This is a genomic window from Geodermatophilus sp. SYSU D01186 (assembly GCF_054050215.1).
This window is the reverse complement of record NZ_JBJGYW010000031.1, coordinates 1-55,008: the sequence shown is the minus strand read 5'-3', so window position 1 is coordinate 55,008 and position 55,008 is coordinate 1. Positions and strand designations below refer to the sequence as shown.

The following is a 55,008-nucleotide window of genomic DNA, read 5'->3' as shown; positions in this document are numbered from 1 at the left end:
CGTCCCCTCGGCCAGCTGCCGGCCGAGGTCGGGCCGCTGGAGGTACGTGGCCCGGTCACCGGCCGCGGAGTGCACCTCCAGCAGCTCGTGCCCGGGCAGCCCGGCACGGACCGCGGCCGGGTCCAGCGGCTGGTGCACCGCGTCCCGGGCGGCGGCGTGCGCGGCGCGGAACTCCAGCTCCCGGGCCGTCGGCAGCGCGTCGCCGGCCCGGCCGAGGGCCACCCGCGCCCGGGTGGCCGCCCGCAGCACCGCCCACGGGTCGTCGCCGGGCGGCAGCGGCTGGTCGAGGGCCGAGCTCATGCCGACGCCGCCGCGAGCAGGGCCCGCGCCGCGGGCGCGTCGGCGGTGAGCTCGCGGACCCGGCCGGCGTCGTCGAGCAGCTCCATCCGGGCCAGCCACTCCTCGAACTCCGGTGCCGGGCGCAGGCCGAGCACCGAGCGGGTGGTGAGGACGTCGGAGAAGGCCAGCGACTGGTAGTGCAGCATCACGTCGTCGGCGCCGGGGACGGCGATGAGGAACGTGCAGCCGGCCGCCCCGAGCAGCAGCATGAGGGAGTCCATGTCGTCGCCGTCGACCTCGGCGTGGTTGGTGTAGCAGACGTCGACCCCCATGGGCAGGCCGAGCAGCTTGCCGCAGAAGTGGTCCTCCAGCCCGGCGCGCAGCACCTGCTTGCCGTCGTAGAGGTACTCGGGGCCGATGAACCCGACGACGGTGTTGACCAGCAGCGGCTGGAAGTGCCGGGCGACGCCGTAGGCGCGGGCCTCCAGGGTCTGCTGGTCGACCGGCCGGCCGCCGATGCCGTGGTGCGCGTTGGCCGACAGCGCCGAGCCCTGGCCGGTCTCGAAGTAGGTCACGTTGGACCCCACGGTGCCGCGGCCGAGCGCCAGCGCACCGGCGCGTGCCTCGGCCAGCAGCTCGAGGGTGACCCCGAAGCCGCGGTTGGCCGGCTGGGTGCCGGCGACCGACTGGAACACCAGGTCCACCGGCGCGCCCTGCTCCAGCGCCCGCAGCGTGGTGGTGACGTGCGCCAGCACGCACGACTGGGTGGGGATCCCGTAGCGGCTGATCACCGCGTCCACCAGCTCCAGCAGCGCCACCGTGCGGGCCGGGGAGTCGGTGGCCGGGTTGATCCCGATGACGGCGTCCCCGCAGCCCTGCAGCAGCCCGTCGACGATGGACGCCGTCACCCCCAGCGGGTCGTCGGTCGGGTGGTTGGGCTGCAGCCGGGAGGCGAGCCGGCCGGGCAGGCCGAGCGTGCTGCGCAGGCCGGTCACCACCCGCGTGCGGCGGCCCACGGCGACCAGGTCGGCGTTGCGCATCAGCTTGGACACCGCGGCCACCATCTCCGGGGTCAGCCCGGGGGCCAGTCCGCTGATCGCCGCCTCGTCCCCTGCCGCCGCCCAGGCCAGCAGCCGGTCGCGGAACTCCCCCACCGTCAGCGACGCGACCGGCGCGAACGCGGCCCGGTCGTGCGTGTCCACGATGAGCCGCGTGACGTCGTCCTCCTCGTAGCCGACCACCTGCTCCTCGAGGAAGGTGGCCAGCGGCAGGTCGGCCAGCACGGTCTGTGCGGCCACCCGCTCGGCGGCGGACTCCGCGGCGCAGCCGGCCAGCGCGTCGCCCGAACGGGCCGGCGTCGCCTTGGCCATGAGCTCGACCAGGGTCGGGAACTCGTACGTGTGCCCCGCGACGGTGCCGCGCCGCCTCATCGGACGTCCTCCTCCGCCTCGGCCAGCAGCTCGAACTCCTCCTCCGGCGCGGAGGCCACCAGGTGGTGGCGGCTGTAGAGCGCGAAGTAGGCGAGGAAGACGGCGTAGGCGCCGAGGGTCCACAGCGCCGCGGTGACGTCGACGAGGAAGGTGGCGACGACCGCCGCGGCAGCCAGCACGAGCGCGACGCCGGTGGTGGCCACGCCGCCCGGCGTCCGGTACGGGCGTTCCAGGTCCGGCTCGCGCCGGCGCAGGACGATGTGGCTGACCATCATGAGCACGTAGGACACCGTCGCCCCGAAGACGGCCATGTTGAGCAGCATCGCGCCCTGGCCGGTCAGCGAGAGGACGAAGCCGATCGCGCCGGGCACCAGCAGGGCCAGCATCGGCGCCTTGCGGGAGTTGGTCACCGACAGCGCCCGCGGCAGGTACCCGGCGCGGGACAGCGCGAAGGTCTGCCGCGAGTAGGCGTAGATGATCGAGAAGAAGCTGGCGACCAGCCCGAACAGGCCGGCGTAGTTGACCACCCGGGTGAGGGCGTCGGGGGCGTCGGAGCCGGCGAGCGCGTCGACCGGCGGGTTGCCCGAGCCGGCGATGGCCGACGAGCCGGCCGCGCCCGGGGTGAAGACCAGCATCAGGACGGCGAGGACGACGAGCACGCCCATCGCCGCGACGATCCCCCGCGGCATCGAGCGGGCCGGGTCGCGGGCCTCCTCGGCGGCCAGCGGCACGCTCTCCACGGCGAGGAAGAACCAGATCGCGAACGGGAACGCCGCCCAGATGCCGATCAGCCCGTAGGGCAGGAAGGACGAGGCACCCGCCGCGTCGGTGGGCGCGATGTCGAGCAGGTTGCCCGCGTCGAACTGCGGGATGGCACCGGCGAGGAAGATGACCAGCCCGACCAGCGCGATGACCGTGACGACGAACATCGCCTTGAGCGCCTCGCCGACGCCCATCAGGTGGATCCCGATGAACAGCGCGTAGACCGCCAGGTACACCCACCAGCCGTCGGTGATGCCGAACAACCCGAGGGACTCGACGTAGGCGCCGATGAAGGTGGCGATCGCGGCCGGGGCGATGGCGTACTCGATGAGCACCGCGATGCCGGTGGCGTACCCGCCCCACGGCCCCAGCGCCCGCCGGGCGAAGGTGTAGCCGCCGCCGGCGGTCGGCAGCGCCGACCCGAGCTCGGCCAGCCCGAACACCATCGCGGTGTACATCACCGCCATGAGGACGACGGCGACGAGCAGCCCGCCGAACCCGCCCTCGGCCAGCCCGAAGTTCCAGCCGGCGTAGTCCCCCGAGATGACGGCGGAGACCCCCAGCCCCGCCAGCAGGAGCCAGCCCGCCGTGCCGGTGCGCAGCTGCCGCTTGTGCAGGTATCCCTCGTCGACCCGCTCGGCCTCCACCCCCGCGTGGTGGCCCGCACGGCCGCGGGTGCCGGGTTCTGCGGTCATGACAGACCTCCGCGTCGGCCCCCGCAGTCGGGTGGGGTCAGCGTTCTCGCAGCACCGTGCCTGGTCAACCCGCTGGGCGAGGACGGAACACGCTGTTCACCGGCCCGACGCGGGCGGCCCCACCAGCAGCCCCAGGTCGCGGACGTAGACGCCCGTCCCGTGGCCGAACCCCGACACGACCGGCTGCAGCCGCGTGCCCAGCCCGGCCGCCGCGCGGGACAGCGCCGGCGTCGGCAGCCGGACGTCCTCGCCGGACAGCGTGAGCACCAGCCCGGCCGCGACCAGCGCCATGACCGCGACGGTCCCGATGGCGGCCGACAGCCCCAGGTGCTCGGCGACCAGGCCGATGACCGGCGGCCCGCCCAGCAGACCGGTGTAGCCGACGGTCGTGGCCAGCGCGATGCCGCGGGCGCCGCCGAGCACCCCGGCCCGGGCGATCGCCAGCGGGAACACGTTGGCCAGCCCGAGCCCGACCAGCACGAACCCGGCGAGGGCCACCGGCAGGGACGTCGTCGTCACCGCGGCGGTCGCGCCGGCGGCGGCGAGCGCGGCGCCGCCGGTGAGCAGGCGGCGCTCGCCCAGGGCGAGGAGCAGCCGGCTCCCGGCCAGCCGGCCACAGGCCATGGCGAGGGAGAAGCCCGCGTACCCGCCGGCCGCCACGACCGGCGCCGCACCCAGGTCGGTGCGCAGCAGCAGCGCGCCCCAGTCGGTGAGCGCCCCCTCCCCGTAGGCGGTGCAGCCGGCGACGGCACCCAGCACCACCAGCGCGGCGACGGGCCGGCCGCGCTCGGGCGTCCCGGCGTCGGCGCGGCGGACGGCCACCGCGGCGTCGGCACCGACCAGCGCGGGCGCCGCCCAGGCGGTGAGCAGCAGTCCGGCACAGGCGACGACGACCAGGTGCACGGCCACCCCCGCTCCGGCCGAGGCGAGGCCGCCGAGCACCGCGCCGGCCAGGCCGCCGAAGCTGAACCCGGCGTGCAACCCCGACAGCAGCGGGCGCCCGATCCGGGCCTCGACGGAGACGCCGAGCGCGTTGGCCGCGACGTTGACCATGCCGGTCGCCGCGCCGAAGACCAGCAGCGCTGCGCACAGTGCCGGCACGGAGGTCGCCAGGGCGGGCAGGACGACGGCCAGGCAGACCAGCACCGCGGCCGCCGCGCTGACCAGGCCGGCGCCGAGCCGGGCGCACAGCGCACCGGTCACCTGCATGCACGCCAGGGCCCCGAGGGAGAGGCAGAGCAGGGCGACGCCGAGCGTGCTGTGCCCGGCACCGACCTGCGCGGCCACGTCGGGCACGCGGGCCGCCCAGCTGCCGAACACCGCGCCGTCCAGGGCGAAGAGGGCGGCGACGGCGAGCCGCAGCCGGTCCGGCGACGGTTCGGGCGCGGACGACCGGGCCGAGCGCACGAGGACGGCGACCGGTTCGCGGGCGCGCAGGGCGAGGGTGGGAGCGGCCATGGGGACCTCACGGGAGAGGAGCCGGCCACCGGCGAACGGGCGGCCGCGAGGGACGGGGACGAGCACACGACCTCGGGCACCCGTCCTCCACGGTGCCAGCACCCGCGGGCCGGCGCCGCCCGGACGCGCCCCTCGTCCGCGTGAGGATCGCCACCCCCGAAGGCACTCGCGTGGCAGACGGCATCTCGGTTGGGCACGATCTTCCTCGACGCCGCCGTGGTTGATGGAGGAGCAGGACCGTGGGGACGCCCGACACGACACCCGCGCGCGACGACACCGATCTGCTGGCCCTGCTGGCCTCGGGTGGGGACCTCAACTCCTTCCTCGGGGACCTCGTGCACCTGGCCGTGGGGCACACGCCGGCCGCCGAGGCCTGCGGGCTGACCCTCGCCCGCTCCGGCAGCGGGGTGACGGTGCACGCGACCGGACCACTCGCGCAGGAGGCCGACGAGCGGCAGTACCAGGTCGACGACGGCCCGTGCCTGCAGGCGATGCGGGAGGGGGTCGTCGTCCGGGTCACGGACATGGCGGCCGAGCGCCGCTGGGGCCCGTACCCGGAGCTGGCCGCGCAGGCCGGCGTCCGCTCGTCGCTGTCCCTGCCGCTGGACGTCGAGGGCCGCAGCCGCGGCGCGCTGAACCTCTACTCCACCCGACCTGCCGCCTTCGGCGGCGCGGACGAGGCGACGGCCGGGCGGTGGGCCGCCCAGGCCGCCGGCGCGCTGTCGGTGGCGCTGCGCATCGCCGACGGCGACGACCGGGCCGACCAGTTGCTCGGCGGCCTGGACACCCGGGCGACGATCGGCCAGGCCGTCGGGTTGGTCATGGCGCGGGAGCGGTGCACCGCGGAGCAGGCGTTCGCCCTGCTGCGGGTCTCCTCCCAGCGGCGCAACGTCAAGCTGCGCGAGGTCGCCGCCGCCCTCGTCGCGGCGTTCGAGGCCGAGCTGCCGGAGCGCCCCGACCGCTGGTGAGCGGCGCTCAGACCGCCCGCCAGGGTCCCTTCACCGCGTTGCCCTCGGGGCGGGAGGCGAAGACGTTGCCCTCGGTGGGCGCGGCGTCGTCCCCGGCCAGTGCGAAGGTGCGGAACAGCGGGCCGACGAGCGCGTCGTAGAGCCCGGGCAGGAGCCGGAAGCCCGCGACGACGACGGAGTTGGCGACGCCGGACTGCACCAGCCGCCGCGGCCGGTCCAGCCGCGCCACCACCGCCCGGGCCACACGCTCGGCCGTGTAGACCGGCGGGGGCGGCCGTCCGGTGCTGCCCGCCCACGTCGCGCCCTGGTAGTAGATCGGGGTGTTGACCCCGCCAGGGGCGACCGCGGAGACGTGCACCCCGGGGGCGTCCCGGATCTCCTGCTGCAGGGTGCGCACGAGGGCCAGTTGGCCCCACTTGGCCGCCGCGTAGGTGCCCATCTGGGGTGCGGTGACCGACCCGAGCAGCGAGTTGACCACCACCAGGTGGCCGGCCCTCTGGCGGCGGAACACCGGCAGCACGGACCGGGCGACGTTCGCGGTGCCGTGCACGCCGGTGTCCACGACGGCCTCGAAGACCTCCCGCGGCACGTCCTCGATGCGCCCGTAGGCCATCGTCTGCGCCGCGTGGACGACGACGTCCAGCCGGCCGAACCGGTCGAGCGCGGTGTCGACCACCCGCTGCAGCGCGTCGGCGTCGGTGACGTCGGCGGGGCAGACGAGCACCTCCGCGGCGCCCCGCTCCCGCGCCTCCGCCGCGGCCTCCTCCAGCGGGCCGCGGCCCCGGGCGACGAGCACCAGGCGGGCGCCGCGGCCGGCCAGGTCGTGCACCGTCGCGCGGCCGATGCCACTGGAGGCGCCGGTGACGAGGACGGTCAGGGCGTCAGGCGGCGGCATGGGTCTCCTCGGGCTGGGGCCGAGGGCACCGTGCTGCGCTGGACCGCCCCGGCTCGACGTGCACCGGCCCCTACCCTCGCCGCGCGGCGCTCATGCGGGGCCGTCGGGCAGCGCGTCGTACAGCCAGCCCGGGCCGGTGACGGCCGCGCCCTCCGGCAGCCGCGCCCGCAGGCCGCGGTCGGCGGTGACCACCAGCAGGGGGACGCCCTGGGCGGCGAGCAGGGCGGCGCGGTCGGCGAGGGCGTCGTCGCCGCTGCCGGGGGCGCGCACCACGGTGACGCCGTCGGGCACGCGGACGTCGCGCGCCGCCCCCTCGACGACCACCACGAGCTCCCGGACCAGCAGCGTGCCGCCGCCCGGCGCGTCCACCCGGCGGCCGGCGAGGGGGGCCAGGCGCCGCAGCAGGCGGGTGGTCGCGCCGGCGCGGTCGCGCCACCAGCCGTCGGGACGGGCGCCGAGCACGTTGGCCACGTCGACCAGCAGGACCGTCATCGCACCCCTCCCCGGTCGGTTCCGATGGTGCCCCTCCTCCCGGCGGGTGACCGCTGTTTGCGCCGATCGGGCGCGGGAACCGACCGGTACGTCCCCGCGCCGGTGGGCGCGGACCCGCCCGGAGGAGGGGCCCATGGCCAGCAGCGACCGGACCGCCCACGACCACGACGCCACCCGCGACGGCGCCTCGGCGACCCGGGGCCTGGCCCGCGACGCGGTGGCCGCCCAGCGCTCCCGGTTCGGCGGCGTCAAGTGGGGGGCGGCGTTCTTCGGGTGGCTGTCGGCCAACGGGCTGGCGGTGCTGCTCATCGCGCTGCTGTCGGCCGCCGGCGTCGCCCTCGGCCTCACCCAGGGTCTGGAGTCAACGGACGACGCCACGGCGCAGGCCGACACCATCGGGCTGGCCGGCGCGATCGCGCTGCTGGTCGTGCTCTTCCTCGCCTACCTCGCCGGCGGGTACGTGGCCGGGCGCATGGCCCGGTTCGACGGGCTGCGGCAGGGCATCGCCGTCTGGCTGATCGGGCTGCTCGTCGTCGTGGTGCTGTCGGTCGCCGGGTACCTGCTGGGCCGCGAGTACAACGTGCTCGAGGCGCTCAACCTGCCGCGCATCCCGATCGACGAGGGCACCGCCACCACGGCCGGGATCCTCACCCTGGTCGCCATGGTCGTGATCACGCTGGTCGGCGCCGTTGTCGGCGGCATGCTCGGCACCCGGTACCACCGGAAGATCGACCGGGCCGGCTTCGCCGCCTGAGCCGAGCCGAGGGGGCTGCCGGGTGTCCCCGGCCGCTCCTACGCTGCGGGCCATGTGCCGGAACATCCGACCGCTGGCCAACTTCGAGCCCCCGGTGACCGACGAGGAGGTCCAGGCCGCCGCGCTGCAGTACGTACGGAAGATCAGCGGCACGACCCGGCCGTCGCGCGCCAACGTCGAGGCGTTCGACCGCGCCGTCGCCGAGGTGGCCGAGGCATCGGCCCGGCTGCTGGGCACCCTGGTGACGACGGCGCCGCCGAAGGACCGCGCGGTCGAGGCCGCCAAGGCGCGACAGCGGGCGGCCGTGCGGTACGGGAGCTGACCACCGGCTCCGTTGTGCGCAACCGGTGTGGGAGCCGGACACCCGGGTATCCCGGAACTCCCTCGACCTCGTCCCCCCGGAGCGCAGCCATGGCTCGCAACACCCTCTCCCGCACCCTGCACGACGTCGGCCTGTCCGCCTGGTTCGGCGGCACCCTCGCCAACGCCGTCGCCCTCAACGCCGCGGCCGCGGAGGCCGGCGGGGACCGCGCCACGGGGCGGGTGGCCAACGCGGGGTGGGACCGCTGGACCCCGGTCAACGCGGTGGCGATCGGCGCCCACCTCACCGGCAGCGTCGGTCAACTGCTCGGCAACCGCGGCCGCGTGGCCCGCCAGCAGGGCGTCGCCGGCATGAGCGTGCTCAAGACCGCCCTGACGCTGGCCGCGCTCGGCGTGACCGCCTACAGCCGGGTCCTGGGTCAGACGGTGTCCAACGCCGGGGCCGTGCCGTCGCGGTCGGGCACCAAGCCGGCCAGGCGCACCAAGGCGGTCAGGACGGAGGTCGCCGCCGCCCAGGAGCAGTTGGACCGCCTGCAGTGGGTCGTGCCGGCCCTGACCGGTGCCCTCGTGGCGGTGAGCTCCTACGCCGGGGAGCAGCAACGGCCCAGCGAGGTCGCCCGGGGTGTCGCCCAGCGCTGACGTCCCCGTCCCGCCACGTTCCGGGAGCCCCGTCGACCCGGACCGTGCCGCCCGGCCGCGACACCGACGGTCCGAGGCGCTGATCGCACCCGGTCAGCTGCGGCCGACGTCCCCGGGGTCCGGCGTCCGGAACGGCGGATCGCTCGACCGGCCGCCGTCCTGGTCCGGGGGCGGCGCCTCCTCGGGCCGGTCGGGCTCCTCTCCCCCGACGCCGAAGCCCTCGGCCGGTGGTGGCGCGCCCGCCCCGGGGTCGGCGGCCGGGATGCCGTCGTCCTCGCCGCCGAGGTTCGGCTCCATCGGTGTCCACGTCGACATCGCGCTCTCCTCACCCGCCCGGGTGGACGGGCGGTCCCCGCGGCATACCCGGGCCCGGTTGGGGGCAGCATCACCAGCCAGGTGAACGCCGGATGAACACGTCGGGCGGGAGGCGGCATGGCGGAGACGCGGGCAGCGCAGCACGACGGCGGGTCGACGGGCGAGAGCCGCAAGGAGCGGGTCGACCGGGAGCTTCTGGAGCTGCTCAACGAGCTGCGGGTTGCCCTGCCCGGGGTGCAGTTCCTCTTCGCGTTCCTGCTTGTCGTCCCGTTCCAGCAGGGGGGCGCGGACCTGACCGAGTTCCAGCGGGACGTCTACTTCGTGACCCTGCTGGCCGCCGCGATCACGACCGGGCTGCTGATCGCACCCGCCGCCCAGCACCGCGTGCTGTTCCGGCAGCACGACAAGGAGAACCTCCTGCGGCGCAGCCACCGGTCGGCGTTCCTCGGGCTCATCGTGCTGGCGATCGCGATCTGCTCGGCCGTGCTGCTCGTGACCGACGTGGTCTTCGACCTGACCCTGGCGTGGGTGACCACGGGGATCGTGGCCGCCCTGCTGGCGTGGTGGTGGATCGCCGTCCCGTTCTGGCAGCGGGCGCACGCGAGGCAGGACTCGCCGCCGGAGAACGGGGAGCGCTGACCGGGGACTCCGCTCAGTCCCGCAGCGCCTCGGCGACGCGGTGGACGTCGCGCCGACCCTTGCCGTGGTCGATGAGCGTCGACCCGGTCAGCAGCCGGAACGGGATGCCGAACACGAACAGGACGAGCCCGTGGCTGCGGAGCGCACGCACGGCACGGATCCTGGCCGGACGGATCCGGCGGTGCCGGGTCGAGGACGCCTCGTTCACCCGGGGGGGTGCGTCCCCCGGTGCCCGAGCGCCCGGCAGATGGCCTCCACGACGGCGTCCGGCTCCTCGTGCTCCCAGAACCGGAGGACCCGCCAGCCGGCCGCCCTGAGGCGGGCGTCGGTGCGGCGGTCTCGGGCGACGTTGCCGGCGAGCTTGGCCATCCACCACTCCCGGTTCGCCCGCGGCAGGTGTCCGCAGGCCGGGCAGGCGTGCCAGAAGCAGCCGTCGAGGAAGACGACGAGGCGCCGGCCCTTCCACACGATGTCCCCGCGCGCCCGGGTCTCGGGACCGGGCCGGACGTCGACGCGGAAGCGCACGCCCCGGGCGTGCAGTCCCCGCCGGACGGCGAGCTCGTGCGAGGTGTCGCGGCGCGGCTGCTTCCGGAACCGGGCCGCCACCACGTCGGAGGACGCCGGCGGCGCGGGACCCGGTCCACCGCGACACGGGTCGGGCTCGTCCGCTGCGCACATCCACCCTCCTCAGCCGGGCCCGACGCCGCGTGCCGCGGTGGACGGTCGAGGACCTCCGGCGGCCGGTCGCCTAACCTGCGCCTCGTGAGCTCGCCGGTGGTCGTGGATGCCGCACCGCCACGGGAGGCTCGCCGGACCCGCACGCGGTGGACGCCGGTCGAACTGCTGCCGCCCCTGGTGGTCGCCGTCCTCGGCACGGTGCTCCTGCTGCCGGGGCACGGCCTGTGGTTCGACGAGCTGTTCACGGCGGAGGTCGGACGGCTGCCGTTCCGGGAGATCGTCGCCGCGGTCGTCGGCGGCAGGGGGACGACGAGCTACCTGGTCGACGTGCCACCGTCGTACAACGCCCCCTACTACCTGGTCGTGCACGCGTGGGCCTCGCTGCCCGGCCTCGGCGGGGACACCTCGCTGCGCGTGCTGTCGCTGCTGGCCACCGCGGGCGGGCTGGCGCTGGTGACCCGGGCGGTCACCCGGCTGGCGTCCCGGTCGGTGGGCGTGCTGGCCGGCGTGGTGCTGGCGGCCAGCCCGCTGGTGCTGGAGCAGGCGGTGGAGGCCCGCAGCTACGGACTGGTCGTGCTGGCCACCGGCGGCGCGGCGCTGGGGTTGGTGCGGTGGCTGCAGGGGGCGCCGCGCGGGCTGCTGCTGTTCGGCCTGGCCGGCGCCGGCATGGGGCTGATGCACTGGTACGCGGTCACGGTGCTGGCTGCGTTCGTCGTGGCCGCACTGCTGCTGCGTGGCCGGCGGGCACTGCCGGTCGTGCTCATCGGGGCGGCCGCCGTCGTCCCGGCCGCCGGGCTGGTGGCGGTCAACCTGCTCAACGGCACCGGGGCCCGCAACGCCGAGCACCTGCGGGACACCGGCGGCACGCTGGCCGACCTCGCCGTCGAGGCGTGGGCCGGGGGCCGGACTCCCCTGCTGTACCTCGCTGTGGGGCTGGCCGTGCTCGGGGCGGTGCGAGCGCCCGGTCTGCGCGTCGTCGGGACCTGCTGGGTGCTGGTCCCGCTCCTGCTGCTGCTCGGCGCCGAGCTGGTGCGGCCGGTGTACCTGCCCCGCTACCTGCTCGCCGGGCTGCTCGGGCTCGGCGTGCTCGCCGCCGCCGGCGCGATGGCGGTACCGCGGACCGCGCGGGCACCGGTGGCCGCTCTCCTGGTGGCCTGCGCCCTGCTGGCCAGCTCGCCGCTGGCCGTTCGAGAGCCGCGTGAGCGCGCCGACGAGGTGGTGGCCTACCTCGCTGCGCAGCACCGTCCCGGCGAGCCGGTCGTGGCGGCCGACCAGCGGTCGGCGACCGGGCTGGACCACTACGTCCGGACGACCGCGCCGCAACTGCGGGCCGACGTGGTCCTGCCCCCGGACGACGCACCGGACTCGGCCGACCGGGTGTGGTTGGTGCGCCGGATCATCGACGGCGCCCCGGTGCCCACCGACGACGACGAGATCCTCGCGTCCGCCGGGCTCCGGATGACCGACGAACGGTCCTTCCCCGCCGGCAAGACCGACCTCGTCGTGCAGCTCTGGGAGCGCTGAGCCGGACGCGCGGTGGGGCACACCGGTTCGCGCTGTCCGCGTCGGCGGTGTCATGCGGCGGTGAGCAGTGGTGGGCCGATCACGATCTCGGTGCCGTCGGGTCGCCAGGTGCGCCAGCGGCCGTCGGGTTGTCGCTGAACGCGGAAGCCGTGGTGGACCTTGGTGTGGTGCCGCTCGCACAGCAACGCGGAGTTCTGTAGTGACGTCTCGCCGCCGTTGATCCACTCCCGCAGGTGGTGCACGTCGCACCAGAAGGTGGGCGCCTGGCAGCCGGTGAACACACATCCCCGGTCGCGGGCCTCCACCGCCTTGCGCAGGTGCGGGGGCACGACGCGTTTGTCGCGGCCGAGGTCCAGCGGGGTGCCGTCGGGGGTCATCACGATCCGGGAGACGGCCGCGTCGCAGGCCAGCCACCGGGCGCGGGCGGCGGAGATCGCGGCCCCGAAGCCGGTCTCCCCGGCGCCGGGGGCGGCCTTCGGGTCGATCAGGTCGGCCAGGTCGATGCGCACCATCACCTGCGGCTTGACCGTGCGCAGCACCGGCAGCCCACCGGCGGCCAACTGCAGGTCGCACAGCTGCACCAGCGCATCGCCCAGCTGCTGGGCGCGGGTGCGGGTGTCCCCGGCGCCGCGGCCGGCCTGCACCAGGGCCTCCAGGGCGGTGCAGAACCTCTCCCCGCCGACGGCGTCCAGCTCGACCCGGGCGGTGAGGCCGCCGTCGGCGTGCCGGGCGAGCCACACCGCCCGGGTCTCGGTGGGATCGGGCTCGGCCCCGTCGGGCTCCAGCCGGGCCAGGTAGTGCGCCACGGCCAGGGTCAGCTTCTGGTACGGCAGATCCTTGGCCACGGAGGTCAGGGCGATATCGACCTCGGCGAGGTCCACGCCCTGTTTCTCGGCGGCGGCCCGTCGCTCCGCGCTCACGACAGGTGCGATCACGGCGACCTGCTCGGCCGTGACATCTCCGGCGGCGCAGGCCTCCGCGAGCGCCGGCAGCTGCGCCAGCGCCCGCCCGCCGCGCACCACCCGCGCCGCGGCCGTGCCGGACAACCGGGCGTGCCCGCGCAACCACGACTGCATGCTCTTGAGCCCGTCGTGCTCGGCGGCCTGGCGGGCGTCGGCGGTGCGCACGGTGCGGGCCAGCTCGGCGTCCAGGCGGTTGCGGGACGCAACGAGCGCGGCGGTGCGGTCCAGCAGCTCCCCGTCAGACAGTGCGTGGAGGTCGTCGCCGGCGAGGGCGTCCAGCACCGACGACAAGCCGTCCACGACACCTCCCGCCGCCTTCGATCACGTGTTCGAAGTCTATCCCGGCGAGAAGGCGCAGACCACCCGAATCCCCAGCTCAGAGCCATGTCCACAGATCACGAAGGCGTCTTGCGGAGGCTACGGAGATGCCCTCCACGTCGCCGCGCCAGGAGGCCCTCGCGGGCGCGGCACTGGGGTCGCGTCACCACCGTCGCGGCGCGCGGCTGTGCCGCCCGGCCACCGCAGCCGCCGAGCGAAGCCTCTCGAGCAGGTCAGCGGCGTTGCCGCAGGGCCCACACCAGGGAGCGGGCCGACTGTGCGAGGCGGTCCCGGCTGCTCCAGGCGGAGCGGCCCTCCGGCCGCCGGTCCCGCGCCACGGGCACGCTCGTGACCGGCCGGCGGGTGGCGCCGACGGCCAGCACGACGCTCGGCGCACCGCCGCCGAGCACGGCCGCCACGACCGCCTCCCGCACCTCCGGACCCATGGCGAGGAAGGCGCCGGCGTCCGGCGGCAGCCCGGTGAGCCGGGCGGCCAGCCGGCGGTGCACCGTCCCGCTCAGCCGGCGGGCCGCCGACTCGTAGGCGCCGCGGCGTCCGGCGAAGACGGCGTCGACGTCGCCGAGGGCGAGCCGGTCCAGCAGTACCGGCACCGCCTCCGGAGGGTCCTGCAGGTCGGCGTCGAGGCACACCCAGACGTCGGCGTCGGGCTCGGCCGCGAGGCCGTGGGCCAGCGCGGCGTGCTGGCCGCCGTTGACGGTGAGCCCGGAGACCGCGACGCGGGGGTCGGCGGCGCTGAGCGCCGAGGCGACCCGCACGCTGTCGTCGGGCGAGGCGTCGATGACCAGCCGCAGCCGCCAGTCCCGGCCGGCCAGCGCGGCGGCCACCCGCTGCGCGAGCGGGGCCAGCGTCGCCTCGTTGCGGTACACGGGGACGACGACGGCGACGCGCGGCCCGCTCATCCCCCGGCAGCCCACGTCAGCGCCAGGCCCTCGGCCAGGTCCACGGTCGGCGTCCAGCCCAGCAGCGCCGCGGCGAGCGACGGGTCGCTGACCCAGCAGTCGGTGTCCCAGTCCCGCCCCGGGTGCGCACCCGGCGCTGTGGCGATCGGCCGGCCGGTGACCCGCGCGGCGACCGCGACGAGCTCCTCGGTGGCGGTCTGCACGCCGGTGCCGATGTTGAGCACCTGCCCCGGCGGCAGGTCGTCGGCGAGCGCGGCGCGCAGGCAGGCGTCGACGACGTCGCCGACCCACACCCAGTCCCGCCGGCTGACCCGTGCCGGCAGCGGGACGACGGCGCCGCTGCGGGCCGCCGCCAGCACCACGGGGACCAGCCGCGTCGGGTGGTCCCCGGGGCCGTACACCTGGAACGCCCGCAGCACCGCCGTCCGCACCCCGCGCTCGGCGCCGGCGGCCTGCAGCAGCAGCGAGCCGGCGGCCTTGGTGGCGCCGAAGAAGCCGCGGGGCCGCAGCGGGGCGTCCTCGGTCAGCGGCGCCGCGCCGGCGCCGTACTCGGTGGATGAGCCCAGCCGCACCACGGCGCGGCAGCGGTCCGGCAGGGAGTCGACCAGCCACGGGCTGGTGTTGACCGCAACCGTGGCCGCCCGCTCGGCGGCCGTCGCCTTCGCCCGGCCGGCGGCGAGGGAGAAGACGACGTCGGGGTCGGCGTCCCGCACCGCCGCTGCCGCGGCCAGCGGGTCGGCGAGGTCGGCCCGGGCCCGGGTCAGCGGGACGACGTCCCAGCCCTCGGACCGCAGCCGGACGACCAGGTGGCGGCCGACGAAGCCCCCGGCGCCGGTGACCAGCGCCCTCACGCCGGCTGCGCCTCCGGGACGCCGGTCACCGCGGCCACGAAGGCGGCCCGCCGTCCGGCGGCCTCCTCGGGGGTGGCGGCGCGCAGGTCGTCCAGCGCGGCGTGCAGCCGCGGCACCTCGACGAACGGGTCGCGGCCGGCCATGTCGGCGATGAAGGAGCGGCGCAGGAAGGTGAACCCGGTGTCCATGCGGAGCAGCTCGGCGGCCAGCAGCATCCCCGGCACGGGGAACCCGCCCCCGGGCAGGGTCAGCCCAGCGACGCCGAAGGGCCGGTCGGTGACCGTGGCGCGGACGGCGTCCACGGTGCCGTCGACCAGCGGGGTGAACAGCTGCGTCGCGCCGCGGTCGATGCGCAGGTCGTTGAGGCCCACGTAGACCCGCGACAGCGGCCGCCGGGCCAGCTCGTCGGCACGGGCGACGGCGTCCTGCGTCTCGATCAGGATGCCCAGGCCGCAGCGTCCGGCGACGAGGTCCAGGGTGCGGTCGACCTCCTCGGTCGTGCGGACCATCGGCAGCATGAGCTCGTCCGCGCCGCGGGCCACCGCGTCGTCGACCTCGGCCGCCGTCCAGGGGCCGTACCCGTTGAGCCGGCACAGCAGCCGCCCGTCGGTGGCGGCCCGCATGCGGCTGAGGTCCGCGGGGGTGTCGGCGTTGATCTGGGTGCCCTCGCCGGCCTGCCGGCGGTACTTCCCGCGGCGCTCCCAGTCGACGACGATGCCGGCCGCGCCGGCGGCGACCACGTCGGCGCTCCACGTCGGGTCCACGGAGAAGAGGAAGAGGTCCACGCGGGTGAGCTTAGGCATGCCTAAGCCGTCTGCACGACCCCGCCCACGGGGAACGGCAGCCCGGCGCCGACGACGCGCACCGACACGTCGTCCCCCGCCGACGGCAGGTCCCGGCCCTCCAGCCGGGCGCTGAACGCGGGACCGGCGTGCAGCTCCAGCCGGACCCGGGCGTCATGGCCGAAGAAGTCCACCCCGGCCACCCGCGCCGTCGGGCCGCCCGCACCGGGGACGCCCAGCCGCAGCTGCTCGGGCCGCAGCAGCACCCGCGCGGGCCCGTCCGGGCACGACCGGTCCAGGGGCAGGACGCCGAGCACCGAGTGCGCCTGCCCGCCGCGGACCTCGGCGTCCAGGACGACGGACTCGCCCACGAAGGTCGCGACGTCGAGGTCGAGGGGGCTGCGGTAGAGGGTGCGCGGATCGGCCAGCTGCACCAGCCGGCCGCCGCGGAGGACGGCCACCTCGTCGGCCATCGACAGCGCCTCGGCCTGGTCGTGGGTGACCAGCACCGCGGTCGCCCCCGAGGCGGTCAGCGCCTCGGCCACCGCCTGCCGCGTCTCCTCCCGCAGCGACGCGTCGAGGGAGGAGAACGGCTCGTCGAGCAGCACCAGGGAGGGCCGGGGCGCCAGTGCGCGGGCCAGCGCCACGCGCTGCTGCTGGCCGCCGGAGAGCTGGTGCGGCGAGCGCAGCGCCAGGCCTGCGTCGAGGCCGACGAGGGCGAGCAGCTCCGCCACCCGGCCGGGGTCGCGGCGCTGCCGACGCGGCAGGCCGAAGGCGACGTTGCCCGCGACGCTCAGGTGCGGGAACAGCCCGCCCTCCTGCGGCACGAACCCGATCCGCCGGCGGCGCGCGGCGACGCTGCGGCCGGGCCCGGCGACCAGTCGCCCGCCGAGCTCGATCGTGCCGGTGTCGGGGTCGTCGAAGCCGGCGATGAGCCGCAGCAGCGTCGTCTTGCCGCACCCCGAGGGGCCCAGCAGCGCGGTGAGGCCGCCCTCGCGCACGTGCAGGTCGACGCCGGTGAGCACCGGGGTCGACCCGTAGGACCTCGTCACACCGGTGACGGTCAGCGAACTCATGTGGTCAGACCTCTACGGACGTCTCGGGACAGCAGGACGGTGGCCGGCGCCGACAGCAGCACCATGACGACGGCGTAGGGCGCGGCCGCCCCGTACTCCAGGGCGCTGCTGGCCGACCAGAACGCCGTCGCCAGCGTCGTCGTCCCGGTGGGGGCGAGCAGCAGAGTGGCGGTCAGCTCGGTGACCACCGCGAGGAACACCAGCGCGGCGCCGGCGCCGATGCCCGGCGCGAGCAGCGGGAGCGTCACCCGGCGCAGCCGGTCCGGAGCCGAGGAGCCGAGGGACGCCGCCACGTCGTCGTAGAGCCGGGGCGACTGCTCCACCGCGGAGCGCACGGTGACGATCGCCCGCGGCAGGAACAGGATCGCGTAGGCGGCCAGCAGCACCGGCACCGTCTGGTAGATCCACGGCGTCACGTCGATGGCGATGGTGACCAGCGCGAGCGCGATGACGATCGCCGGCACCGAGCTGCCCAGGTAGGTGCTGCGCTCCAGCAGCGTCGCCACCCGGCCGCGGGCGCGCACCGCCAGCCAGCCGGTGGGCAGCGCCATCGCGGTGGTGACGGCGGCGGCCGCGGCGGCCAGCCCGAGCGTCGTCCCCGTGGTGGCGACCAGGGCGCCCACCTCCGGGTCGGTGGACGAGCCGCGGACCAGCCACGTGGCCAGGCTGCCCAGCGGCACCGCCAGCGAGAGCCCGACCAGGGCGGTCAGGCCCAGCAGCGCGGGGACGGTGAGCGCGCCCAGCCGCACCGGCCGGCCGGGCCGGGCCACGCCCGCGCCGGTGCGGGCGTAGCCGTGCCGGCCGCGCAGCCGCACCTCGGCCAGCAGCAGCGCGAGGCACAGCAGCACGAGGACGCCGGCCAGCGTGGTGGCGCCCGGCCCGTTGAAGGTCGCCCGGTACTGGTCGTAGATCGCGGTGGTGAAGGTCGCGTAGCGCAGCATCTGCAGGGCGCCGAACTCCGCCAGCACGTGGAGCGCGACCAGCAGGCTGCCGCCGAGCAGCGCCACCCGCAGCTGGGGCAGCTGCACCCGCCGGAACACCGCCCAGCCGGACAGGCCCAGGCCGCGGGCGGTCTCCTCGAGGGCCGGGTCCAGCCCACGGAAGGCGGCGACCACCGGCAGGTAGACGAACGGGAAGTACGACAGCGTCACGACCAGCAGCGCACCGGCGTAGGTGTCCAGCCCCGGGAGCAGCGAGATCCACGCGTAGCTGTTGACGAACGCCGGCACCGCCAGCGGCGCGACCAGCAGCACGTGCCAGGCCCGCCGTCCGGGCAGGGCGCTCCGCTCGACCAGCCACGCCGCGCCCACCCCCAGGACGGCGCACAGCAGCACCGTCCCGCCGGCCAGCCGGGCGGTGTTCCACAGCAGCTCCCCCACCCGCGGCCGGAACACCAGCTCCTGGATGCCGCTCCAGCCCACCTCGACGGTCGAGACGACGATGTAGGCCAGCGGCAGCAGGGTCAGCGCGGCGACGGCCGCGGCGAGCACCAGCGTGACCGGGGTGCGGCGCACCGCGGAGCGCGGGCGGCCTCGCCCCGGGACGGCCGGCCGGGTCGGCGTCGCGGGAGCGGGCGGTGCGGGAGCGCTCAGAGCAGCCCCACCTCCTGCATGAGCTCGGTGACCCGCTGCTGGTCCAGCGACCCCGGGTCGACGTCCGGCGCCTGCAGGTCCGCGAGCGGCGGCAGCACGTCGGCGGAGGCGACGCCGTTCCCGACGGCGTACTCCAGCGCGGAGCTCTCGGCCAGCTTCTGCTGGGCCTCCGGGCTGGTGAGGTAGGCGACCAGCTGCTGCGCCTGCTCCGGCTGGTCGGAGGAGGCCAGCACGCCGGCCCCGGAGACGCTGACGAAGGCGCCCGGGTCCTGGTTGCGGAAGAAGTGCAGCCGCGCGTCGTCGCCCTTGAGCGCGTTCTCGGCCTGGTCGCGGTACCAGTAGTAGTGGTACATGACGCCGGCGTCGATCTCGCCCTCGTCGGCGGCGACCATGACCGCGGTGTTGCTCTGGTACACGGAGGCGTTGCGCTCGAGGCCCGCGAGCCAGGCGCGGGTGGCGTCCTCACCGCGCAGCGCGAGGACGGCGCTGACGATCGCCTGGAAGTCCGGCCCGCCGGCGGCGATGCCGACGCGGCCCTCCCACCGCGGGTCCGCGAGGTCGAGGATCGAGGCGGGCAGCTCGGCCTCGGGCAGCTGCGCCGGGTTGTAGACCAGCACGGTGGAGCGGGCGGCGAAGCCGGTCCAGGTGCCCGACGCCGGCCGGTACGGCTGCCCGACCTGGTCGAGGGTCGCCTGGTCCAGCGGCGCGAGCAGCCCCTCGTCGTCCAGGATGTCGATCGACGGGCTGTTCTCGGTGAGGAAGACGTCGGCCGGCGACGCCTCTCCCTCCTGGACGATCTGGTTGGCGAGCTCGGCGTCGTTCGCGTCGCGGAACTCCAGCTCGATGCCGGTCTCGGCGGTGAAGTCCTCGAGCATGGTGCGGACCAGGCTCTCGTGCTGGGCGCTGTAGACGGTCAGCGTCTCCGCGTCGCCCGCGGCTTCCGAACCGCAGCCGCTGAGCACCCCCGCGAGGGTCAGTGCCGCAGCAGTCGTCCGCCCGAGCCTGTTCACGCACACGCCTCCGAAGATAGGCAAGCCATACCTGACCAGAAGGTGTACCACGGACGGCCGCCGCGGCGTGGGCTACAACTGACGTCGTGCCCCCCGCTCCGACCCTGCCCATGCGCACCGCCCGCTTCGCCGAGCTCACCCCGTTCGAGGTCTACGCCCTGTGCCGGCTGCGGGTCGACGTGTTCGTGGTGGAGCAGCAGTGCCCCTACCCGGAGCTGGACGGCCGGGACGCCGAGCCCGCGACGGTGCACCTGTGGTTCGAGGACGACGGCGCGGTCGCGGCCACCATCCGGGTGCTGGACGACGGCGGCACCCGCGCGATCGGGCGGGTCGCGACCGCGGCGACGCACCGCGGGCGCGGGCTGGCCGCCGGCCTCATCCGCGCTGGCATCGACCTGTGCGAGGGGTACCCGATCACGCTCGGCGCGCAGGCCCACCTGGAGGGCTGGTACGAGCGGTTCGGCTTCCGGCGCAGCGGTCCCGGCTACGTCGAGGACGGGATCCCGCACGTGCCGATGCGCCGCGAGCCCGCCTGATCCTGCACCCGGTCCAGCCAGGCCACGACCAGCGTGTGCGGCAGGGTCAGCGCGGCCAGCACCGGCAGCAGGGCGGCGACGAGGCCGTGGCCGCCGTCCGTGGTCATCCACACCACGAGCAGTGCGCCCAGGGCGGCCCCGGTGGGCAAGGCCGCTGCCCGCAGGAAGCGGCACAAGGCGACGGCTGGACCGCCGGTCAGGTCCTCAGCGACCACCCGCGCCACGTGCCGCACCGAGTGCCAGGTGCCGAACCAGAGCCCGAGCGCAGCCGCCGGCGGCAGTACGAGGGCCACCGCCAGTACCACCGCCACCTCCAGCGCCTCCAGCCGTCGTCTGCGGACCAGGAACAGGGCCGCGAGCCCCACGGCGGCCACGACGACCGCGGGGACGACCACCGGCGGGAGCAGAGTCCGGTCCGCGGCGGCGCCGGGGAGCACGGCCGCGACCACCTCCGCCGTCAGCGGGGACGGGCGGGCCAGCGGGACGAGCAGGACCACCGATCCCAGGACCACCGCCGCAGGCACCCGGCGCCGCACCGGCCGCCCGGCACGCAGGTCGGCCACGGCGGTCTCCCCGCTGCCGAAGTGCCAGACCGACACGGCGACGAAGACGGCGAGGCCCGGACCGGGGAAGGCGCGGAAGAGCAACCAGGCCGAGGCGGCGAGCGCGGCGTACCCGCCGGTGACGGCCACCTGCCGACCGACCGACCGCCCCAGCCGCGCGGCGAGGAGGACGTGGTCGACCGCGCCGTGCGGCAGCCCCAGGAGCAGCCCGGCGACGAGGACCGCCTGCGCGCCGTGACCCCACCCGCCTGGGACCACCAGCCCGACGGCCAGCCCGAGGATCGCGACGGCGAGCGACACGGCGGTGGCCGCCGCCAGGGGTGCGACCGGACCCGCCGCCGTCCGGCCTGCCACCGCCGGTCAGGCCTCCCCTGGCCGCGCCCCGTCGTCCCGGCCCGGGTCGTGAGGACCGTCTCCGCGCAGCCGGTCGGCCGCCGCCGGCGACACCCGCCCCAACTCGGCCAGCACGCCGTCGCTCTTGTGCACGTTGCTCGACCACACCGGCTCGGGATGGGTGTCGACGCCCGCGGCCACGTCCTCGGCGGTGCGCAGCTTGGCCACCTTGTGCACGAGCACGCCGAAGCCGATCTTGGCCACCACGTCGGCCGCCGAGTAGCCGATCTGCATGGCGGTGAACCAGGCCGGGGTGACGTCCACGAACACGGGGACGGCGTAGACCAGCGGGTAGATGCCGAAACTGCTCAACAGCACGATCGTCGCGTTGCGCAGGCTCGCCGCGGGCTCGGTCCCCATCGTGGGCAGCGACCGGCGCACCGCGCCGATGAGCGCCACGTACAGGTAGGCGAAGAAGGCCGTGCTGACCAGGCCCCAGACGACGAGGGCGAGGGTGTCGCGGCCCTGGTCGACGACCTGCGCGCCCACGTAGCCGGTGACGATCATCAGGAACGCCGCCGCCATCGTGGTGAACCGCAGCCGGCGGGCAGCCGCGCCGGCGATCGAGCAGACGGCGAGCAGCTCGACGGTCAGCAGCGGCACCGTGACCGACCAGTCGATGTAGCGGGTGCTCTCCGTGGTCCGCGCCTCCTCCGTGGGCACGTACACACCGCCCTCGAGCCGGAACCCGCCATCCCAGTCGAGGTACAGCAGGAGGTAGGCCACCGTCGCCACGGCAGCCAGGCAGATGGCGGCGTACGCCGAGGGCCGGTAGCGGGCCGAGACCTCGTCCCGGCTGGCCCAGGAGTAGAGGAGGTAGGCGAACAGCGCGAACCCGGCGCCCAGGATCGCCAGCTGCACCACGTCGTAGAGGCCCAGCGGCATGGTCTGCAGCTCGGGCACGGACGAGTCGGACGAGCCCACGGGCGACTCCGGGACACGGACGGACGGGACCGCGGACTACCCGTCGGCACCCTCGGCCCAACCCCGCCCGCGTCGGGCAGCATCCCCCTGTGGACCCCGACGAACTGCTGCGCACCGCGGCGACCCGCCTGGAGGAGCTGGCCGCCCGCACGACCCCCGGCGACTGGCGGGCCGGCGGGCTGCTGGCCAGCCGGCCAGAGGTGGTCGCCCACCTGCCCGGCGGCGGCACCGAGCACGTGGCGGAGGCACGGGCCGGGACAGCCCCCTGGATCACGGCGCTGTCGCCGGCGCTCGCGGCCCCGCTCGCCGCGTGGCTGCGGGCCGCTGCCGCCGGACCGGTGGACCCCGCTGCCGAGGCGTTCGCGCGGGCCCTGCTGACCCGGCTCGGCGGCCTCCCCGACTGACGGTGGGGACCCGGGCCCCCCGTCAGCCCGGGTCGCCACCCGACCGCCAGTCTACGAAACGACCTCGTTCTGTATGACGTGCGGGCGGAGCTACGGTGGACACCCCGCCGTCCGCGGCGCACGCTCCGCCCGTGCCCGCCGAGCGCCGCGCCTTCGCCCACGACGCCGTCCTGGACCTGCCGGCCGGCGGCGACGAGCGGGCTCCCGGCGGCGCGGTCACGATCGCCCTCTGCGGCAGCTGGACCCACGACCCGCCCTGCCCGCTCGCGCCGCACCACACCGCGGCGGCTCGCGACGGTGACCACCTGCAGGTGCGGGTGCTGTTCGCGGCCGACCCGGCGGACGAGGCGCGGGTGCGCGGCCTGGTCGAGGAGGCGCTGGCCCGCGGGGAGTGCGTGGGACCCGACGGCGTCCGCACCTCGTGGCGGCTGGTAGGCGCGTCGGCCTCGCCGGTGCGGGCGGAGGAGACGGCGCACGCCGAGCGACTCACGCGCTCCTGACCGCAGCTCACCCGCACCCGGCGGCCCGGTGCAGCAGCAGCGCGCGTTCCCGCTCGTTGCGGGTCAGCGACGCGGCCCGCTCGAACTCCCGCCGCGCCTCCCGCCCGCGGCCGAGCTGCAGGAGCAGGTCCCCACGGGCGGCGGGCAGCAGGTGGTAGCCGCGCAGCGCCGGCGCACCGGTGAGCTCGTCGACGAGCTCGAGCCCGGCCGCAGGGCCGTAGGCGCGCGACACCGCGACGGCGCGGTTGAGCTCGACCACCGGGGAGGGCAGCAGCTCGGCCAGCGCCTCGTAGAGCGCGGCGATGCGCACCCAGTCGGTCTCCTCGGCGGTGCGGGCGCGCGCGTGGCAGGCCGCGATCGCCGCCTGCAGCCCGTAGGGCCCCAGGCCCGTCCCGGTGCCCTCGGCGCGTCGCAGCGCGGCCAGGCCGCGGCCGATGAGCACGTGGTCCCAGCGGCCGCGGTCCTGGTCGGGCAGCAGCACCGGCTCGCCGTCCGGGCCGGTGCGGGCGCGCACCCGCGAGGCCTGCAGCTCCATGAGCGCGACCAGCCCGTGCACCTCGCCCTCCGCCGGGGTCAGCGCGGCGAGGACGCGCCCGAGCCGCAGCGCCTCCTGGCAGAGCTCGGGCCGGGTCCACGACTCCCCCGCCGTCGCCGCGTAGCCCTCGTTGAACACCAGGTAGACGACCTCGAGCACGGAGGAGAGCCGGGCGGCGAAGTCGGGGCCGGCGGGCATCTCGAAGGGCACCCGGGCGGCGGCGAGGGTGCGCTTGGCCCGCACGATCCGCTGCGCGACGGTGGCCTCGGGCACGAGGAAGGCCCGGGCGATCTCGTCGGTCGTGAGGCCGCCGATCAGCCGCAGGGTCAGCGCGACCCGGGCCTCGCGGGAGAGCACCGGGTGGCAGGCGATGAAGACCAGCCGCAGGACGTCGTCCTCGACCACCTCGTCCAGCGCCGCGGCCCGGTCCGGCTCGTCGGCCTCGGCCAGCTCGCGGCCGAGCTCGGCGGTCTTGCGCTCCAGCCGCTCCGCGCGCCGGAAGACGTCGACCGCGCGGTGCTTGGCCGTGGCCATCAGCCAGGCGGCCGGGTTGTCGGGAACGCCGGTCCGCGGCCACCGTTCGAGCGCGGCGACCAGGGCCTCCTGGGCCAGGTCCTCCGCCAGCCCGACGTCCCCGGTGACGCGGGTGAGGGCGGCGACGAGCTTGGCGGACTCGATCCGCCACACGGCCTCGACCACACGGGAGGTCGTCGTCCCGCTGCTCACCGCCGCCCCCGCCCAGACGCTCGGGCGCTCAGGCCCGCTGCTGCTCCACGGCGGCCCGGATCCGGTCCTCCTGCTCACGGAGCTCCGGGGTGTAGGCCTCGCCGAACTCGTCGGCCTCGAACACCTGCCGGACCTCCACCTCGCCGTCGCGGAAGGGGATCCGCTTGACCCACTCCAGCACCTCCTCGCGGGAGCTGACCTGCAGGATCCAGTAGCCGGCCACCAGTTCCTTGGTCTCGGCGAACGGGCCGTCGACCACGGTGGTCCTCCCGTCCTGCGCGTAGCGGACCCGGAAGCCGCGGGAGCTGGGGTGCAGGCCCTCGCCGGCGAGCATGACGCCGGCCTTGGCCAGCTCCTCGTTGTAGGCACCCATCTCGGCGAGCTCCTGCTCGGTGGGCATGGCGCCCCGCTCGCTGTCCTCGGACGCCTTGACGATCACCATGTAGCGCATGGGGGTCTCCTCCTCGCCGGTGGGGCGCCGGCCCTGCTGACCGGCGTGCACCCCACCCTCACCGACACGTCGAACGGCCGGGGCGCGGATCGACACGACGCCCGAGAAATCTCCGGCGATCTCAGACGTGGGCGTCGACGAAGCGGGTGACCTCCGCGGCGAGGGCGGCCTCGGCGCCGCCGTACTCGTGCCCCGCCCCGGGCAGCTCGAGGCAGGCGCGGTCGGGGACGCGCATCTGCTCGTAGAGGTCGCGCCACGCGCCGGCCCGGGTCTCCGCGCCGCCCCAGGCCAGCAGCAGCGGGGACGACGAGGCGTTGCACCCGTCCAGCCAGCGGTCCGGGCGCTCGGCGAGACGTTCCAGGAAGGAGGTGGCCGAGATGGCGAAGTACCAGGCGGGCACGGGGATCAGCAGGTGGCCCCGGTCGCGGTCGACGAGGTCCTGCGCGTGCGCCCGGGCCGCCTCCAGGGCCGCGTCGTCGGCGAACCACGCCGTCAGCGGGAACCGCACGGAGGTCAGCGGGGAGAGGAACACCCGCCCGGCCACCTCCGGGCCGGGGGCCATGTCCCCGAGGAAGTAGCCGCCGGCGGAGTGCCCGACGACGAACACCGGCAGGCCCGTCCGCTCCCGCAGCCAGGTCACGCCGGCGCGGAGGTCCAGCGGGCCGTCGTCGAGGCGTTCCCACATGCCGCCGTAGGTCGCCTCGGCGCCCGTGGCGATGCCCGGGGCGTTGCGGAGGCGGCTGTAGCCGAGGTCGTGGCAGCGCAGGTTGAGCGCGAGGTGCACGAACCGGTCCGGCGCCACCAGCGGCGGCAGGATCCGCGGCGGGCCGGAGTAGCAGTTGCCCCCCTTGCCGTGCACGTGCAGCAGCGCCGCGACGGGCTGCGCGGGCGGCGGGTACAGCAGGCCCTCGAGCAGCACGCCGTCCTCGGCGGGCACGTCCACCAACTGCGGACCACCGGTGGGCAGGTTCACGGAGCTCCTCGCGAGAGAGAAAGGCCCCCGGTGCGGCGCCGTTGCCGCACCGGGGGCCTCCGGTCAGTCGATGGTGGGATCAGTCGTCGATGATCGCCGCGTCGTAGTCGATCTCCTCGTCGATGAGCCCGTACTTGACCATCAGCTCACCGAAGGTCTGGATCGACTCCGGGTCGTTCTTGCCCCGCCACTGGATGAGGTTGATGTTCTCGGCGAGGGCCGGGTCGATGTCGATCAGCTCCGGCATCGCCTTGCGGAAGGACTCCGGGTCCTCGCGGATGTCGTCGGCGGTCGCCTGCACGGCGCGCCCGAAGGCCTCCACCACGTCGTCACCCACCCGCGCGATGGTCTCGTCGGTCATCACCATGGTGCCGATCTGCAGGCCGGGCTCGATCCCGACCCACGGGCGGTGCACGACCCGCAGGCCCTGGTTCTGCCCGATGGTCGCGAACGGCTCGATGACGATGCCGGCGTCCACGTCACCGCGGGTGATGGCGGCGAGGATCTCCGGGAACGGCAGCTCGACCGGGCTGATCGCGTTCTCGGCGAAGCCCTGCTCGTCGCGGATCCGGCCGATCGCCAGGTCGTTGACGTTGCGCAGCGCGTTGACGCCCATCCGGACGCCGTCGAGGTCCTCCGGGCCCTGGATCGGGCTGTCGGGCTTGACCAGGACCGCGGCGAAGTCCCCGTCGGCCTCCTCGGAGGTGGCGCTGCCGGCGGCGACCATCTTGATCGGCAGGTCCGCGTTGATGCTGGTGATGGCCGAGACCAGGTCCAGGCCGAGGACGTCCATGTCGCCCTGCACGAGCGCCGGGACGGTGGCGGTGCCGCCACCGGGGTTGACCCGCGCCTGCAGGTCGATGCCCTCGTCCTCGAAGTGCCCGCGCTGGACGCCGTAGGCCACGAAGGAGTACGGGCCACCGGGGGTCTCGGCCATGGTCAGCGTCGTCAGGCCGCCGTCCCCGCCGCCGGTGGTGGCACCGGACGCGTCGCTCGAGCCCCCGTCGTCGGACCCGCCGCACGCGGCACTCGCCATGAGGACGCTGGCGGTCACCAGCGCCCAGGCGGCTCTCGAGGACTTCATCCGGTCTCCTTGGAGGTCGTTCGGGTCGCCGTCCTGGCGGACGGCGCGCTGTAACGTACGTCACCGTTCCACGCACGGCAATCAGGGTGGCGGAAGTTCCGCCAGATCGAACATGGCGTCACTTGAGCGAGAAGTGCACCCAGCGCTTGCCGTCCTCGAGGCCGGCCAGCTCGCGGCCGGCGGACTGCATGATCAGCGGCGAGGACGACACGTGCTGCGTGCCGCCGTGCACGTCGCGGAACAGCCGCTGCATGGTGCCCCGGCGCAGCGCGTCGGTGCCGGCGGAGGTGTAGGCGAACTGGGCGATCCCGGCGACGGAGAACGTGGCGTTGTGCAGCGCCACCCGGTTGAGGGTGTGCAGCCGGAGCGGGATCTCCTCCCCCCGGGCCAGCGTCGCCTCGATCTCCTCCCACACCTCGTAGAGGAGGGCCTTGGCGGCGCGCAGCTCGACCTCGGCCTTGGCGTAGTGCTCGGCGAAGGCGGCGGTGTCGGTCTGCGCGCCGGGGCGGCCGGCCTTGGCGCGGACGACGGCGGCCAGCTCGTCGAGCACCCGGCGGCCGACGCCGAGCACCCAGCCGCCGTGGTTGATGCTCGCGAAGTTGCCGATGCCGATGCGGTAGAGGTCGCCCCCGGTGACCGGCTCGGTGGACAGCGACGGGTAGCTGTACTCGATCGGGACGAAGCAGTCCTCGAGCGTGTAGTCGATGCTGCCGGTGCCGCGCAGGCCGAGCACGTCCCAGTTCTCGATGAAGGTCACCTGCTCGACCGGCACGATGAAGAACCGCGTCTGGCCGGTCTCGGTGTCCATGGCCGCGGTGTGCAGGTGGGTGCCGTGCTTGATCCCGGAGGCGAAGGACCACTCGCCGCTGATCCGGTGCCCGCCCGGGACGGGGACGGCGCGGCCGGGCTTGGTCCCCTGGCCGGCGATGCCCAGCCGCGGGGTGGCGAACAGCTCGCGGGCGGCGTCGGGCTGGAAGAACGCCCCGGCCAGGCCGGTGGCCAGCCCCAGGGCCATCGTGACCCAGCCGGTGGAGGGGTCGGCGTAGGACAGCGTGCGGAACAGGTCCATCGCCTGCCGCGGGGTCATCTCCGCGCCGCCGAGCGCGCGCGGGGTGAAGACGCCGATCGCGCCGATGTCGTACAGCGCCTCGACCACCGGCTCGGCGATGCGGCCGGTGCGGTCGTTCTCCTCGCCGTGCGCGTCGACGAGGTCGACCAGCCCCTCGGCCGCGCGGAGGACCTCGGCCGGCGTCCGCCCGGTGGCCACCGCCTGCTCCTGCACCGTCATGCCCGCTCCTCGCGTCGCCGGTCCCGTCCGCAGAGGAATGTAGGCACGTGTGACGCGCAGCACGACGTCCCGGTGATAGGGAGTGGGGCCGCACTGATTCCTGCTGGGAATGAGGCGTGCGAGCCGGGCTTACGCCTCCGGTGCGACGGCTCGAGAGGCCGTCCTCCACGCGGCTGATGACCGCGAGGTGTCAGGTCGCCCGCGGGAGCTCCCCGTCCTCCCAGGGGCGCAGGGCCAGGAAGTTGTCGAGCACGGCCGGGCGCGGCCCGGCGCGCCACAGGGCGCCCATGGTCAGCGCGAGGTCGCCGTCCTCCAGCGGCACGTGGGCGACCGCCGCCGAGGCGGCCAGCCGCGCCGACGCCGGGGCGAAGGCGACGCCGAGACCACCGGCCACCAGGCCGAGGGCGATCGAGGTGCTGCTCACCTCGTGCGCGACCCGCGGGCTGAAGCCGGCCTTGTTGCAGGCGGTGACGTAGTAGTCGTGCAGCCCCGGCTCCACCGAGCGCTCGATGAGGATGACCTCCTCGCCGGCGATCTCCTCCAGGCGGACCGACGGCCGCTCGGCCAGCCGGTGCCCGCGCGGCACGACCAGCAGCACCGGCTCCTGGCTGATCGGCTCGGTGCGCAGCTCCGGCCGCGGCGTGACGGGCAGCCGGGTGAACGCCAGGTGCATGCTGCCGTCGGTGATCTTCTCGACGGCCGACCGGCTGGTCTCCTCGCTGAGGCTGAGGACGACGCCGGGGTGGTGCCGGCGGAACGCGCGCAGCGACCGGGGCAGCAGGTCGGCCAGGGCGGGCTGGATGAAGCCGATGGTCAGCCGGCCGACCTCGCCGCGGACGACCGCGCGGGCCCGGTCGACGGCGCCGTCCGCGCGGGCGAGCACCTCGACGGCCTCGGCGAGGAAGACCCGGCCGGCCTCGGTGAGCAGCACTCCCCGGCGGTCGCGGTCGAGCAGCCGCACGCCGAGCTCGTGCTCGAGCGCGCTGATCTGCTTGCTGAGGGCCGGCTGGGCGATGTGCAGCTTCTGCGCGGCCCGCCGGAAGTGCAGCTCCTCGGCGACGGAGACGAAGTAGCGCAGGTGGCGCAGCTCCACGGGCTACCGCGCCGCGGCGGGCGCGGTCACAGCCACGCGGGCACCTCGGGGATGCCGCCGTCCGCGCTCAGCCCGTCACCGCGCGAGCGCCCGGTGAGCCACGCCGTCACCGAGGGCAGCGGACCGGAGACGGCCACCGCACCGGTCCCCCACTCGCGGTCACCGGCGAACACCACGACGTCGGGCACCTGGTCGCGGCGGTCCCACATCCGGAACACGTCGTCGACCATCGCCGCCTGCACCTCGTCGTCGATGTCGCCGAAGCCCACGCCCGCGTCGAGGTCGACGGCGTGCACGTACACCTCGCGGCAGCGCATCCACGGCACCTCCGACGCCGCGACCTCGCGCCCCTGCGCCGTGCGGACCGGAGCCGACCAGGCCTCCTCCGGGAGGCCGTGCACCGCCTCGGCCAGCCGCGCGGTGGCGGCCAGCACCTCGCCCCGCAGCGCCGCCGGCGACAGGGCCGCCGCCTCGGCGATGCCCGCCTCCCGGGCCTCGGCCGAGGCGTACATCGGCGTCTCGACGCCGGTCCGCGCCCAGTGGAGCAGGTTGCACAGCGCGTCGGCGTTGCGGGCCACGTGCGCGAGGAGGTACTGGCGGTTCCAGCCGGGGAGCAGCGACGGTCCCTCGAACTCCTCGTCGGTGAGCCGGCCGAGGGCGGTGCCGAACAGCCGTTCCCCGTCGGCCCACCAGTCGAGCGTCTCCGGCTTGGTCATGCGCGCCTCCTCGGCGAGGGGCCGGGTCAGCGGACGGTGACCGCCATCGACCCGATCCGGCTGATGGTCATCTCCAGCTTCTCACCCGGGGTGATGGGGCCCACACCGGGCGGGGCGCCGGTGAACAGCACGTCGCCGGGCAGCAGGGTCATGACCGAGGAGGCGTAGGCGACGATCTGCGGCACCGGCGTGAGCAGGTCCCGGGTGTTGACCGCCTGGCGCACCTGCCCCTCGCAGGTGAGCAGGATGTCCAGGTCCGAGCCGTCGCCGACCTCGTCGGTGGTGACCAGCCACGGCCCCAGCGGGCTGAAGGTGTCGTAGCTCTTGCGGCGGGAGCGGTCCGCGGCGCTGCGCACCGTGATGTCCAGGCCGGCGGTGAAGCCGAGGACGGCGTCCATGGCCGACTCGACCGGGATGTCCTTGCCGCCGGCGCCGATGACGACGACCAGCTCCGACTCGTGGTGCACCTCGTGGCCGGCGGCAACGACGTCCCGCGGCAGCACGATGTCGGCACCCGGGCCGACGATCGAGGACGGCGCCTTGAGGAAGACGTCGAACTCCATCATCCAGGACTCGACCCGGCCCAGCGTCCGCTCCTGGACGCCGTGCATCTCGGCCACGTGCTCGCCGTAGTTGCTGGCCGCGGCGAGCACCTTGGACGGCCCGAGGACCGGCGCCCGCAGCGCGACCTCCGCCACCGGACGCCGCGGTCCGGTCTCGGCGGCCTCGCGGAGCCGGGGCAGGACCGAGGCGGAGTCGCGGCACAGCGCCCGCCACCACCCGGCGGTGAGCGGGTCGGGGTCGTGCGGCCAGGGCAGCGCGGCGGTCACGTCGACCACGGTCGCGTCGTCGGCGGAGACGACCCCGAGCCGGTGGTCGTCGAAGAGTGCGAGCTTCACGGGTCTCCAGTGTCTGCGGGAACGGGTGGTTCTCAGCGTGGGGTGAAGGTGCCGGTCACCGTCTGCGGCCCGGGCAGGACCTGCTCGCGGTAGATGCCCAGCGCGCGCAGCACGGGGGCGTCGGTGAGCTGGAAGAGCACGCTCTCCTCGCCGGCGGCGTGCTCGACGGCCGACCAGGACGGCGCGACGAACATGTCGCCGGGACCCCAGTCGAAGCGCTGTCCGTCGATGACCGTCGAACCCGAGCCCTGGAACGCCACGAAGACGGCGTTGCCGCTGCGGCGCACCGGGGCGCTGTGCCCACCGGCGCGCACGCGCAGCACCGAGCAGCCCAGGGTCGGCAGCACGCTGGCACCGGTGGTCGGGTTGACGTACTCCAGCGCCAGCACCGGCTCGTCGGACTCCGCGGCCAGCCGGTCGAGCTCGGCGGCGGTGTCGGCCCAGCGGTAGATCAGCAGGGGCGACGGCGCGGGGGTCAGCGGCCCGTCGACCGCGCCCTGCACGTACCGGGTACCCGGCGGGTGCGCCCGCTCGGAGAGGTTGTGCTCGGCCGGCTGGGGCTGGCTCTCCCCCGGGCCCGGGTACGGCTCGAAGAAGACGGCGTCGAGCGCCTCGACCATCGGCAGGTCGAGCCCGTCGAACCAGAACATCTCCGAGTCGCCACCGTTGACGTGGTCGTGCCAGTTCCAGGACGGCGTGAGCACCAGGTCACCGGGGTGCATGTCGCACGCGTCGCCGTCGACCGTCGTCCAGACGCCCTCGCCCTCGAGTACCCAGCGCACCGCGCCCGGCGTGTGCCGGTGCGCCGGCGCGGTCTCCCGCGGGCCGAGGCACTGGATGGCGCCCCAGAGGGTGCCGGCGGCGTACGGCCGGCCGCCCAGGCCGGGGTTCTGGAGGCTGAGCACCCGCCGCTCCCCGCCGCGCTCGACCGGGACCAGCTGGATGGCCCGGCGGGCCAGGGGCTTCATCGTCGCCGCCGACCACAGCCACGGGACGGCCCGGGGCCGGGGCGTCGGGGTGAGCAGCTGCTCGGTGATGGTCCACAGCGGGCGGAGGTCGACCGCGGCGAGGTCGCGGTACAGCGCCTCCAGCTCGAGGTCGGTACGCGTGTCGGGGGTGGCAGTCATCGACGGACCTCCTCGGTCATGCGGGTCAGGCTAGACAGCAGTTCCACACTCCACCTAGGAAGCGCTCTACAGTTCCGGCATGTCGAATTCCGAGTCGGTCCCGGAGGGCCCGACCACCACGTCGGTCGACAACGCCCTCGTGCTGCTGCAGCTCGTGGGCGAGAGCCAGGCCCTGCGGGTGGCCGAGGCGGCCGACCTGCTCGGCGTCGCCCGGTCGACGGCCCACCGGCTGCTGACCGCCCTGCGCCGGCGCGGGTTCGTCACCCAGGACCGGCCCAACGGCGCCTACCGACCCGGCCCCGCGCTCTACGAGATCGGCCTGGCCGCGGTCAACCGCATCGACATCCGGCGGGTGGCCCGCCCGGTGCTCGAGCAGCTGCGCGAGGAGACCCAGGAGACGGTCAGCCTCGCCCTGCTCGAGGGGACGACGGTGCGCTTCCTCGACTGCGCCGAGAGCCCGCGGTCGGTGCGCGTCGGCAACCGCACCGGCGTCGTCCGGCCGGCGCACGCCTCGGCGGTGGGCAAGGCGGTCCTCGCCGGTCTGTCCGACGCCGAGCTGGACCGCCGCTACCCCGGCGGCACCCTCCCGGGCGGCACGACGACCGCCGCGCTCACCGACCTCGGGCAGCTGCGCGCGGAGCTCGCCACCATCCGGGCGCAGGGGTACGCCCTCAACTGGGAGGAGAGCGCCGACGGGGTGTGCGCGGTCGCCGTGGCGCTCCGGGACACCGTGGGCCAGCCGCTGGCCGGGCTCGGGGTGGCGGCGCCGAGCAGCCGCATGCGGGACGTCGAGGCCATCCGCGCGCTGGCCCCGGCCGTCGTCCGCGGTGCCGAGCTGGTGCAGGAACGGCTGCGCACGCCGTCCTGACCCGAGTGGACGCCGGGCGCCCGGGTAGCGAGGCGCCATGGCAGAGCAGAAGGGGCCCGGGGGTTTCGCCGAGCGGCTCGGGGCGGAGGTGACCACCGCCGACGACGGCAGCGCCCGCATCGGTTTCCAGGCGCGCGACGAGCACCTCAACCCGGCCGGCACCCTCCACGGCGGCGTGCTGGCCACGCTGGTCGACACGGCGATGGGCCAGGCGGTGCGCACCACCACCGGCGAGGGCGAGGTGCCGGCGACCAGCCAGCTGACCGTGACCTACCTGCGGCCGGGGCGGCCGGGGCCCCTGACCGTCACCGCGCGGGTGCGCACCCGCGGGGAGCACCTGACCGTCTGCGAGGCCGACGTCGAGCAGGAGGGCCGGGCCCTGGCCCACGCGGTCGCGACCTTCGCGCTGCTGCAGCGCTGACTGCACCCCGCGGTGCGTGGACACCGCCGGGAGGGGCCGGGACACTGCGGCCTCCGACCATGTCCGTGGGAGGTCGCGGTGAGCCACCCCTTCGACACCAGCGGCATCGAGACCGGTCCCGACGGGGTCCGTCGCTACACGGACCTGCCGCCCGACGTCCCGAGCCTGCTCCGCCGCGCGGCCGAGCGCCGCCCCGACACGGTCGCGGTGGGCGAGCTCGGCTGCGACCGGCTCACCCACCGGCAACTGTGGGACGCGGCCTGCCGCGTGGCCGGCGGGTTGCGGGCCGCGGGGGTCGCGCCCGGCGACCGGGTGGCCAACCGGCTGCCCAACGGGCTGGACTGGGTGCTGGCGTTCTGGGGGACGCTTCTGGCCGGCGCCGTCGCCGTACCGGTGAACACGCGGTTCGCCGAGTCCGAGGTGCGCTACGTCGTCGAGGACTCCGGCGCGGCGTACGTGGTCGAGCCGGGCACCCCGCTGCCGGACGGCGACCCGCTCGCGGTGCCCGCCGCCGACCACGACACCCTCGCCGCGATCTTCTACACGAGCGGGACGACGGGCTTCCCCAAGGGCGCGATGACCACCCACGGAAACTTCCTGTCCAACGTGGAGACCGTGCTGCGGTGCATGGGGATCGACCGCGACGAGCCGTCGACGACGCTGGTCTCGGTGCCGCTGTTCCACGTCACCGGCTGCAACTCCCAGCTGCTGGTGTCCGCAGCGGTCGCCGGCACCACGGTGGTCATGCCCGCGTTCGAGGTGACCGCGTTCCTCCGGGCCATCGAGGAGGAGCGGGTCACGCACCTGGTCGCCGTGCCGGCGATCTACTGGCTGGCACTGCAGCAGCCCGGCTTCGCCGACGTCGACACCTCGGCGGTCCGCGCGGTCACCTACGGCGGTGCGCCCATCGCGCCGGACCTCGTGCACCGCATCCAGCGGGCCTTTCCCACCGCGCGCGTGGGGAACGGCTTCGGGCTCACGGAGACCTCCTCGGTGACGACGTTCCTCCCGCACGAGTACGCCGCCGAGCACGCCGACTCGGTCGGGTTCCCCGCACCGGTGGTGGAGCTCGACCTGGCCGACGTCGACCCGCGCACCGGCGTCGGCGAGCTGCTCGTCCGCGGCCCCAACGTGGTCCGCGGCTACTGGGGCAAGCCAGAGCAGACCGCCGAGACCTTCGTGGGTGGCTGGCTGCACACCGGCGACCTCGCGCGCATCGACGAGCGCGGCCTCACCTACGTCGTCGACCGCAAGAAGGACGTGATCAACCGCGGCGGGGAGAACGTGTACTCCGTCGAGGTGGAGAACGCCCTGGCCGCGCACCCCGCCGTGGGCGAGGTGGCGGTGGTCGGCGTGCCCGACCCGATGATGGGCGAGAAGGTCGGTGCGGTCGTCGTCCCCCGGCCGGGCGCGGAGCTGTCAGCCGCGGACCTCCTCGGATTCGCGCGGACGCGGCTCGCCGACTTCAAGATCCCGCAGTTCCTGTGCGTCCGGGCCGACCCCCTCCCCCGCAACCCCGGGGGCAAGGTGCTCAAGCCACCACTGCGCCAGGAGTCCGAGTGGCAGCCCGTGTGACGTCCGGGCCTGTTCCGCGCCCGGACCCGGCGGTACGGTCGGTGCGGTCGCCCAACCCGCTCCGGTGAGGACCCGCGATGCCCGTGTTCATGATCGAGCGCCGGTACGCCGACGTCCTCGAGCTCACCGCCGACATGGCCGAAGGGGTCAACCGGATCAACGCCGACGAGGGCGTGCGCTGGCTGTACTCCTTCCTCTCGGTGGACAAGCGCAAGACCTACTGCCTGTACGAGGCGCCGTCGGCCGACGCCATCCACCGGGCCGCCCGGCGCGCCGGCCTGCCCGCCGACGTGGTCGTCGAGGTGGGCGGCACCCTGCAGCCGGACGGGTCACTGGCGCCCGTCTGACCCCTCCAGCAGCCCGTGCGAGGCGGCGTACATCGCCGCCTGCGTGCGGTTCCCCGCGCCGGTCTTGGCCAGGATGCTCCGGACGTGGTTGGCGACGGTGTTCTCGCTGATCACCAGCCGCTCGGAGATCTCCCGGTTGAGCAGGCCCTCGCCGAGCAGCTTGAGCACCTCCGCCTCGCGCGAGGTCAGCCCGGCGGGGCGGGCCGGCCGGGACGACGCCGTCTGCGGCGTGGGGCTCGGCCCGAACGAGCGCAGCAACCGGCCCAGACCCAGGTCGCTGGCCAGCCGGTGGGCCTCGCCGAGCAGGTCGTCGGCCCGCCGTCCCGGGTGCCCGGACCGGCGCAGGTGCGTGGCCAGCGCGACCAGGCTCTGCGCCCGGTGGACCGTCGCACCCATCCGGGTGTCCATCTCCAGGGCCGACTCCAGCAGCGGCCCGGCCGAGCTGCGGCCGAGCGCGGAGTCGATCTCGCCGAGGTACCGGTCGGCGCTGCCGAACAGCGCGACGAACTGGGCGGCCCGCAGGTTCGTGCCGCCGTACTCGGCCGCCCGCGGCCGCAGCGCGCGCAGCGCCTCGGCGTCGCCCAGGTGGAGCGCGGCCTCCACGACGAAGGCGAGGACGCAGGGCCACTGCGCGTCCTCGTAGCGGTCCAGCCCGTCGTCGAGCAGGCGGTGGAGCAACCGGTGCGCCGGCCGGTCCAGGCCCAGCTCGGTGTAGAGGGCGAGCAGCCCCGGCGCCCAGTTCTCCGCCGGCGGCTCGTCGCCGGTGATCAGCGGGCGCACCGCGGCCAGGGCGCCGGTCTCCCGCCGCAGCATGAACGTCTGCACCGCGGTGGAGCCCTCGGTGTCGTCGGTGCCGAAGGACTCCCCCAGTTCCAGCAGCCGCGCGCAGGTCCGCTCCGCGCCGGCGAAGTCGCCCACGATGAACTGGCGGCCGTAGCCGATGCACCCGGCCACGTACTCGAAGTACGGCTCGCCGGTCGCCCGCACCATGCGCAGCACGTCCCGGTACGCCGCGGCCAGGCCCTCCGGGTCGCCCTGCTGGTAGGCGATGGCCGCCCGCCAGTAGGCCGCCGGGCCGAGGTGGCTCGGGTCGCCGATCCGCTGGGCGATCTCGGTGAGCTCGGTGGCGCGCGCCAGCTTGGCGGGGGCGTCGGCGGGGCGCAGCCCGTTCCAGAGACTGGCCGCCAGCGCCGCCGCGAGCAGGCCGTCGTCCCCCAGCGCGCGGGCCATCTCGACCGACCGGCGGCCGAGCTCGGCGGACGGCTCGACCGCCCCGGTGAACGCCAGGGCGCGACCCAACCCGGCCAGCCCCCGGACGTAGAGCGGGTCGGCGGGGTCGTGGGGCACCCCGCGCAGCGCGTCGGTGAGCAGCTCCACCGCCCGCTGGCCGGGCAGCCCCGGGCGCCAGGACGCCGCCTCGAAGCCGATGGCCGCCTCCAGCCGGTCGTGCGGGGCCGCCGCGCCGGCGACCTCCTCGCACCGGGCGCGGGCCCGGGCGAAGTCGCCGCCGAGCAGGTGTCCGCGCGCGGCCGCCAGCAGCAGCCGGTGGCGGTGCGCCGGCTCCTCGGAGAGCGCGGCCGCCTGCTCGAACCACCGCGCGGCGTCCTCGTGGGCCAGGCTGCGCGCGGCGGCCTCCGCGGCCTCGGTCAGGTAGCGGACCGCCCGGTCGGCGGCGCCGAGGGCCGCGCCCTGCGCGTAGTGGTGGGCCAGCCGCTGGGTGCGCCGGTCCGACGGCGTCCCGGAGGCCTCGAGGACGGCGGCGACCCGCAGGTGCTCGCGGGCCCGGCGGGTGGCCGGCATGAGGTCGAGGACCGCCTGCCGGGCGAGGCTGTGCGGGAACCGGAAGGCCGCACCGGCCGGCTCCAGCAGTCCGAACTCGACCGCGGTGTCCAGCGCGGCCAGCGTGCTGTCGGTGCTCCACGCGGCGACGGCGAGCACCGTGGCGAGGTCGGGCTCCTCCCCGACGACCGCGGCCAGCTCGAGGGTCTGCCGCTCGGGCACGGTGAGCCGCTCCAGCCGGGCCGCCAGCATGTCGCGGACCGACAGCGGCGCCGAGCCGGCCGGGTCCGGCCGCGCACCCGCGGCCGCGTCGCGCAGCAGCTCGCGGAGGAGGAAGGGGTTGCCGCCGGTGCGGTCGCGCAGTTGCGCGGCGGCGACCCGCGCCCGGTGCGCCGGCAGCTCCGCCTCGTGCGCCAGGTACTCGGCCACCTCCTCGGTGTCCAGCCCGGCGAGGTCCAGCCGGCGGACGCCGTCGAGCCGGTACAGGGCGGCGATGGTGCCGGTCAGCGCGGCGGAGCGCTCCGGGGCCGTCGTCCGGTGGGTGGCCACCACCAGCAGCGGCAGCTCCGCCGTCCGCTCCACGAGGTGGGCGAGCAGCTGCAGCCCCGCGCGCCCGGACCAGTGCACGTCCTCCAGGGCCAGGACGACCGGGCCGCTGCGGGTCACCCCGCGGACGGCGGTGACGGCGGCGTCGTAGAGCTCCCGCCGGGTGTCGGGCTCCGGGCTGTCGTCGTCCGCGGCCCGCCCCACCAGCCGGGCCAGCGCCTCCCGGGCCGGGCCGGGTTCGGTGGCGGGCAGCAGCGCCTCGATCGGTTCGACGAACGGCTGGTACGGCGGTCCGAGCTCCGCGGCACAGGTGCCCAGCAGCACCGTGGCGCCGCGGTCGTGCAGGAGCGCGGACAGCTCGGCCAGCAGGCGGGACTTCCCGGCGCCCGGCTCGCCGCCGAGGAAGACCACCTGGCGGGCGCCGCCGCAGGCCGCCGTCCAGAGGTCCTCGAGGCAGGCGAGCTCACTCCGGCGGCCGACGAACCGCGGGGCCGCGGCCCGGGTCCAGCGCGACGGGAGGGGTGGCGGCGTCCAGCCGGACACCCTCCCGGACGTTAGCCCTGCCCTCCGGGGCTGTCGATGGTCAGAACTGACCACGACGACCGGGTCGGCGATTCGCGCACATCTGGTCATGTGCCGACCCCGGTGCCCTCCCTAGCGTCGTCGGCCATCGACCGAGGCGCCGAGGAGGGGCCATGACGACACAGCTGCCCGGGACGCTCGCCGACCGCGTGCGGGGCCAGGTGATCCGTCCGGGGGACGACGACTACGAGCAGGCCCGCCGGGTCTACAACGGCATGATCGACGCCCGGCCCGACCTCGTCGTGCGCTGCGCCGGCGTCGACGACGTGGCGACGGTGGTGCGGTTCGCCGCGGAGGACGGCCGGGACCTGGCCGTGCGCGGCGGCGGGCACAGCGTGCCCGGCTTCGGCACCGGCGACGGCGTCGTCGTCGCCGACCTGTCGATGATGCAGGCGGTGGACGTCGACCCCGAGGCGCGGACGGCGGCGGCCGGCGGCGGGACGACGTGGGGCCGGTTCAACGACGCGACGGCGGCCTCGGGGCTGGCCACGACCGGCGGGATCGTCTCCACCACCGGGATCGGCGGCCTGACCCTCGGCGGCGGGATCGGCTACCTGACCCGCGGCTACGGCCTCTCGTGCGACAACCTGCTGTCGGCCGAGGTGGTCACCGCCGACGGCACGGTCATCACGGCGGACGAGGACGAGCACGCCGACCTCTTCTGGGCGCTGCGCGGCGGGGGCGGCAACTTCGGCGTCGTCACCCGGTTCACCTACCGCGTCCACCCGGTGGACACCATCCTCGGCGGCCCGATGTTCTTCGAGCTCTCCGACGCCGCGGCCGTCTTCGCGTTCTTCCGGGACTTCATCCGCGAGGCCCCGCGCGAGTTCGGCGGTTACCCGGGGTTCCACCAGGCTCCGCCGCTGCCGTTCATCCCCGAGGACCGGGTCGGGGAGTCCTTCGCCGTGGTGGTCCCGTGCTGGACCGGGTCGCCGGCCGAGGGGGAACGGGTGATCGACCGCTTCCGGCAGGTGGCGCGGCCGATGGCCGAGCTCGTCGGTCCCATGCCCTATCCCGCGATCAACAGCCTGTTCGACCCGCTGCTCCCGCCCGGGCTGCAGAACTACTGGAAGGCCGTGTTCGTCACCGAGCTCTCCGACGAGGCCATCGCCGCCCACGTCGAGTTCGGCTCGCGGGTGCCCACGGCCAGTTCGGGGATGCACCTGTACCCGATCAACGGCGCCGTCCACGACCTCGGCCACGACGCCACGGCCTTCGGTCACCGGGAGGCCACCTTCGCCGCCAACATCGCCGGGTTCTGGCCCGACCCGGCCGACAACGCGGCGAACACCCAGTGGGTGCGCGACTACTACGCCGCCGTGGCGCCGCACTCCGACGCCGGCGGGTACGTCAACTTCGCCTCGGGCGACGACGCCGGCAAGGCGCCGGAGAACTACGGCGCCAACTACGAGCGGCTGCGGGCGGTGAAGCGCACCTACGACCCCGGCAACCTGTTCCACCTCAACCAGAACATCCGGCCGTGAGGAGCGCCGTCATGCAGGCCATCGAGCGCACCGATCTGCCCGTCGCCATCGAGGGGAACGGCGTCGACTTCCGCGCCGCCCGGTTCGGGAGCATGAGCGTCGCCTGGGTCCGCCTGCCGGCCGGGACCGACCTGCGCCCCGCTCTGGCCGGCCTGCCGGACGACCTCTGCCCGTGCCCGCACTGGGGCTACCTGATCAGCGGGCGGCTGGTGATGCACGGCAAGGACGGCGACACGACCTACGACGGCGGCCAGGCGTTCTACTGGGCGGGCGGGCACGCGCCCGAGGCGCTGACCGACTGCGAGTACGTCGACTTCTCGCCGTCGGACGAGCTCGAGGCGGTGGTCCGGCACATCCAGGCCGGCTGAACGCGGCAGGTCCGTCGTCCGCCGCCACGGGTGGGGGGCTGGTCCTTGCCGGTGTGCCTCGCGGGGGGGGGGGGGGGGGGGGGGGGGGGGGCCCCCCCCCCCCCCCCCCCCCCCCCCCCCCCCCCCGAGTCCGGTCGGCACCGCGCCCGGCCCGGGAATGCGGTTGCGGAACCGGGAGTTCCCGGTCGTCATGGCCACCGCGAGCTGGAACGGGACCGTCATCGCCGAGTCCGACGACATCGTCGTCGTGGAGGGCAACGCCTACTTCCCGCGGGAGGCGGTGCGTGCCGACGTCCTCCGACCGTCGGGCACGACCACCTTCTGCCCGTGGAAGGGGACGGCGTCCTACCACTGCCTCGAGGTCGACGGGCAGGTCAACCACGACGCGGTGTGGTTCTACCCGGAGCCGAAGGCCGCCGCGCGCGAGATCGCCGGCCGGGTCGCGTTCTGGCGCGGCGTCGAGGTGCGCTGACCCGTCAGCGGCCGGGTCGCGCGCCCGCGAGCTCCCGGGCCGCGGCCGCGGCGTCCGGATCGAGCAGGCGGGCGCGCTCCTGGCGTTCGATGAGCCGGTGGTAGGTGGCCCAGGCCTCCTCCGGCGAGACGTCGACGGCGGCGGCGATCTGCTCCCAGGTGGCCCCGCCGCGCAGGGCGGCGCGGAACCCGACCAGCTGGCTGTCGCGCGCCTTGCGGGAGACGACCTCCCCCAGAGCCAGCAGCTCCAGGGACTCGGGCACGTCCAGCGACGTGGCCGCCTCCTTGAAGGAGCTCCAGTCGTCGTCGTCCACCTCGGAGACGGTGCTCGTCGTGGTCGCCCCGCTGTCCCGACGGCTCAGGAAGTCCAGGCGGGTGACCGCCGTCGTGAGGGAGAACTCCTGCTCGAGGGCGTCGGGTGTGATGCTCATGAGGCATCACATCCCCGGGCCCGTCGGCGGGTCAAACCCGCTGCGATCCTCATCACCCGGACGTGACGGTGCCCCCACCCGTCGTGGACGAGCGGAGGGCCCGCACCCGGCGCGCGGGTACGGGCCCTCCGGGCGCCGGGGCGGTCAGCTGTCGACGCCCACGGCCTCCTTGGCGAGGTCGGCCAGGCGGGTCTGGGTCGCGCTGACCACGCCGGACCGGTTCTTGTGGGTCTCCTCGTAGCGGATCACCACGTTGACGTCGTGCGCGGTCTTCAGCTGCTTGACCGCCTTCACGGCGTCCTGGGTGGACAGCGAGTCGTAGCCCTTGATGGGCAGCTCGTCGGCGCTGACGTCGCCGAGCTCCTCACGGGCCGCCTTCGCCGCGTCGGCGGTCTCCCGGTCACCCTCGCGGCGGGCGATCCGCTCGGCCCGGCGCAGTGCGGCGCTGCGGCCCACGGTGAGCGTCTCGCGCACCGCGTCGGTGAAGGAGCTGGCCTTGCCGGCGACCTGGCCGAGCTTGTCGGAGGCCTCCTGCCGGCGCTGCTGCGCGGTGTCGACGGCGTCGTTGACGACGTTGGCGGCGAAGCGCACCGGAGCGTTGGCCACGCGGACGGCGCTGCCGGCGACGCGCTGGAACGGCGTCGGCCGCAGGGCGGCGGGACCGCCGAGGGCCTCCTCGGCCAGCACGACGGTCAGCCACTCGACGGTGGCCGAGTGGGCGGTGACCAGGCGCTCGGCGAGCGCCCTGACCTTCGGCAGCTCGGCCTTCTCGGCGAGCACCTTGAGGTGCGTGGCGCGGTCGAGCAGCTGGTGCTCCAGCTGCAGGTCCTGCAGCAGCGCCTCCTCGATCGGCTCGGCCTGCTCGAAGGCGGCCTTGAGGACGGCGGCCAGCCGGCCCAGGGCGGGGGTGACGACGTCGGGCACCCCACCGAGCGCGCGCAGCTGCTCGGTGATGGCCGTCGAGCGGTCGGCGGCGTTGTCGGCGTTCTGGGTCAGCTCGCGGCGGACCGCGTCGGTACGCGCCTGGGTCACGCGGGTGCGCGCGATCTGCTCCTCGGTCTGGGTGAGCAGGAGGAGGGCGCGGAGCTGGTTGACGATCTTGGCCGTGTCGGCCTTCAGGATTGCGTCGGTCATGGGGAGACTCCAGACATCGGGGATGACCTGACGTCGGGAGGGTTGCCCCGGGCTCGCCGTCCGCTAACTCCTGCAAGCAGATTGCTAGCAGTGAGGTCGGTCACAGTCGGCTGCGCGCGGGGCCGGACGGCGTCGTCCGGCCCCGCGCGCAGCGGTCGTCAGCGGGCCGGGACGGCGGGCTTGGAGGGACGCTCCAGCCGCAGCACCGGCTGGGTCAGCTCGTCGGCCAGCGGGGACCGCGGGCGGGGAGCCTGGGTGGACGGCGCGACGGCCTTGCCGCACCCGATGCAGAACCGGCCACGCTGCTCGGCTGCCCCGCACTGTGTGCACGCCATGGGGTGCCTCCTCGATCTCGGAAGTCCGATCGACTTCGCTCGCTCGGCACCCTGCCAGGCCGGACGGACCGGTCGGCGCGTTCCGGGATGGATGGGACGACACGTCAACGGACCGTTATGAAGCCGCACCCCGGGGCAGCGCCCGGCCGGGTCCTCAGCTCCGCCCGCGGCGCGCGATCGGCTCCGGCAGGTCGGCCAGGGCCAGGGCCAGCACCAGCGCCGAGTGCCGCTGCGGGGCGTGCACGTCTCCGATGAGCTCCTCGATCCGCTGCAACCGCAGGTACAGCGTCTGCCGTCGCAGCCGCAGCGCCTCCGCCGTCCGCACCTTGGACGACGAGTGCGCCAGGTAGGTGCGCAGCGTGTGCACCAGCTCGCTGCCGGAGGCGGCGTCGTGGGCGACGAGCCGGCCGATCTCCTCGCCCACGAGCTGCTCTGCCAGCGGATCCTGGCGGACGCCGTCGAGCAGCAGACGGGTCGTCATCGCCCCGGCCGCGACCACGCGCTGGCCGGCGTCGGCGAGGTGCAGGGCGCGGCGTGCCCGGGCGAACGAGCGGTCGACGTCTTCCAGCGCGGCGACGACGGTGCCGGCGACCACCCGGGCGCCGGTCACCCCGACGGCGTCGACCGCGGAGAGCGCGGCTCGTGCGGCGGCCACCACCGCCGACGTGCGGACGACGGCCACGACGTCCGTGCCGACGTCGGCGACCAGGGCGGTGCCCGCGGTCAGCGCCGAACCCACCGCCCGCACGACGGCGTCGAGGTCGACCCGACCCAGGTCGGTCACGACCAGCGCGGCGTATCGGCCCTCCGGCGGGAACGGCAGGCCGAGGACGCGCGCCCGGGTGACCAGCTCGCCCGACGTCCGCCAGCGCCGTTCGATGAGGTCGGCGAGCAGCTGACGGCGGCGGTCGTCGAGGTCCCCGCCCACGGCCGACCGCAGCAGGGACAGCCCGAGCGCCTCCGCGCCGTACGACACCACCACGGGGAGCGCCGGGTCGTCAGGACGGCCGGGTGGCAGGACCGCCACCTGGCCCCAGTGCCGTTCCAGCAGGACGACGTCGCGACGGGCCACCGGCCGGCCGCGACTGGAGCCGGAGCGCTGCCCGGCGGCGGCCACGAGGGCGCCATCGGCCGTGGTGACGACGACCGGGGCCCCGGCGAGCTCGGACATGATCGTCGCGAGCTCCTGCGGGCCGGCCCCGTCGAGCAGCGCGTCGGTCAGCAGCTGGCGCACGTCGCGCTCGCGGCGCGCGCCGGCGGCGGCGCGCTCCATGAGCACCGTCTGGATCTGCTCGGTCATCTCCACGAAGGGCACCACCTCCCGCAGCACCACCAGCGGCAGCGCGTGCTCCCGACACGCGGCGACCAGCGCGGCCGGAGCCTCGGGGAACGTCCACCCCAGTTCGAGGGCCAGCGCCGCGGCGCCGCGCTCGGCGAGCGCGGCGACGTAGGCGGCCTCCCCCACCGCGCCGCGGCCGCCGATGCCCAGACCGGTGGTCAGTAGCAGCTCCCCGCCCTTGAGCAGGTAGGCCGCCTCGGCCAGCTCGCTGGTGTGCACCCAGCGCACCGGCCGGTCCAGGAGGTCGGTGCCGACCACGACCTCGGGCGCAGCGCGCCGGAGCGCGTCGAGCCGCAGGACCTCGCCGAGCGTCGTGACCACGCGAGCAGTGCACCAACGACCGGACAGAACGTCCAGTCCCGCCCCCACAAGTCGCCACAGGACGTCCATGGAGCGCACCCGTCCCGTCCCGCCACGATGACCACGGCGGCGCGGCCTCCCGCACCGCCGCCGAAGGGAGAAAGTGAGTCCGTGAAGCCTGCTCCGTTCGACTACCTCGCGCCGACCACGATCGAGGAGACCCTCGACGTGCTCCGCGAGCACGGCGACGACGCGAAGGTGCTGGCCGGTGGCCAGAGCCTGGTGCCGATGCTCAACTTCCGGCTCGCCCGGCCGGCGGTGCTCGTCGACGTCAACTCCGTCGCCGGGCTCGACGACGTCACGGTGGCCGGCGACGCGCTCACCCTCGGCGCCACCGTCCGGCAGCGGGCGCTCGAGACCCGGCTGCCCGACCGGCTGCCGCCCGCGTCGGCGTGGGCGCTGCTGCCCCGGGCCGTGGCCCACGTCGGGCACAAGCAGATCCGGGCGCGGGGCACGCTGGGGGGCAGCCTCGCGCACGCCGACCCCGCGGCAGAGCTGCCCGCCGCCGTCACCGCGCTGGGGGCCACCCTCTGCCTGCGCAGCGCGGAGGGCGAGCGCGAGGTGGGCCCCGACGAGTTCTTCCAGGGCTTCTTCACCACGTGCCTGGAGCCGGAGGAGCTGCTCGTGGCGATCCGCGTGCCCACCTGGCCGGCCGGCACGGGCACCTCCTTCCTCGAGGTGAGCCGCCGCCGGGGCGACTTCGCCCAGGTGGCGGTCGCCGCCGTGGTCACCGTGGACGACGGCCGGATCAGCCGGGCCGGGATCGCCCTGGCGGGCGTGGCCGGGGGCACCGTGAACGCGCGCGGGCTCGTCGAGGCACTGGTCGGCCAGGAGCCCGCGCCGGCGTTGTTCGCCGAGCTGGCCGCCGACCACGCGGCGACGCTGGACCCGCCGCCGGACGTGCACGGCCCCGCCGAGTACCGGCGGGCGCTGGCGGCCCACCTGCTGGAGCGCGCCCTGACCGAGGCGACCGCCCCGTCCACCGCCGCGGCAGCCTGACCGTGCCGCCCACCGCAGCAACCGACCCGACCAGCGCGCCGGCTCCGGCCGGCCGAGGAGGAGAGCAGACGATGCACGCCGAGGACCGCGCGACGGCGGGGACGGGCACGCCCGTCGCGGAGAGGTCGATCCGGGTCACGATCAACGGGACCGTCCACGAGCGGACCGTGTCGGTGCGGCGCTCGCTGGCCGACTTCCTGCGCGAGGACCTCGGCCTGACCGGCACGCACGTCGGGTGCGAGCACGGGGTCTGCGGCGCCTGCACCGTCCTGATGGACGGCGAACCGATCCGCGCCTGCCTGATGTTCGCCGTCCAGGCCGACGGCGCGGCGTTCACCACCGTCGAGGGCCTGGCCGAAGGCGAGGAGCTGCACCCGATCCAGCAGGCGTTCTGGGACCATCACGGCCTGCAGTGCGGCTTCTGCACCCCCGGCATCCTGCTGACCACCTACGACTTCCTGCGGGACTCGCGCGGGGTCGACGAGGCCGAGATCCGCGAGGCGCTGTCGGGCAACCTCTGCCGGTGCACCGGCTACCAGGGGATCGTCCGCTCGGTCCAGGCCGCCGACGAGACCTGGGAGCGCTGAGATGGGCGTGCAGACGATCGGCGCGAACGTCAAGCGTCTGGAGGACCCCCGGCTGCTGCGCGGCGAGGCGGCCTACGTCGACGACATCCGCGTGCCCGGGCTGCAGCACATGGCGATCCTGCGCAGCCCGCACGCCCACGCCCGGCTGCTGTCGGTGGACGTCGGCGCCGCGCGCGCCCTCCCCGGCGTCGTGGACGCGTTCTCCGCCGCCGACCTGGGACCCGAGCCCCCGGCCATCCCCGCCCTCTTCGCGCTCGAGACCTTCCACCCCGCGCCGCAGTACCCGCTGGCCACCGACACCGTCCGGTTCGTCGGCGAGCCGGTCGCCGTCGTGGTCGCCGAGAGCCGGCACGTCGCCGAGGACGCGCTCGAACTGATCGAGGTCGAGTACGAGCCGCTCGAGGCGGTCGTCGACGCCCTGGCGGCCATCTCGCCCGGCGCGCCCGTGCTGCACACCAACGCGCCGGACAACGTGGCCGCCCGCTCGGTCTACGAGTACGGCGACGTCGACGCGGCCTTCGCCGCCGCCGACCGGGTGGTCCGCGAGCGGCTGGACATGCAGCGCTACACCGGCATCCCGCTGGAGACGCGCGGCGTCGTCGCCTCACGGGACGCCGTCACCGGCGAGCTCACCGTCTGGGACTCCACCCAGTGGCCGCACACGGTGCGCACCATCCTCGCCGGGATGATGGGCGTGCCGGTTCGCGCGATCCGCGTGGTCATCCCCGACATCGGCGGCGGGTTCGGCGTCAAGGCCGACTTCAACTCCGAGGACTTCCTCGTGCCCTTCGCCGCCGCCCGCACCGGCCGGCCGGTCAAGTGGATCGAGGACCGCAACGAGCACTTCCTGTCCATCGCGCACTCCCGCGAGCAGGTGCACGAGGTCGAGATCGCGCTGCGCACCGACGGCACGATCCTCGGCCTGCGGGCCCGGCACGTCACCGACTGCGGCGCCTACCAGCGACCGCTCGGCGTCATCAACGCCTCGCTGGCCGCGACCAGCCTGGGCGGGGTCTACCGGGTGCCCGCGTACCGGGTGGAGGCGGTGTGCGCCTCCACCAACAAGGCCCCGGCCTCTCCGTACCGCGGGGCCGGTGCGCCCGAGTCGACGTTCGCGCGGGAGCGGCTGCTCGACATCGTCGCCCGCGAGCTCGGGATGGATCGCGCGGAGCTGCGCCGGAAGAACCTGCTCACCCCCGAGGAGCTGCCCTTCGACACCGGGCTGGCCTCGCTGGAGGCAGCCGTGGTCCTGGACAGCGGCGACTTCCCAGCCGGGCTGGACAAGGCCCTGGAGATGATCGACTACGCCGGGTTCGCGGCCCGCCAGCAGGCGGCGCGCGAGGAGGGCCGGCTGCTCGGCCTGGGGATCTGCGTCTACCACCAGATCACCGGCCCCGGCCCGTTCGAGGGCGGCAGCGTGCGGGTCGACCCCACCGGCGAGGTCACGATCGTCTCCGGCGCCGCCCCGATGGGTCAGGGCACCGCGACGATGCTGTCCCAGATCGCCGCCGACGAGCTGCAGGTGCCGCACGACTCCATCAAGGTCGTGTTCGGCGACACCGGCCGGCTGCCGTTCGGCATGGGGACCTACGCCAGCCGCAACGCGGTCATGGCCGGCACGGCCGTGGTGCTGGCCGCGCGCGAGGTCCGGGAGAAGGCCGGGGAGCTGGCCGCGCACCTGCTCGAGGCCGACCCGGCCGACCTGGTCCTCGAGGACGGCGCCTTCTCGGTCGCCGGCGTGCCCGCCGCGTCGGTGACCTGGGCGCAGGTGGCGGCGTCCGCCAGCCCCGGGGGCAGCCGGCCGGCGGGCATGGCCCCGGACCTGGAGTCGGTGCAGTACTTCGAGAACCTCGCCGCGCCGTACTCCTACGGCATCCACATCGCCGAGGCCGAGGTCGACCCCGCCACCGGCTACACGACCGTCCTGCGGTACGTGGTGGTCAACGACGCCGGCACGATCATCAACCCCCGCAACGCCGAGGGCCAGATCGTCGGCGGCGTGGCCCAGGGCCTGGGCGGAGCGCTGATGGAGGAACTGGTCTACGGCCCCGACGGTCAGCCCCAGTCGACGTCGTTCATGGACTACCTGCTCCCCGGGTCGCTGGACGTGCCCGACGTCGAGATCGGCCACCTGGAGTCCACGTCCCCGCTCAACCCGCTGGGCGTCAAGGGCATGGGCGAGGGCGGGGCGATCGGCGGCCACTCCGCCGTCGCCAACGCCGTGGCCGACGCCATCGAGCACCTCGGCGTCCGGGTGACCCGCACCCCGCTCAAGCCGGCGGTCGTGTGGCAGCTGCTGCGGTCGGCGGGAGCGCCGACGTGACCGAGCCGGCGTCGGTCACCGTCCTGTCGGGCGGCACCGTGGTGACGATGGACGGCGAGCGCCGCGTGCTGCACGACGGCGCGGTCGCGTTCTCCGACGAGCTCCTCGCGGTCGGTCCGTCCTCCGAGGTGCGGGCGGCCCACCCAGGGGCGGACGTGGTCGACTGCGCGGGTCGGCTGGTGCTCCCGGGCTTCGTCAACACCCACACCCACCTGTTCCAGACCCTGCTCAAGGGGCTCGGGGACGACCGGGTGCTGTCGGACTGGTTCCTGACGATGACGGGGCCGTCTGCAGTCGAGCTCACCCCGGAGGACTGCTACGCCGGCGCACTGCACGGCTGTGCCGAGGCCCTGACCACCGGCACGACCACCCTGCTCGACTTCATGTACGTGCACCCGCGCCCCGGACTCGGGGACGCGGTGGCGTCGGCGATGGAGGACATCGGCATCCGAGGCGTCATGGCCCGGGGGTACATGACCGCCGGGGCCGACGTCGGGGCCCCGGAGCCGCTGGTGCAGCCGCTGGACGACGCGCTGGCCGACGCCGAGCGGCTGATCAGCGCACGCAACCGGGCCGGGTCGCGGGTGACCGTCGGACTCGCCCCGTGCATGAGCTGGACGGTGGACGAGTCGACGCTCCGGGAGACGCGGGCACTGGCCGACGCCACCGGGGCCCTGGTGACCATGCACCTGGCCGAGTCGCCGTTCGACGTCGAGGAGTCCGTGCGCCGGTTCGGCATGCGCGATGTGCCGTTCGCCGCGCACACCGGGCTGCTGGGTCCTGACCTCCTGGCGGCGCACTGCGTCCAGGTCGACGTCCACGACCTGGACCTCCTGCAGGAGACCGGTACCAAGGTGTCGCACAACCCGTGCTCCAACCTCTACCTCGGCTCCGGCTTCGCCCCCGTGCCGGCGATGCACCGGCGCGGCATCACCGTCGGTCTGGCGTCGGACGGCCCGGCCTCGTCGTCGAACCACTCGATGCTGCAGGCCATGAAGTTCGCCGCGCTCCTGCACAAGGGGGTACACCGCAACCCCGAGGTGATGACCGCCGAGAAGGCGCTGGAGATGGCCACCATCGACGGCGCCCGCGCACTCGGGATGGCCGACTCGATCGGCTCGCTCGAGGTCGGCAAGCGGGCCGACGTCGTGGTCCTCGACCTCACCAACCTCTGTGCGACGCCGCTGCACGCAGCGGTCTCGTCCCTGGTCTACAGCCAGCGGGGCGACGAGGTCGACCGGGTCTACGTCGACGGGCGGTTGGTGGTCTCCGGCCGCGCCCTGACCACGGCGGACGAGCGCGACGTGCGCGCCGGGTCCGCGGCCGCGGCCGCCCGGCTGACCGCACGGGCAGGCACCGACCGCCTCGCCGCCCGGCCGTGGCGGTCGATGGTGGGCGCCTGACGGTCCCCCGGAGCGCCCGTGCCGGTCGCGGTGCACCCCGCTGTGACGCCGCGGCCGGCACGGACCCGGACGAACGCGCGGGCCGACCGGCGTCAGGCCCCGTACACGCGGGCCGCACCGGTCGAGGGTCGGGCCGGGTGACCGTCGAGCCACTCCCGGGTCCGCCGGCCACAGGGGCGGTGGCGCAGGACGCGCAGATCGCCCGGTCGATCGACGTCGGCGCGCACCGTGGGCGCCGGGACACCGAGCGGGTGCGCTCCCTCCGCCTGGTGGGCAGCGGCGGAGCCGGGGCCGTACCGGGGCTCGAGTCGGTGCCCCGCACGAGCGGTGAGCAGCGTGGTCCCGGCTCCCCCGGCATCGGCGAGGAAGGCGCGGGGATGGGCCGTCGCCGCCGACAGGGCGAGGTCGAGGTCGGCCGGGTCCAGCCCGGGCAGGTCGGCGGGGAGCACCGCGAGCCCGAGCCCGGCGTCCGGCCCGGCAAGCAGCTCCGCGGCCCGGCCGACCGCGAGGTTGAGGACCCCGCCGCCGAGATCCGGGAGGACGGCGGCGCCCATCCCCACCGCCTCCGCCGCGACGAGCGGGTCCGCCGTGACCACGTGCACGCCGCCGACGCCGCCGGCCCGGCCGGCCGCCTCGACCGTGTCCAGGGCGAAGGCCAGCGCCAGCGCCGACGTGTCCCGGCCGGTGGACGGCCGCAGGCGGGTCTTCGCCCGGTCCAGCGTCTTGACCGGGACGAGCACCGTCCAGCCGGGCAGGATCACCGCGGAGCGGCGGCCGCGCCTGCCGAGGGGTCCGCGCCGGTGGTCGGGCGGGCGGCGACGAGATCGAGCGCGACGTCGACGATCATGTCCTCCTGGCCGCCGACCAGCCGGCGCCGGCCCACCTCGACGAGCACGTCGCGGGTGTCCAGGCCGTACTGCGCCGCGGCCCGCTCGGCGTGACGCAGGAAGCTGGAGTACACCCCGGCGTAGCCCAGGGTCAGGGTCTCCCGGTCCACCTGCACGGGCCGGTCCTGCAGCGGCCGCACCAGGTCGTCGGCGGCGTCCTGGAGGGCGAACAGGTCGCAGCGGTGGTCCCAGCCCTGGATGGAGGCGACGGCGATCAGCGGCTCGATCGGGCAGTTCCCGGCGCCGGCGCCCATGCCGGCCAGCGAGGCGTCGACCCGGTACACCCCCTCCTCCACCGCGACCACCGAGTTGGCCACCGCCAGGGACAGGTTCTGGTGGGCGTGCACGCCGATCTGCGTGCCCTCGTCCAGGACGTCGCGGTAGGCGCGGACCCGCTCGCGCACGTCGTCCATGGTCAGCCGGCCGCCGGAGTCGGTGACATAGACGCAGTGGGCGCCGTAGGACTCCATCAACTTGGCCTGCCGGGCCAGCTCGGCCGCCCCGCTGAGGTGACTCATCATCAGGAAGCCGGAGACGTCCATGCCGAGTTCGCGCGCCTTCGCGATGTGCTGGGCGGAGACGTCGGCCTCCGTGCAGTGGGTGGCCACGCGGACCGAGGTGACGCCCAGGTCGTGGGCCCGCTCGAGGTTCTCGATGGTGCCGATGCCCGGCAGCAGCAGGGTGGTCAGCCGCGCGTTCTCCACCACCTCGGCGGCGGCGGAGATCCACTCGGCGTCGGTGTTGCTGCCCGGTCCGTAGGTGAGGCTGGCTCCGGCGAGGCCGTCGCCGTGGGCCACCTCGATGGCGTCGACGCCGGCGGCGTCCAGGGCGGCGGCGATGGCCCGGACCCGGTCGACGCCGACCCGGTGTCGGACGGCGTGCATACCGTCCCGGAGGGTGACGTCCTGGATGTAGACGGCGGTCATGAGCCGGCCTCCACGAGGTCGGGAGCGCCGGTGAGGCGCTCGGCGAGCCGCTCGGCCACGCGCACCGCGGCCGAGGTCATGATGTCCAGGTTGCCGGCGTAGGCCGGCAGGTAGTGCGCGGCGCCCTCGACCTCGAGGAACACCGACACCTGCACCCGGTCGGCCGCCGGGGCGTCCTCGCCGAGCAGCACGCGCAGCGAGTCCGCCGCCGGCAGCGGGGCGAACTGCACCGCCTGCTTGAGCCGGTAGCCGGGCACGTACTCCTGCACCCGCGCGACCATCTCCTCGACCGCCGCGGTGACGACCTCGCGGTCGCAGTCGTCGACGACGCACAACACCGTGTCGCGCATGATCACCGGCGGTTCGGCCGGGTTGAGCACGATGATCGCCTTGCCTCGGGCCGCGCCGCCGACGGCCTCGATCGCCCGTGCGGTGGTCTGGGTGAACTCGTCGATGTTGGCCCGGGTGCCCGGCCCGGCCGAGCGCGAGGAGATGGACGCGACGATCTCCGCCCAGAGCACCGGGGTCACCGAGGCGACGGCGGCGACGATCGGGATCGTGGCCTGCCCGCCACAGGTCACCATGTTGAGGTTGTCCGCGACCAGGTGCTGCTCGAGGTTGACCGGCGGGACGACGTAGGGACCGATCGCCGCCGGCGTCAGGTCGACCAGCCGCTTCCCGTACGGAGCCAGCGCCTCGGCGTTGGCCACGTGCGCCCGCGCGGACGTGGCGTCGAGGACGATCCCGATCTGGTCGAAGTCAGGCATCGCGATCAGCCCCTGCACGCCGTCGGCCGTCGTCCGGACGCCGGCGCGCCGGGCGCGGGCCAGCCCGTCGGAGGCCGGATCGATGCCGACCATCGCGGCGACCTCGAGTTGCTCGGAGAGCTGCGCCTTGATCATCAGATCGGTGCCGATGTTCCCCGAGCCGATGATGGCGACCTTCGTGGTCACAGCTCTCCCTCCTCGGTGAAGGTGACCGAGACCGGTCCCAGGCCGGTCATCTCGGCGGTGTAGACGGCCCCGGGGCGCACCGGCACCATCGGCCCGAGCGCCCCGGAGAGCACGACGTCGCCGGCGCGCAGCGGCGCCCCCAGGTCGCGTGCGGCGGTGGCCAGCCAGGTCAGCGCGGCCAGCGGATCGCCCAGGCAGTCGGTCCCGGTGCCGGTGGAGACCTCGCGGCCGTCCTCGACCATCGTCATCCGGACATCCCGCAGGTCCAGGTCGCCCAGCGGCACTTCACCGCGGCCCAGCACGAACAGGCCGCTGGAGGCGTTGTCGGCCACGGTGTCCACCAGGCTGATGTCCCAGTCGGCGACCCGGCTGTCCACGATCTCCAGCGCGGCCACCACGCGTTCCACCGCCGCGCGCACCCGCTCCGGGCCGAGGTCCGCACCGTCCAGGTCGGCGCCCAGCACCATCGCCACCTCCGCCTCGATCCGCGGTTGCAGCAGCCGGCCAACCCCGACGGTCCCGCCGTCGGCGACGGCCATGTCGTCGAAGAGCACGCCGATGTCCGGGGTGTCGACGCCGAGCTGCGCCTGCACCTTGGGGTTCGTCAACCCGATCTTGCGGCCGACGATCGCGCGGCCGGCCGCGACCGCCCGGGCGGTCAGCACCTGCTGCACCGCGTACCCGGCGGGGAGGCTCATCGGCAGCAGGTCACGGACCGGGGCGCACGGGGTGCCGGTCTCGGCGGCCCGCTGCAGGCGGGCGGCGGCGGCGTCGATCGCGGCGCGGGCGGGGAGGCCGGCCGGAGCCGGCGGGACGGTCGTCACGGGGCGCTCTCCACGGGGACGAGGGGCAGCGCACGGCGGCGCCGCTGGTGGCTGGACAGTCGTTCGGCCGGCACGGAGCCGTACGTGGTGGTGCGCTGCCGGATCGGGCGGCCGATCCCCGCGGCGATGGCCTCCAGCTCCGGGACGGTCCGCTCGGAGCCGTACGCCGAGCCCGCCATCCGGCTGATGGTCTCCTCCATCAGCGTGCCGCCGAGGTCGTTCGCGCCCCCGGTGAGCAGGCGCTGCACCCCGCCGTCGCCGAGCTTCACCCAGGAGCACTGGATGTTGTCGATCCGGCCGTGCAGCAGCAGCCGGGCGACGGCGTGCACCGCCCGGTTCTGCGCCTCGGTCGGGCCGGGACGGGCGACGCCGGCGAGGTACAGCGGGGCGTTGCCGTGCACGAACGGCAGGGGCACGAACTCGGTGAAGCCCCCGGTGTCGTCCTGCAGCGCGGCGAGCGTGCGCAGGTGCGCGACCCAGTGGGCGGGGGTGTCGACGTGGCCGTACATCATCGTGGCCGAGGAACGGATGCCGAGGCGGTGGGCCGTGCCGACCACGGCCAGCCAGGTGGCGGCCGAGAGCTTGCCCTTGGTGAGCACCCAGCGGACGTCGTCGTCGAGGATCTCCGCCGCGGTGCCCGGGATGCTGTCGAGCCCGGCCTCCTTCGCGGCGATGAGGAACTCCTCGAACGACAGCCCGGTGCGCGCGGCGCCGTTGACGATCTCCATCGGGGAGAAGGCGTGCAGGTGGATGCCGGGCTGCCGGCGCTTCACCTCGCGGGCCAGGTCCAGGTAGGCGCTGCCGGGCAGGTCGGGGTGGATGCCGCCCTGCATGCAGATCTCGGTCGCCCCGGCGGCCCACGCCTCGTCCACCCGGTCGCCGACCTGGGCCATCGACAGGGTGTAGGCGTCGGCGTCGGTGCGCCGCTGGGCGAACGCGCAGAAGCGGCAGCCGGTGTAGCAGACGTTGGTGAAGTTGATGTTCCGGTTCACCACGTAGGTGACGTCGTCACCGTTGACGTCCCGGCGCACGGAGTCCGCCAGCCGGCACAGCGCCTCCAGCGCGGCCCCGTCGGCGGTGAGCAGGGCCAGGTACTCGGCGTCGGTCAGCCCGGCCGGGTCCCGCTCGGCGTGCCGCAGCGCGGCCCGGACGTCGGCCGGCAGCGGCGCCGCGGCCGCCCCGGTGCGGGCCGCGTGGCCCCGGACGGTGTCCCAGTCGCCGTAGACGGTGTCGAAGTCGCCGCGCCGGTCGTCGCTGCGACCGGAGCTGTCGACCTCGGCGTGCAGGTCGACCCGGCCGGTGCCCGTGGCGCCGAACTCGGGCTCCTGCCACGGCCGCCCGACCGGGGTGCGGCCCTCGACCGCGAGCCCGTCCGGCCCGGCGAGCGCGGCGACGTGCGCGGCCACCCGCGGGTCCAGCCAGGGCTCGCGCTGATAGGGCGGGTACACCGTGAGCCGCTCCCGCAGGGTGAACCCCGCCTCGGCGGTCCGCGCGGCCAACTCCTCCAGGTGGGGCCACGGGCGTTCGGGGTTCACGTGGTCCGGGGTCAGCGGCGACACCCCACCCCAGTCGTCGATCCCCGCGTCGAGCACCGTCCGGTACTCCTCGCCGATCAGGTTGGGCGGGGCCTGGATGCGCACGTCGGGCCCCAGCAGCAACCGGGCGACGGCGATGGTGGCGGCCAGGTCCTCGAGGTCGGCGTCGGGGTGCGCGCGCATCGCGGTGTCCGGCTTGGCCCGGAAGTTCTGGACGATCACCTCCTGGACCCCGCGGTAGGTGCGGGCGATCTCGCGCAGCGTGAACAGTGCGTCGACCCGCTCGGCCAGGGTCTCCCCGATCCCGATGAGGATGCCGGTCGTGAACGGGACGGCGGTACGACCGGCGTCGTGCAGCACCTTCGTGCGCACGAGCGGGTTCTTGTCCGGCGAGCCGAAGTGCGGACCGCCCGGCTCGGACCACAGCCGCTCGGCGGTCGTCTCCAGCATCATCCCCATCGAGGGCGCCACGGGCTTGAGCCGGGACAGTTCCTCCCAGGAGAGGACGCCGGGGTTGAGGTGCGGCAACAGGCCGGTCTCCTCCAGCACCGCGATGGCGCAGGCCCGGAGGTACTCCAGGGTGCTGGCGTACCCCCGCTCCTCCAGCCACGTCCGCGCGACGTCCCACCGCTCCTCGGGCCGGTCCCCGAGGGTGAACAGCGCCTCCTTGCAGCCGGCCGCCGACCCCGCGCGGGCGATCTCCAGCACCTCGTCGCGTTCGAGGAACGGTGCCGGCACCCGGTGCGGGACGGTGGCGAAGGTGCAGTAGTGGCAGCGGTCCCGGCACAGCCGGGTCAGCGGGACGAACACCTTCCGGGAGTAGGTGATGACACCCGGCCGGCCCGCGGCGAGCAGTCCGGCGTCGCGCACCCGGGAGGGGGGGGGGGGGGGGCCGCCGGGGGGGCCCCCCCCCCCCCGCCGCGCCCCCCCCGCGCCCCCCGCGCGCCGCCGCCGCCCCC

The 55,008-nt window shown here is 75.3% G+C and carries 57 protein-coding genes (1 of these 57 only partly in view); 20 read left to right on the top strand and 37 right to left on the bottom strand.

The features are described from left to right. From eutC to ACI784_RS20125, 4 genes are all read right to left on the bottom strand, one after another. Positions 1 to 300, bottom strand: partial view of an ethanolamine ammonia-lyase subunit EutC gene (eutC, locus tag ACI784_RS20140; RefSeq protein WP_457014651.1) — the start only. Its footprint begins 450 nt before the window's first position; the window shows 300 of its 750 coding nt (coding positions 1-300); the start codon lies at positions 298 to 300; the stop codon falls past the left edge of the window. Continuing rightward, the gene (locus ACI784_RS20135; protein WP_457014650.1) at positions 297 to 1,709 is read right to left on the bottom strand and encodes an ethanolamine ammonia-lyase subunit EutB; all 1,413 of its coding nucleotides are present in this window, start codon (positions 1,707 to 1,709) and stop codon (positions 297 to 299) included. Before ACI784_RS20135 ends, eutC begins: the two co-directional genes overlap by 4 nt. Continuing rightward, complete coding sequence (eat, locus tag ACI784_RS20130; RefSeq protein WP_456924448.1) at positions 1,706 to 3,166, bottom strand: ethanolamine permease; 1,461 nt, start codon at positions 3,164 to 3,166, stop codon at positions 1,706 to 1,708. Before eat ends, ACI784_RS20135 begins: the two co-directional genes overlap by 4 nt. A gap of 96 nt (positions 3,167 to 3,262) precedes the next feature. Further along, entirely contained in the window at positions 3,263 to 4,624 is a 1,362-nt protein-coding gene (locus tag ACI784_RS20125; RefSeq protein WP_457014649.1) for an MFS transporter, read from the bottom strand. A 239-nt stretch (positions 4,625 to 4,863) separates the two neighbouring features. On the opposite strand from ACI784_RS20125, the gene ACI784_RS20120 reads away from it, so the two are divergent. Next, on the top strand, positions 4,864 to 5,592 hold the full coding sequence (locus tag ACI784_RS20120; protein WP_457014648.1) for a GAF and ANTAR domain-containing protein: 729 nt from the start codon (positions 4,864 to 4,866) through the stop codon (positions 5,590 to 5,592). A 7-nt stretch (positions 5,593 to 5,599) separates the two neighbouring features. Here ACI784_RS20120 and ACI784_RS20115 read toward each other — a convergent pair whose 3' ends face one another. Together ACI784_RS20115 and ACI784_RS20110 are read right to left on the bottom strand one after the other, a co-directional pair. Further along, entirely contained in the window at positions 5,600 to 6,487 is an 888-nt protein-coding gene (locus tag ACI784_RS20115) for an SDR family NAD(P)-dependent oxidoreductase (RefSeq protein WP_457014647.1), read from the bottom strand. 90 nt (positions 6,488 to 6,577) lie between these two features. After that, positions 6,578 to 6,979, bottom strand: coding sequence for a hypothetical protein (locus ACI784_RS20110; protein WP_457014646.1), 402 nt, complete (start codon positions 6,977 to 6,979; stop codon positions 6,578 to 6,580). A 133-nt stretch (positions 6,980 to 7,112) separates the two neighbouring features. Between ACI784_RS20110 and ACI784_RS20105 the strand changes: the two genes are divergently transcribed. The 3 genes from ACI784_RS20105 to ACI784_RS20095 all read left to right on the top strand — a co-directional run bounded on the left by ACI784_RS20105 (position 7,113) and on the right by ACI784_RS20095 (position 8,693). Beyond that, complete coding sequence (locus ACI784_RS20105; protein ID WP_456924453.1) at positions 7,113 to 7,733, top strand: hypothetical protein; 621 nt, start codon at positions 7,113 to 7,115, stop codon at positions 7,731 to 7,733. Positions 7,734 to 7,785: 52 nt separating this feature from the next. After that, entirely contained in the window at positions 7,786 to 8,055 is a 270-nt protein-coding gene (locus tag ACI784_RS20100) for a DUF2277 domain-containing protein (RefSeq protein WP_456924454.1), read from the top strand. Between the two features lie 89 nt (positions 8,056 to 8,144). After that, the gene (locus tag ACI784_RS20095) at positions 8,145 to 8,693 is read left to right on the top strand and encodes a hypothetical protein (RefSeq protein ID WP_456924455.1); all 549 of its coding nucleotides are present in this window, start codon (positions 8,145 to 8,147) and stop codon (positions 8,691 to 8,693) included. Positions 8,694 to 8,786: 93 nt separating this feature from the next. On the opposite strand, the gene ACI784_RS20090 is transcribed toward ACI784_RS20095, so the two are convergent. Continuing rightward, positions 8,787 to 9,008: a hypothetical protein gene (locus tag ACI784_RS20090; protein ID WP_457014645.1), complete on the bottom strand. Its 222-nt coding sequence runs from the start codon at positions 9,006 to 9,008 to the stop codon at positions 8,787 to 8,789. 117 nt (positions 9,009 to 9,125) lie between these two features. Here ACI784_RS20090 and ACI784_RS20085 point away from each other — a divergent pair, with 117 nt between their 5' ends. After that, entirely contained in the window at positions 9,126 to 9,647 is a 522-nt protein-coding gene (locus ACI784_RS20085) for a DUF6328 family protein (protein ID WP_456924457.1), read from the top strand. 13 nt (positions 9,648 to 9,660) lie between these two features. On the opposite strand, the gene ACI784_RS20080 is transcribed toward ACI784_RS20085, so the two are convergent. Together ACI784_RS20080 and ACI784_RS20075 are read right to left on the bottom strand one after the other, a co-directional pair. Further along, a complete protein-coding gene (locus tag ACI784_RS20080; RefSeq protein WP_456924486.1) occupies positions 9,661 to 9,798 on the bottom strand; it encodes a hypothetical protein in 138 nt (45 codons plus the stop codon). A gap of 53 nt (positions 9,799 to 9,851) precedes the next feature. Beyond that, positions 9,852 to 10,325, bottom strand: coding sequence for a very short patch repair endonuclease (locus ACI784_RS20075; RefSeq protein WP_457014644.1), 474 nt, complete (start codon positions 10,323 to 10,325; stop codon positions 9,852 to 9,854). Between the two features lie 84 nt (positions 10,326 to 10,409). Here ACI784_RS20075 and ACI784_RS20070 point away from each other — a divergent pair, with 84 nt between their 5' ends. After that, complete coding sequence (locus tag ACI784_RS20070; RefSeq protein WP_457014643.1) at positions 10,410 to 11,849, top strand: hypothetical protein; 1,440 nt, start codon at positions 10,410 to 10,412, stop codon at positions 11,847 to 11,849. 50 nt (positions 11,850 to 11,899) lie between these two features. Here the strand turns inward: ACI784_RS20070 and ACI784_RS20065 are convergent, their stop codons facing one another. The 7 genes from ACI784_RS20065 to ACI784_RS20035 all read right to left on the bottom strand — a co-directional run bounded on the left by ACI784_RS20065 (position 11,900) and on the right by ACI784_RS20035 (position 19,360). Continuing rightward, positions 11,900 to 13,111, bottom strand: coding sequence for a DUF222 domain-containing protein (locus ACI784_RS20065; protein ID WP_457014642.1), 1,212 nt, complete (start codon positions 13,109 to 13,111; stop codon positions 11,900 to 11,902). 251 nt (positions 13,112 to 13,362) lie between these two features. Then, positions 13,363 to 14,049 (bottom strand): glycosyltransferase, encoded by a 687-nt coding sequence (locus ACI784_RS20060; protein ID WP_456924461.1) that lies wholly within the window; start codon positions 14,047 to 14,049, stop codon positions 13,363 to 13,365. Next, a complete protein-coding gene (locus ACI784_RS20055; protein ID WP_457014641.1) occupies positions 14,046 to 14,900 on the bottom strand; it encodes an NAD-dependent epimerase/dehydratase family protein in 855 nt (284 codons plus the stop codon). Before ACI784_RS20055 ends, ACI784_RS20060 begins: the two co-directional genes overlap by 4 nt. Continuing rightward, positions 14,897 to 15,703 (bottom strand): aldolase/citrate lyase family protein, encoded by an 807-nt coding sequence (locus ACI784_RS20050; RefSeq protein ID WP_457014640.1) that lies wholly within the window; start codon positions 15,701 to 15,703, stop codon positions 14,897 to 14,899. Before ACI784_RS20050 ends, ACI784_RS20055 begins: the two co-directional genes overlap by 4 nt. 2 nt (positions 15,704 to 15,705) lie before the next feature. Next, positions 15,706 to 16,758, bottom strand: a complete 1,053-nt coding sequence (locus ACI784_RS20045; RefSeq protein ID WP_457014639.1) for an ABC transporter ATP-binding protein — start codon at positions 16,756 to 16,758, stop codon at positions 15,706 to 15,708. Next, positions 16,755 to 18,272 (bottom strand): ABC transporter permease, encoded by a 1,518-nt coding sequence (locus tag ACI784_RS20040; RefSeq protein WP_456924465.1) that lies wholly within the window; start codon positions 18,270 to 18,272, stop codon positions 16,755 to 16,757. Before ACI784_RS20040 ends, ACI784_RS20045 begins: the two co-directional genes overlap by 4 nt. A gap of 74 nt (positions 18,273 to 18,346) precedes the next feature. Continuing rightward, positions 18,347 to 19,360 carry an iron ABC transporter substrate-binding protein gene (locus tag ACI784_RS20035; RefSeq protein WP_457014638.1) on the bottom strand — a complete coding sequence of 338 codons (1,014 nt, stop codon included), beginning with the start codon at positions 19,358 to 19,360 and terminating at the stop codon, positions 18,347 to 18,349. An 86-nt stretch (positions 19,361 to 19,446) separates the two neighbouring features. Here ACI784_RS20035 and ACI784_RS20030 point away from each other — a divergent pair, with 86 nt between their 5' ends. After that, complete coding sequence (locus tag ACI784_RS20030; RefSeq protein WP_457014637.1) at positions 19,447 to 19,896, top strand: GNAT family N-acetyltransferase; 450 nt, start codon at positions 19,447 to 19,449, stop codon at positions 19,894 to 19,896. Here the strand turns inward: ACI784_RS20030 and ACI784_RS20025 are convergent. Continuing rightward, positions 19,845 to 20,813 carry a beta-carotene 15,15'-dioxygenase, Brp/Blh family gene (locus ACI784_RS20025; RefSeq protein ID WP_457014636.1) on the bottom strand — a complete coding sequence of 323 codons (969 nt, stop codon included), beginning with the start codon at positions 20,811 to 20,813 and terminating at the stop codon, positions 19,845 to 19,847. The genes ACI784_RS20030 and ACI784_RS20025 overlap by 52 nt on opposite strands. A 6-nt stretch (positions 20,814 to 20,819) precedes the next feature. Beyond that, positions 20,820 to 21,776 carry a bacteriorhodopsin gene (locus tag ACI784_RS20020; protein WP_457014635.1) on the bottom strand — a complete coding sequence of 319 codons (957 nt, stop codon included), beginning with the start codon at positions 21,774 to 21,776 and terminating at the stop codon, positions 20,820 to 20,822. 89 nt (positions 21,777 to 21,865) lie between these two features. On the opposite strand from ACI784_RS20020, the gene ACI784_RS20015 reads away from it, so the two are divergent. Together ACI784_RS20015 and ACI784_RS20010 are read left to right on the top strand one after the other, a co-directional pair. Beyond that, positions 21,866 to 22,180, top strand: a complete 315-nt coding sequence (locus ACI784_RS20015) for a hypothetical protein (protein WP_457014634.1) — start codon at positions 21,866 to 21,868, stop codon at positions 22,178 to 22,180. 131 nt (positions 22,181 to 22,311) lie between these two features. Further along, entirely contained in the window at positions 22,312 to 22,680 is a 369-nt protein-coding gene (locus tag ACI784_RS20010; protein WP_456924469.1) for a hypothetical protein, read from the top strand. 7 nt (positions 22,681 to 22,687) lie between these two features. Here ACI784_RS20010 and ACI784_RS20005 read toward each other — a convergent pair whose 3' ends face one another. The 9 genes from ACI784_RS20005 to ACI784_RS19965 form a co-directional block, all read right to left on the bottom strand. Beyond that, a complete protein-coding gene (locus tag ACI784_RS20005) occupies positions 22,688 to 23,941 on the bottom strand; it encodes an RNA polymerase sigma factor (RefSeq protein WP_457014633.1) in 1,254 nt (417 codons plus the stop codon). A gap of 28 nt (positions 23,942 to 23,969) precedes the next feature. Continuing rightward, entirely contained in the window at positions 23,970 to 24,392 is a 423-nt protein-coding gene (locus tag ACI784_RS20000) for a YciI family protein (RefSeq protein WP_457014632.1), read from the bottom strand. A gap of 121 nt (positions 24,393 to 24,513) precedes the next feature. After that, complete coding sequence (locus ACI784_RS19995; RefSeq protein WP_457014631.1) at positions 24,514 to 25,365, bottom strand: alpha/beta hydrolase; 852 nt, start codon at positions 25,363 to 25,365, stop codon at positions 24,514 to 24,516. Between the two features lie 79 nt (positions 25,366 to 25,444). Continuing rightward, the gene (locus ACI784_RS19990) at positions 25,445 to 26,449 is read right to left on the bottom strand and encodes an ABC transporter substrate-binding protein (RefSeq protein WP_457014630.1); all 1,005 of its coding nucleotides are present in this window, start codon (positions 26,447 to 26,449) and stop codon (positions 25,445 to 25,447) included. A gap of 118 nt (positions 26,450 to 26,567) precedes the next feature. Next, the gene (locus ACI784_RS19985; protein WP_456924474.1) at positions 26,568 to 27,737 is read right to left on the bottom strand and encodes an acyl-CoA dehydrogenase family protein; all 1,170 of its coding nucleotides are present in this window, start codon (positions 27,735 to 27,737) and stop codon (positions 26,568 to 26,570) included. Positions 27,738 to 27,927: 190 nt separating this feature from the next. Next, the gene (locus tag ACI784_RS19980) at positions 27,928 to 28,830 is read right to left on the bottom strand and encodes a LysR family transcriptional regulator (RefSeq protein ID WP_456924475.1); all 903 of its coding nucleotides are present in this window, start codon (positions 28,828 to 28,830) and stop codon (positions 27,928 to 27,930) included. A 26-nt stretch (positions 28,831 to 28,856) separates the two neighbouring features. Beyond that, a complete protein-coding gene (locus ACI784_RS19975; RefSeq protein WP_456924476.1) occupies positions 28,857 to 29,546 on the bottom strand; it encodes a maleylpyruvate isomerase family mycothiol-dependent enzyme in 690 nt (229 codons plus the stop codon). A gap of 26 nt (positions 29,547 to 29,572) precedes the next feature. Next, complete coding sequence (locus ACI784_RS19970) at positions 29,573 to 30,445, bottom strand: fumarylacetoacetate hydrolase family protein (protein WP_456924477.1); 873 nt, start codon at positions 30,443 to 30,445, stop codon at positions 29,573 to 29,575. A gap of 32 nt (positions 30,446 to 30,477) precedes the next feature. Then, positions 30,478 to 31,572 carry a cupin domain-containing protein gene (locus ACI784_RS19965; protein WP_457014629.1) on the bottom strand — a complete coding sequence of 365 codons (1,095 nt, stop codon included), beginning with the start codon at positions 31,570 to 31,572 and terminating at the stop codon, positions 30,478 to 30,480. A 79-nt stretch (positions 31,573 to 31,651) separates the two neighbouring features. Here ACI784_RS19965 and ACI784_RS19960 point away from each other — a divergent pair, with 79 nt between their 5' ends. The 4 genes from ACI784_RS19960 (at position 31,652) to ACI784_RS19945 (ending at position 34,783) form a co-directional block, all read left to right on the top strand. Next, positions 31,652 to 32,440, top strand: coding sequence for an IclR family transcriptional regulator (locus tag ACI784_RS19960; protein ID WP_456924479.1), 789 nt, complete (start codon positions 31,652 to 31,654; stop codon positions 32,438 to 32,440). A 37-nt stretch (positions 32,441 to 32,477) separates the two neighbouring features. Next, positions 32,478 to 32,861 carry a PaaI family thioesterase gene (locus tag ACI784_RS19955; RefSeq protein WP_456924480.1) on the top strand — a complete coding sequence of 128 codons (384 nt, stop codon included), beginning with the start codon at positions 32,478 to 32,480 and terminating at the stop codon, positions 32,859 to 32,861. A gap of 78 nt (positions 32,862 to 32,939) precedes the next feature. Continuing rightward, on the top strand, positions 32,940 to 34,436 hold the full coding sequence (locus ACI784_RS19950) for a class I adenylate-forming enzyme family protein (RefSeq protein WP_456924481.1): 1,497 nt from the start codon (positions 32,940 to 32,942) through the stop codon (positions 34,434 to 34,436). A gap of 77 nt (positions 34,437 to 34,513) precedes the next feature. Next, positions 34,514 to 34,783 (top strand): DUF4242 domain-containing protein, encoded by a 270-nt coding sequence (locus tag ACI784_RS19945; RefSeq protein WP_456924482.1) that lies wholly within the window; start codon positions 34,514 to 34,516, stop codon positions 34,781 to 34,783. Here the strand turns inward: ACI784_RS19945 and ACI784_RS19940 are convergent. Then, positions 34,766 to 37,651, bottom strand: coding sequence for an ATP-binding protein (locus ACI784_RS19940; RefSeq protein WP_457014628.1), 2,886 nt, complete (start codon positions 37,649 to 37,651; stop codon positions 34,766 to 34,768). The genes ACI784_RS19945 and ACI784_RS19940 overlap by 18 nt on opposite strands. A 152-nt stretch (positions 37,652 to 37,803) precedes the next feature. Here ACI784_RS19940 and ACI784_RS19935 point away from each other — a divergent pair, with 152 nt between their 5' ends. The 3 genes from ACI784_RS19935 (at position 37,804) to ACI784_RS19925 (ending at position 40,014) form a co-directional block, all read left to right on the top strand. Further along, on the top strand, positions 37,804 to 39,174 hold the full coding sequence (locus ACI784_RS19935; RefSeq protein ID WP_457014627.1) for an FAD-binding oxidoreductase: 1,371 nt from the start codon (positions 37,804 to 37,806) through the stop codon (positions 39,172 to 39,174). Further along, positions 39,171 to 39,542, top strand: a complete 372-nt coding sequence (locus ACI784_RS19930; protein ID WP_456924485.1) for a hypothetical protein — start codon at positions 39,171 to 39,173, stop codon at positions 39,540 to 39,542. The genes ACI784_RS19935 and ACI784_RS19930 overlap by 4 nt, the downstream gene beginning before the upstream one ends. Positions 39,543 to 39,732: 190 nt before the next feature. Further along, entirely contained in the window at positions 39,733 to 40,014 is a 282-nt protein-coding gene (locus ACI784_RS19925; RefSeq protein WP_457014626.1) for a DUF427 domain-containing protein, read from the top strand. Between the two features lie 4 nt (positions 40,015 to 40,018). On the opposite strand, the gene ACI784_RS19920 is transcribed toward ACI784_RS19925, so the two are convergent. The 4 genes from ACI784_RS19920 to ACI784_RS19905 all read right to left on the bottom strand — a co-directional run bounded on the left by ACI784_RS19920 (position 40,019) and on the right by ACI784_RS19905 (position 43,573). After that, entirely contained in the window at positions 40,019 to 40,444 is a 426-nt protein-coding gene (locus tag ACI784_RS19920; protein WP_457014625.1) for a hypothetical protein, read from the bottom strand. A gap of 144 nt (positions 40,445 to 40,588) precedes the next feature. Next, positions 40,589 to 41,578: a ferritin-like domain-containing protein gene (locus ACI784_RS19915; protein WP_456925841.1), complete on the bottom strand. Its 990-nt coding sequence runs from the start codon at positions 41,576 to 41,578 to the stop codon at positions 40,589 to 40,591. Between the two features lie 158 nt (positions 41,579 to 41,736). Further along, positions 41,737 to 41,913 carry a hypothetical protein gene (locus ACI784_RS19910; protein ID WP_456925842.1) on the bottom strand — a complete coding sequence of 59 codons (177 nt, stop codon included), beginning with the start codon at positions 41,911 to 41,913 and terminating at the stop codon, positions 41,737 to 41,739. A gap of 154 nt (positions 41,914 to 42,067) precedes the next feature. Beyond that, the gene (locus tag ACI784_RS19905; protein ID WP_457014624.1) at positions 42,068 to 43,573 is read right to left on the bottom strand and encodes a PucR family transcriptional regulator; all 1,506 of its coding nucleotides are present in this window, start codon (positions 43,571 to 43,573) and stop codon (positions 42,068 to 42,070) included. A gap of 150 nt (positions 43,574 to 43,723) precedes the next feature. Here ACI784_RS19905 and ACI784_RS19900 point away from each other — a divergent pair, with 150 nt between their 5' ends. The 4 genes from ACI784_RS19900 (at position 43,724) to ACI784_RS19885 (ending at position 48,924) form a co-directional block, all read left to right on the top strand. Continuing rightward, positions 43,724 to 44,611, top strand: coding sequence for an FAD binding domain-containing protein (locus ACI784_RS19900; protein ID WP_456925844.1), 888 nt, complete (start codon positions 43,724 to 43,726; stop codon positions 44,609 to 44,611). A 71-nt stretch (positions 44,612 to 44,682) separates the two neighbouring features. Further along, positions 44,683 to 45,198: a (2Fe-2S)-binding protein gene (locus tag ACI784_RS19895; protein ID WP_457014623.1), complete on the top strand. Its 516-nt coding sequence runs from the start codon at positions 44,683 to 44,685 to the stop codon at positions 45,196 to 45,198. 1 nt (position 45,199) lies between these two features. Next, positions 45,200 to 47,521, top strand: coding sequence for a xanthine dehydrogenase family protein molybdopterin-binding subunit (locus ACI784_RS19890; RefSeq protein WP_457014622.1), 2,322 nt, complete (start codon positions 45,200 to 45,202; stop codon positions 47,519 to 47,521). Beyond that, a complete protein-coding gene (locus tag ACI784_RS19885) occupies positions 47,518 to 48,924 on the top strand; it encodes an amidohydrolase family protein (protein WP_457014621.1) in 1,407 nt (468 codons plus the stop codon). The genes ACI784_RS19890 and ACI784_RS19885 overlap by 4 nt, the downstream gene beginning before the upstream one ends. Before the next feature lie 92 nt (positions 48,925 to 49,016). Here the strand turns inward: ACI784_RS19885 and cofC are convergent, their stop codons facing one another. Genes cofC through ACI784_RS19860 form a run of 5 tightly spaced genes read right to left on the bottom strand, consistent with a single transcriptional unit; the run spans position 49,017 to position 54,919 of the window. Further along, the gene (gene cofC, locus ACI784_RS19880; protein ID WP_457014620.1) at positions 49,017 to 49,685 is read right to left on the bottom strand and encodes a 2-phospho-L-lactate guanylyltransferase; all 669 of its coding nucleotides are present in this window, start codon (positions 49,683 to 49,685) and stop codon (positions 49,017 to 49,019) included. Continuing rightward, entirely contained in the window at positions 49,682 to 50,737 is a 1,056-nt protein-coding gene (dmpG, locus tag ACI784_RS19875) for a 4-hydroxy-2-oxovalerate aldolase (RefSeq protein ID WP_457014619.1), read from the bottom strand. The genes cofC and dmpG overlap by 4 nt, the downstream gene beginning before the upstream one ends. Further along, positions 50,734 to 51,690 (bottom strand): acetaldehyde dehydrogenase (acetylating), encoded by a 957-nt coding sequence (locus ACI784_RS19870; RefSeq protein ID WP_457014618.1) that lies wholly within the window; start codon positions 51,688 to 51,690, stop codon positions 50,734 to 50,736. The genes dmpG and ACI784_RS19870 overlap by 4 nt, the downstream gene beginning before the upstream one ends. Beyond that, positions 51,687 to 52,514 (bottom strand): 2-keto-4-pentenoate hydratase, encoded by an 828-nt coding sequence (locus ACI784_RS19865; protein ID WP_457014617.1) that lies wholly within the window; start codon positions 52,512 to 52,514, stop codon positions 51,687 to 51,689. Before ACI784_RS19865 ends, ACI784_RS19870 begins: the two co-directional genes overlap by 4 nt. Continuing rightward, the gene (locus ACI784_RS19860; RefSeq protein ID WP_457014616.1) at positions 52,511 to 54,919 is read right to left on the bottom strand and encodes a bifunctional FO biosynthesis protein CofGH; all 2,409 of its coding nucleotides are present in this window, start codon (positions 54,917 to 54,919) and stop codon (positions 52,511 to 52,513) included. The genes ACI784_RS19865 and ACI784_RS19860 overlap by 4 nt, the downstream gene beginning before the upstream one ends. Positions 54,920 to 55,008: the final 89 nt, after the last annotated feature.

Excerpts from the sequence above, each read along its gene's own strand:
- ACI784_RS20090 (WP_457014645.1), bottom strand. The coding sequence starts at position 9,008 with ATGTCGACGTGGACACCGATGGAGCCGAACCTCGGCGGCGAGGACGAC.
- ACI784_RS20000 (WP_457014632.1), bottom strand. The coding sequence starts at position 24,392 with ATGCGCTACATGGTGATCGTCAAGGCGTCCGAGGACAGCGAGCGGGGC.
- ACI784_RS20115 (WP_457014647.1), bottom strand. The coding sequence starts at position 6,487 with ATGCCGCCGCCTGACGCCCTGACCGTCCTCGTCACCGGCGCCTCCAGT.
- ACI784_RS20060 (WP_456924461.1), bottom strand. The coding sequence starts at position 14,049 with ATGAGCGGGCCGCGCGTCGCCGTCGTCGTCCCCGTGTACCGCAACGAG.
- ACI784_RS20105 (WP_456924453.1), top strand. The coding sequence starts at position 7,113 with ATGGCCAGCAGCGACCGGACCGCCCACGACCACGACGCCACCCGCGAC.
- ACI784_RS20045 (WP_457014639.1), bottom strand. The coding sequence starts at position 16,758 with ATGAGTTCGCTGACCGTCACCGGTGTGACGAGGTCCTACGGGTCGACC.
- ACI784_RS20110 (WP_457014646.1), bottom strand. The coding sequence starts at position 6,979 with ATGACGGTCCTGCTGGTCGACGTGGCCAACGTGCTCGGCGCCCGTCCC.
- ACI784_RS20100 (WP_456924454.1), top strand. The coding sequence starts at position 7,786 with ATGTGCCGGAACATCCGACCGCTGGCCAACTTCGAGCCCCCGGTGACC.
- ACI784_RS20075 (WP_457014644.1), bottom strand. The coding sequence starts at position 10,325 with ATGTGCGCAGCGGACGAGCCCGACCCGTGTCGCGGTGGACCGGGTCCC.
- ACI784_RS19985 (WP_456924474.1), bottom strand. The coding sequence starts at position 27,737 with ATGACGGTGCAGGAGCAGGCGGTGGCCACCGGGCGGACGCCGGCCGAG.
- eat (WP_456924448.1), bottom strand. The coding sequence starts at position 3,166 with ATGACCGCAGAACCCGGCACCCGCGGCCGTGCGGGCCACCACGCGGGG.
- ACI784_RS19920 (WP_457014625.1), bottom strand. The coding sequence starts at position 40,444 with ATGAGCATCACACCCGACGCCCTCGAGCAGGAGTTCTCCCTCACGACG.
- ACI784_RS20125 (WP_457014649.1), bottom strand. The coding sequence starts at position 4,624 with ATGGCCGCTCCCACCCTCGCCCTGCGCGCCCGCGAACCGGTCGCCGTC.
- ACI784_RS19965 (WP_457014629.1), bottom strand. The coding sequence starts at position 31,572 with ATGACTGCCACCCCCGACACGCGTACCGACCTCGAGCTGGAGGCGCTG.
- ACI784_RS19975 (WP_456924476.1), bottom strand. The coding sequence starts at position 29,546 with ATGACCAAGCCGGAGACGCTCGACTGGTGGGCCGACGGGGAACGGCTG.
- ACI784_RS19955 (WP_456924480.1), top strand. The coding sequence starts at position 32,478 with ATGGCAGAGCAGAAGGGGCCCGGGGGTTTCGCCGAGCGGCTCGGGGCG.
- ACI784_RS19925 (WP_457014626.1), top strand. The coding sequence starts at position 39,733 with ATGGCCACCGCGAGCTGGAACGGGACCGTCATCGCCGAGTCCGACGAC.
- ACI784_RS19890 (WP_457014622.1), top strand. The coding sequence starts at position 45,200 with ATGGGCGTGCAGACGATCGGCGCGAACGTCAAGCGTCTGGAGGACCCC.
- ACI784_RS20135 (WP_457014650.1), bottom strand. The coding sequence starts at position 1,709 with ATGAGGCGGCGCGGCACCGTCGCGGGGCACACGTACGAGTTCCCGACC.
- ACI784_RS19910 (WP_456925842.1), bottom strand. The coding sequence starts at position 41,913 with ATGGCGTGCACACAGTGCGGGGCAGCCGAGCAGCGTGGCCGGTTCTGC.
- ACI784_RS20095 (WP_456924455.1), top strand. The coding sequence starts at position 8,145 with ATGGCTCGCAACACCCTCTCCCGCACCCTGCACGACGTCGGCCTGTCC.
- ACI784_RS19895 (WP_457014623.1), top strand. The coding sequence starts at position 44,683 with ATGCACGCCGAGGACCGCGCGACGGCGGGGACGGGCACGCCCGTCGCG.
- dmpG (WP_457014619.1), bottom strand. The coding sequence starts at position 50,737 with ATGACCGCCGTCTACATCCAGGACGTCACCCTCCGGGACGGTATGCAC.
- ACI784_RS19915 (WP_456925841.1), bottom strand. The coding sequence starts at position 41,578 with ATGACCGACGCAATCCTGAAGGCCGACACGGCCAAGATCGTCAACCAG.
- ACI784_RS20085 (WP_456924457.1), top strand. The coding sequence starts at position 9,126 with ATGGCGGAGACGCGGGCAGCGCAGCACGACGGCGGGTCGACGGGCGAG.
- ACI784_RS19945 (WP_456924482.1), top strand. The coding sequence starts at position 34,514 with ATGCCCGTGTTCATGATCGAGCGCCGGTACGCCGACGTCCTCGAGCTC.
- ACI784_RS19990 (WP_457014630.1), bottom strand. The coding sequence starts at position 26,449 with ATGAAGTCCTCGAGAGCCGCCTGGGCGCTGGTGACCGCCAGCGTCCTC.
- ACI784_RS20050 (WP_457014640.1), bottom strand. The coding sequence starts at position 15,703 with ATGCCTAAGCTCACCCGCGTGGACCTCTTCCTCTTCTCCGTGGACCCG.
- ACI784_RS19935 (WP_457014627.1), top strand. The coding sequence starts at position 37,804 with ATGACGACACAGCTGCCCGGGACGCTCGCCGACCGCGTGCGGGGCCAG.
- ACI784_RS19960 (WP_456924479.1), top strand. The coding sequence starts at position 31,652 with ATGTCGAATTCCGAGTCGGTCCCGGAGGGCCCGACCACCACGTCGGTC.